The 57,671-nt window shown below is 63.8% G+C and carries 52 protein-coding genes (2 of these 52 cut by a window edge); 19 read left to right on the top strand and 33 right to left on the bottom strand.

Annotation, left to right across the window (positions count from 1 at the left end):
• Positions 1-760: the 5' portion of a hypothetical protein gene (locus tag EYV96_RS16465; protein ID WP_131152660.1), read on the bottom strand. Its footprint begins 2,696 nt before the window's first position; 760 of the gene's 3,456 nt are visible here — the first part of the coding sequence; the start codon lies at positions 758-760; its stop codon lies off the left edge, out of view.
• Positions 761-1,367: 607 nt separating this feature from the next.
• On the opposite strand from EYV96_RS16465, the gene EYV96_RS16460 reads away from it, so the two are divergent.
• From EYV96_RS16460 to EYV96_RS16400, 13 genes are read left to right on the top strand one after another with little or no spacing between them, the layout of a single operon-like run.
• A complete protein-coding gene (locus EYV96_RS16460; protein WP_240732631.1) occupies positions 1,368-8,510 on the top strand; it encodes a polyketide synthase in 7,143 nt (2,380 codons plus the stop codon).
• A complete protein-coding gene (locus tag EYV96_RS16455; protein ID WP_131152659.1) occupies positions 8,507-13,447 on the top strand; it encodes a non-ribosomal peptide synthetase in 4,941 nt (1,646 codons plus the stop codon). Before EYV96_RS16460 ends, EYV96_RS16455 begins: the two co-directional genes overlap by 4 nt.
• 27 nt (positions 13,448-13,474) lie before the next feature.
• Positions 13,475-14,605 carry a glycosyltransferase family 2 protein gene (locus EYV96_RS16450; protein WP_131152658.1) on the top strand — a complete coding sequence of 377 codons (1,131 nt, stop codon included), beginning with the start codon at positions 13,475-13,477 and terminating at the stop codon, positions 14,603-14,605.
• Positions 14,599-15,711, top strand: a complete 1,113-nt coding sequence (locus EYV96_RS16445) for a polysaccharide deacetylase family protein (RefSeq protein ID WP_131152657.1) — start codon at positions 14,599-14,601, stop codon at positions 15,709-15,711. The genes EYV96_RS16450 and EYV96_RS16445 overlap by 7 nt, the downstream gene beginning before the upstream one ends.
• Positions 15,699-16,964: an O-antigen ligase family protein gene (locus EYV96_RS16440; protein WP_131152656.1), complete on the top strand. Its 1,266-nt coding sequence runs from the start codon at positions 15,699-15,701 to the stop codon at positions 16,962-16,964. The genes EYV96_RS16445 and EYV96_RS16440 overlap by 13 nt, the downstream gene beginning before the upstream one ends.
• A complete protein-coding gene (locus EYV96_RS16435) occupies positions 16,961-18,316 on the top strand; it encodes a phenylacetate--CoA ligase family protein (protein WP_131152655.1) in 1,356 nt (451 codons plus the stop codon). Before EYV96_RS16440 ends, EYV96_RS16435 begins: the two co-directional genes overlap by 4 nt.
• A complete protein-coding gene (locus EYV96_RS16430) occupies positions 18,313-19,422 on the top strand; it encodes a glycosyltransferase (RefSeq protein WP_131152654.1) in 1,110 nt (369 codons plus the stop codon). The genes EYV96_RS16435 and EYV96_RS16430 overlap by 4 nt, the downstream gene beginning before the upstream one ends.
• Positions 19,419-20,597 carry a glycosyltransferase gene (locus tag EYV96_RS16425; RefSeq protein WP_131152653.1) on the top strand — a complete coding sequence of 393 codons (1,179 nt, stop codon included), beginning with the start codon at positions 19,419-19,421 and terminating at the stop codon, positions 20,595-20,597. Before EYV96_RS16430 ends, EYV96_RS16425 begins: the two co-directional genes overlap by 4 nt.
• Positions 20,594-21,229, top strand: coding sequence for a polysaccharide deacetylase family protein (locus tag EYV96_RS16420; protein ID WP_131152652.1), 636 nt, complete (start codon positions 20,594-20,596; stop codon positions 21,227-21,229). The genes EYV96_RS16425 and EYV96_RS16420 overlap by 4 nt, the downstream gene beginning before the upstream one ends.
• Complete coding sequence (locus EYV96_RS16415) at positions 21,226-22,389, top strand: glycosyltransferase family 4 protein (protein WP_131152651.1); 1,164 nt, start codon at positions 21,226-21,228, stop codon at positions 22,387-22,389. Before EYV96_RS16420 ends, EYV96_RS16415 begins: the two co-directional genes overlap by 4 nt.
• Positions 22,386-23,573, top strand: coding sequence for a hypothetical protein (locus tag EYV96_RS16410; RefSeq protein ID WP_240732630.1), 1,188 nt, complete (start codon positions 22,386-22,388; stop codon positions 23,571-23,573). Before EYV96_RS16415 ends, EYV96_RS16410 begins: the two co-directional genes overlap by 4 nt.
• Positions 23,558-24,343: a formyltransferase family protein gene (locus EYV96_RS16405; RefSeq protein WP_131152650.1), complete on the top strand. Its 786-nt coding sequence runs from the start codon at positions 23,558-23,560 to the stop codon at positions 24,341-24,343. Before EYV96_RS16410 ends, EYV96_RS16405 begins: the two co-directional genes overlap by 16 nt.
• Positions 24,340-25,116, top strand: a complete 777-nt coding sequence (locus tag EYV96_RS16400) for a polysaccharide deacetylase family protein (protein WP_131152649.1) — start codon at positions 24,340-24,342, stop codon at positions 25,114-25,116. Before EYV96_RS16405 ends, EYV96_RS16400 begins: the two co-directional genes overlap by 4 nt.
• Here the strand turns inward: EYV96_RS16400 and EYV96_RS16395 are convergent.
• Positions 25,103-25,855: a hypothetical protein gene (locus EYV96_RS16395; RefSeq protein ID WP_131152648.1), complete on the bottom strand. Its 753-nt coding sequence runs from the start codon at positions 25,853-25,855 to the stop codon at positions 25,103-25,105. The two genes, EYV96_RS16400 and EYV96_RS16395, sit on opposite strands and share 14 nt — an antisense overlap.
• Positions 25,856-26,023: 168 nt before the next feature.
• On the opposite strand from EYV96_RS16395, the gene EYV96_RS16390 reads away from it, so the two are divergent.
• Positions 26,024-26,806 (top strand): hypothetical protein, encoded by a 783-nt coding sequence (locus EYV96_RS16390; protein ID WP_131152647.1) that lies wholly within the window; start codon positions 26,024-26,026, stop codon positions 26,804-26,806.
• 139 nt (positions 26,807-26,945) lie between these two features.
• Positions 26,946-27,782, top strand: coding sequence for a class I SAM-dependent methyltransferase (locus tag EYV96_RS16385; RefSeq protein ID WP_131152646.1), 837 nt, complete (start codon positions 26,946-26,948; stop codon positions 27,780-27,782).
• 1 nt (position 27,783) lies between these two features.
• On the opposite strand, the gene EYV96_RS16380 is transcribed toward EYV96_RS16385, so the two are convergent.
• From EYV96_RS16380 to EYV96_RS16370, 3 genes are all read right to left on the bottom strand, one after another.
• Positions 27,784-29,556, bottom strand: coding sequence for a tetratricopeptide repeat-containing diguanylate cyclase (locus tag EYV96_RS16380; protein ID WP_240732629.1), 1,773 nt, complete (start codon positions 29,554-29,556; stop codon positions 27,784-27,786).
• 15 nt (positions 29,557-29,571) lie between these two features.
• Positions 29,572-29,841: a hypothetical protein gene (locus EYV96_RS16375; protein ID WP_131152645.1), complete on the bottom strand. Its 270-nt coding sequence runs from the start codon at positions 29,839-29,841 to the stop codon at positions 29,572-29,574.
• Between the two features lie 169 nt (positions 29,842-30,010).
• The gene (locus EYV96_RS16370; RefSeq protein WP_131152644.1) at positions 30,011-30,847 is read right to left on the bottom strand and encodes an SAM-dependent methyltransferase; all 837 of its coding nucleotides are present in this window, start codon (positions 30,845-30,847) and stop codon (positions 30,011-30,013) included.
• A gap of 108 nt (positions 30,848-30,955) precedes the next feature.
• Here EYV96_RS16370 and EYV96_RS16365 point away from each other — a divergent pair, with 108 nt between their 5' ends.
• Positions 30,956-31,414 (top strand): hypothetical protein, encoded by a 459-nt coding sequence (locus tag EYV96_RS16365; RefSeq protein ID WP_131152643.1) that lies wholly within the window; start codon positions 30,956-30,958, stop codon positions 31,412-31,414.
• Between the two features lie 36 nt (positions 31,415-31,450).
• On the opposite strand, the gene EYV96_RS16360 is transcribed toward EYV96_RS16365, so the two are convergent.
• The 3 genes from EYV96_RS16360 to EYV96_RS16350 form a co-directional block, all read right to left on the bottom strand.
• Positions 31,451-32,467 carry a MerR family transcriptional regulator gene (locus tag EYV96_RS16360; protein ID WP_131152642.1) on the bottom strand — a complete coding sequence of 339 codons (1,017 nt, stop codon included), beginning with the start codon at positions 32,465-32,467 and terminating at the stop codon, positions 31,451-31,453.
• 68 nt (positions 32,468-32,535) lie between these two features.
• Positions 32,536-33,585: a DUF5694 domain-containing protein gene (locus tag EYV96_RS16355; RefSeq protein WP_425478754.1), complete on the bottom strand. Its 1,050-nt coding sequence runs from the start codon at positions 33,583-33,585 to the stop codon at positions 32,536-32,538.
• A 102-nt stretch (positions 33,586-33,687) separates the two neighbouring features.
• Positions 33,688-34,482: an alpha/beta fold hydrolase gene (locus tag EYV96_RS16350; protein ID WP_131152640.1), complete on the bottom strand. Its 795-nt coding sequence runs from the start codon at positions 34,480-34,482 to the stop codon at positions 33,688-33,690.
• 236 nt (positions 34,483-34,718) lie between these two features.
• Between EYV96_RS16350 and EYV96_RS16345 the strand changes: the two genes are divergently transcribed.
• A complete protein-coding gene (locus tag EYV96_RS16345; RefSeq protein WP_425478753.1) occupies positions 34,719-35,255 on the top strand; it encodes a lipocalin family protein in 537 nt (178 codons plus the stop codon).
• Between the two features lie 12 nt (positions 35,256-35,267).
• Here EYV96_RS16345 and EYV96_RS16340 read toward each other — a convergent pair whose 3' ends face one another.
• From EYV96_RS16340 to EYV96_RS16325, 4 genes are all read right to left on the bottom strand, one after another.
• Positions 35,268-35,534 (bottom strand): hypothetical protein, encoded by a 267-nt coding sequence (locus EYV96_RS16340; RefSeq protein WP_131152638.1) that lies wholly within the window; start codon positions 35,532-35,534, stop codon positions 35,268-35,270.
• A 92-nt stretch (positions 35,535-35,626) separates the two neighbouring features.
• On the bottom strand, positions 35,627-35,896 hold the full coding sequence (locus EYV96_RS16335; protein ID WP_131152637.1) for a hypothetical protein: 270 nt from the start codon (positions 35,894-35,896) through the stop codon (positions 35,627-35,629).
• A 640-nt stretch (positions 35,897-36,536) separates the two neighbouring features.
• A complete protein-coding gene (locus tag EYV96_RS16330) occupies positions 36,537-37,163 on the bottom strand; it encodes a hypothetical protein (RefSeq protein WP_131152636.1) in 627 nt (208 codons plus the stop codon).
• A 112-nt stretch (positions 37,164-37,275) separates the two neighbouring features.
• A complete protein-coding gene (locus EYV96_RS16325) occupies positions 37,276-37,668 on the bottom strand; it encodes a hypothetical protein (protein ID WP_131152635.1) in 393 nt (130 codons plus the stop codon).
• 885 nt (positions 37,669-38,553) lie between these two features.
• Here EYV96_RS16325 and EYV96_RS16320 point away from each other — a divergent pair.
• Positions 38,554-38,826, top strand: coding sequence for a hypothetical protein (locus tag EYV96_RS16320; protein ID WP_131152634.1), 273 nt, complete (start codon positions 38,554-38,556; stop codon positions 38,824-38,826).
• 71 nt (positions 38,827-38,897) lie between these two features.
• Here the strand turns inward: EYV96_RS16320 and EYV96_RS16315 are convergent, their stop codons facing one another.
• The 21 genes from EYV96_RS16315 to EYV96_RS16220 form a co-directional block, all read right to left on the bottom strand.
• Positions 38,898-39,335 (bottom strand): STY0301 family protein, encoded by a 438-nt coding sequence (locus tag EYV96_RS16315; RefSeq protein ID WP_131152633.1) that lies wholly within the window; start codon positions 39,333-39,335, stop codon positions 38,898-38,900.
• Positions 39,336-39,506: 171 nt separating this feature from the next.
• Positions 39,507-39,944, bottom strand: coding sequence for a hypothetical protein (locus EYV96_RS16310; protein WP_131152632.1), 438 nt, complete (start codon positions 39,942-39,944; stop codon positions 39,507-39,509).
• Between the two features lie 379 nt (positions 39,945-40,323).
• Entirely contained in the window at positions 40,324-40,692 is a 369-nt protein-coding gene (locus tag EYV96_RS16305; RefSeq protein ID WP_131152631.1) for an HPF/RaiA family ribosome-associated protein, read from the bottom strand.
• 49 nt (positions 40,693-40,741) lie between these two features.
• On the bottom strand, positions 40,742-40,870 hold the full coding sequence (locus EYV96_RS19040; RefSeq protein WP_276320324.1) for a hypothetical protein: 129 nt from the start codon (positions 40,868-40,870) through the stop codon (positions 40,742-40,744).
• Positions 40,871-41,099: 229 nt separating this feature from the next.
• On the bottom strand, positions 41,100-41,591 hold the full coding sequence (locus tag EYV96_RS16300) for a hypothetical protein (protein ID WP_131152630.1): 492 nt from the start codon (positions 41,589-41,591) through the stop codon (positions 41,100-41,102).
• 387 nt (positions 41,592-41,978) lie between these two features.
• On the bottom strand, positions 41,979-42,473 hold the full coding sequence (locus EYV96_RS16295) for an STY0301 family protein (protein WP_131152629.1): 495 nt from the start codon (positions 42,471-42,473) through the stop codon (positions 41,979-41,981).
• Positions 42,474-42,605: 132 nt separating this feature from the next.
• Positions 42,606-42,959 carry a hypothetical protein gene (locus EYV96_RS16290; protein WP_131152628.1) on the bottom strand — a complete coding sequence of 118 codons (354 nt, stop codon included), beginning with the start codon at positions 42,957-42,959 and terminating at the stop codon, positions 42,606-42,608.
• 287 nt (positions 42,960-43,246) lie between these two features.
• Complete coding sequence (locus EYV96_RS16285; RefSeq protein ID WP_131152627.1) at positions 43,247-43,867, bottom strand: hypothetical protein; 621 nt, start codon at positions 43,865-43,867, stop codon at positions 43,247-43,249.
• Positions 43,864-44,214, bottom strand: coding sequence for a tetratricopeptide repeat protein (locus EYV96_RS16280; RefSeq protein ID WP_165488710.1), 351 nt, complete (start codon positions 44,212-44,214; stop codon positions 43,864-43,866). Before EYV96_RS16280 ends, EYV96_RS16285 begins: the two co-directional genes overlap by 4 nt.
• A 41-nt stretch (positions 44,215-44,255) precedes the next feature.
• Complete coding sequence (locus EYV96_RS16275; RefSeq protein WP_131152625.1) at positions 44,256-44,726, bottom strand: hypothetical protein; 471 nt, start codon at positions 44,724-44,726, stop codon at positions 44,256-44,258.
• Between the two features lie 72 nt (positions 44,727-44,798).
• Positions 44,799-45,398, bottom strand: a complete 600-nt coding sequence (locus EYV96_RS16270) for an ankyrin repeat domain-containing protein (RefSeq protein WP_165488709.1) — start codon at positions 45,396-45,398, stop codon at positions 44,799-44,801.
• Positions 45,399-45,714: 316 nt separating this feature from the next.
• Positions 45,715-46,854, bottom strand: coding sequence for a GNAT family N-acetyltransferase (locus tag EYV96_RS16265; RefSeq protein ID WP_131152623.1), 1,140 nt, complete (start codon positions 46,852-46,854; stop codon positions 45,715-45,717).
• Positions 46,851-48,398, bottom strand: a complete 1,548-nt coding sequence (locus EYV96_RS16260) for an oligosaccharide flippase family protein (RefSeq protein WP_131152622.1) — start codon at positions 48,396-48,398, stop codon at positions 46,851-46,853. Before EYV96_RS16260 ends, EYV96_RS16265 begins: the two co-directional genes overlap by 4 nt.
• 24 nt (positions 48,399-48,422) lie before the next feature.
• Positions 48,423-50,162: a hypothetical protein gene (locus EYV96_RS16255; RefSeq protein ID WP_131152621.1), complete on the bottom strand. Its 1,740-nt coding sequence runs from the start codon at positions 50,160-50,162 to the stop codon at positions 48,423-48,425.
• Positions 50,155-51,147 carry a UDP-glucose 4-epimerase GalE gene (galE, locus tag EYV96_RS16250; protein ID WP_131152620.1) on the bottom strand — a complete coding sequence of 331 codons (993 nt, stop codon included), beginning with the start codon at positions 51,145-51,147 and terminating at the stop codon, positions 50,155-50,157. The genes EYV96_RS16255 and galE overlap by 8 nt, the downstream gene beginning before the upstream one ends.
• Entirely contained in the window at positions 51,144-51,980 is an 837-nt protein-coding gene (locus EYV96_RS16245; protein WP_240732627.1) for an alpha/beta hydrolase family protein, read from the bottom strand. Before EYV96_RS16245 ends, galE begins: the two co-directional genes overlap by 4 nt.
• Complete coding sequence (locus EYV96_RS16240; protein WP_131152619.1) at positions 51,977-52,771, bottom strand: alpha/beta fold hydrolase; 795 nt, start codon at positions 52,769-52,771, stop codon at positions 51,977-51,979. The genes EYV96_RS16245 and EYV96_RS16240 overlap by 4 nt, the downstream gene beginning before the upstream one ends.
• Positions 52,768-54,093 carry an outer membrane beta-barrel protein gene (locus EYV96_RS16235; protein WP_131152618.1) on the bottom strand — a complete coding sequence of 442 codons (1,326 nt, stop codon included), beginning with the start codon at positions 54,091-54,093 and terminating at the stop codon, positions 52,768-52,770. The genes EYV96_RS16240 and EYV96_RS16235 overlap by 4 nt, the downstream gene beginning before the upstream one ends.
• A gap of 50 nt (positions 54,094-54,143) precedes the next feature.
• Entirely contained in the window at positions 54,144-54,932 is a 789-nt protein-coding gene (locus EYV96_RS16230) for a P-loop NTPase family protein (RefSeq protein ID WP_131152617.1), read from the bottom strand.
• Positions 54,929-56,473, bottom strand: coding sequence for an XrtA system polysaccharide chain length determinant (locus tag EYV96_RS16225; protein ID WP_131152616.1), 1,545 nt, complete (start codon positions 56,471-56,473; stop codon positions 54,929-54,931). Before EYV96_RS16225 ends, EYV96_RS16230 begins: the two co-directional genes overlap by 4 nt.
• 40 nt (positions 56,474-56,513) lie before the next feature.
• Positions 56,514-57,137: an XrtA/PEP-CTERM system exopolysaccharide export protein gene (locus EYV96_RS16220; RefSeq protein WP_131152615.1), complete on the bottom strand. Its 624-nt coding sequence runs from the start codon at positions 57,135-57,137 to the stop codon at positions 56,514-56,516.
• A gap of 325 nt (positions 57,138-57,462) precedes the next feature.
• Between EYV96_RS16220 and EYV96_RS16215 the strand changes: the two genes are divergently transcribed.
• Positions 57,463-57,671, top strand: partial view of an SAM-dependent methyltransferase gene (locus tag EYV96_RS16215; RefSeq protein ID WP_276320323.1) — the 5' portion only. It continues 592 nt past the right edge of the window; the window shows 209 of its 801 coding nt (coding positions 1-209); its start codon is at positions 57,463-57,465; its stop codon lies beyond the right edge, outside the window.

Here is a 57,671-nt window from a genome sequence, read left to right as displayed (position 1 = left end):
CATCGTCGGCGCAATCGAGACTGAGGAATCTGGCGCTGTCGAAGAAGAAAGTCCGGCGCATGGGGTCGTGTGTATAGACTTCCGCCATGCTGTCTTCATCGTCGGGGTCAACCAACGCGATGAGATCGTCATTGTGATGGAGGTGGGACAGCCCTCGGAGCACCTTGTCCAGGATGACCACGAACGTGTCGCAAGCGCGTTCGATCTGCACAGGATCGCGGGTATCGCAGATCGATGCGACCAGCTTGACCGTATCTTCCTGACGAATCCGGATATTGCGCATGCTCGCCTGCGTGGCGATGAATGCCTCGTCCAGGGAGGACTCGAGCAGGTCGCGGGTGTTCGGGTCGTATCGTTCGATGCCTGTCCAGCCACGCCCCAGCACCGGCCGATGCGCTGCGGCCAGTTCGGCCCGGAAGGCCACTTCGCTGGGGTTGGTTGTGCTGTACGAGCTTGCGAGGCTGCTCAGGAGCGGATCCTGACTGTCGGTCATCCAGCTGCCCGATTCACTTGCATCCATCCACTCGACTTCGGCATTGGCGTCGCCGGTTGCGTCCGCCCCGGAATTCACGGGAGCAGGGCCGGCGAGCGGCTGCCATTCCATGGCCATGCCAGAGGGTTCGGGCAGGTGCCAACCCGCACTGTTGCAGATGTGTGCGATGGGCAAGTCGGCGGGGTCCAGCGAACCGGCGCCGCTGGCGCGGATGGCGGCCGGCACGACGTTGATGTTTTGTGAGGCGCTATTTGAGGGATGGGGCATGGCAGGTTGCTCGTTCAGTTCGCAAGGCGGTGGCCGGGGGCGTCCCGAGCCTTCGGATTCCAGGGGTGATCCGACGATCCATCTGACCCGCGAGAGGGCATCCGGGACGGGAACCGACGGCGGCCGGGGACGTGCGCGGGCGCGATTCGGAACCGTGTCGCGCCGCCGTCGGGTAAACCCCGGAATGAAAAGCGGGACTCGGCGCCGCGTGCCCCGACGTCCGGCACGGCCCCACGCTCGCAGTGGACCATAGGCCCTGTGGCCGGGCATTCAGGTAGCGGCCGGCCAGCGGGCCAGCCTCGAAAAATCAGTGCGTTTGCCGTCTTTTCCGGTGCCCTAGACCCAAAGGCATAGGCGGGACATAGCCGTGATGACGTAAAGGAATCGCGCGGCGATTATTCGACAATTCTCCCCGACTTCCGGCTTTTTCAGGCGGCGCGCCTGAACCTGCCGGACCCGGATGCGCCGCCCATCGCAACCAGAAGCGATCTGATTCCGACGTCGGCCATCCCGCTGGATTTTGGGGGGAGGGTGGAAGCATGCATGCCCGTTTGGCCGCTCGCCTTGAAGCCCGGGAGCTGCAGGCATTCCTTACGGAGAAGGTGTCGTGACCGCCGTGCTCGAATCTTTCGATCGCGAGGCGGCCGCCACCCGACTGTTTGACGCCCTGCCCGGCCATCCCTCCGAACAGCCGCAGGCATGGCAGACCACCGCCCTGGCGGTTGCCCCGGCACACGCGTTGACGGCGACTCATCTGGCTATCGCCCTGTCGATGGCCGAGGCACGTCTTACCGGCGCGCCTGACTTGCTGGTGTCCCGCATCGCGGATGGCAAGGCTGCGCACGCCATCCTCGCCGTACCGACCACCGCCATCATCGCCGACTGGCAGCGCGCGCATGCGGATGCCGCGCCCTGTGCGCCTGGCGAAACCGCGTGGCTGGCTGCCGATGACGATGTAACCGATGCGTCCGCTAACAGCGTGTGGTGGATGGCGTCGTCGGCCTTGCACGTGCGCTATCGCGCGCCCTTCACGGCCGACGCGATCGACCTGATGGCCGGACTGGTCTTGCGCGCACTGCAAGCGTTTGCCAGCGGTACCGCCGAGCTGCTCGATCCTGCCGAGCGTTACACGCAGATCTATCGCTGGAACGACACCGCGCGCCCGCGACGCGCCGAAGACAGCGTGCACGGACTGTTCGCCGAACAGGTGCGTCGCGTGCCGGATCGCACCGCCATCGCCTGGCACGACGGCAGCCTGAGCTATGCCGAGCTGGACCGTCTGTCCGATCACGTCGCATGGCAACTGGCTCGCCGCGGCATTCACGCGGGCCAGACCGTCGCCCTCTTGCTCGACCGCAGTGCCGACGCCCTGGTCACCCTCCTCGGCGTGCTCAAGGCCGGCGCCGTCTACCTCCCGCTCGACCCCGACTATCCCGCCGACCGCCTTGCCTTCGTCATCAATGACGCGCAGGCCGGCCTGATCGTGCACGCGACGCCGAACTTCCGCCTCGCCGATGTTGAGCTGGAATCCGTGACGCCTGCGCAATTGCAGGAAGCGACCGACGCCATGCCGCTGTCCGCGATGGACGGCAGCGCGCTCGCCTACGTGATGTACACCTCCGGCAGCACGGGCACGCCCAAGGGCGCGCAGATCATGCACCGCTCGATCATCCGACTGGTGCGCCATGTCGATTACGTGAGCTTCGGCGAACATCCGCGCGTGCTGCATGCCGCGCCGCTGGGCTTTGATGCATCCACGCTGGAGATCTGGGGCGCCCTTCTCAACGGCGGAACCTGCGTCGTGCACGAACAGCGCGTGCCGACCGGTTGCGCCCTGCAACGCAGCATCGAACAACACGGCGCGGAAATCGCCTGGCTTACGGCCGCGTTGTTCAACGCCATCATCGACGACGATGCCAGCTGCCTGCGTGGCCTGCGCCAGTTGCTGATCGGCGGCGAAGCGCTGTCGGTGGCGCACGTGCGCAAAGCCTACGCCGCGTTGCCCGATGTGCTCATCAGCAATGGCTACGGTCCCACCGAATGCACCACGTTCGCCACCACGTATCCGATCCCGCGCGACCTGCCGCCGGATGCGCGCTCCATTCCGATCGGCCGCCCGATTGCCGATACCACGCTGCACGTGATGAATGCCCGCGGTGAGCTGGTGCCGGCCGGTGCCGTCGGCGAGCTCTATATCGGAGGCGCGGGCCTGGCTCGCGGTTACCTTGGACGTGCGGACCTGACGAGCGAGCGCTTCGTGCCCGATCCGTTTGGCGCGGAAGGCGACCGCCTGTATCGCACGGGTGACCTCGTGCGCTGGCTGCCGGAAGGTGTCATCGAATTCATCGGTCGCGCCGACGGACAGGTAAAAATCCGCGGCTACCGCATCGAGATGGGCGAAATCGAAGCCGCGCTCCAGCGCCAGCCCGGCGTGCGCGCCTGCGCCGTGATCGCCCGACAGGATCGACCTGATCAAAAGCGCCTTGTTGCCTACTATGTGGGCGATGACACCGTCACCGTGCGTCGCCTGCGCGATGCATTGGCGCACGCGCTGCCCGACTTCATGGTGCCGGCCATTTACCTGCGCCTGGACGCCCTCCCGGTCACGGCCAACGGCAAGCTTGATCGCCGCGCCCTGCCCGCCCCCAACCGCGGTCGCCCCGAAATCGCCACCGAGTACGCGGCACCGCAAGGTGCGGTCGAATCGCGTGTTGCCGCGCTTTTCGCCGATCTGCTGGGTCTGGATACGGTCGGTCGCCACGACAACTTCTTTGACCTCGGCGGCAACTCGTTGCTGGCAGTGAAAGCCGTGGTGCGGCTCAAGCCCGAGGCGGCCGTCGACGTCACCATCCCCGATTTCTTCGGCACGCCGACGGCGGCGAGCCTTGCGGGCCGCATCGCCGGTGAGGCGGTTGTCCTCGACACGCGCCTGGCTACCGCACCGCAGACCATCGAACGCGAACCCATCGCGATCATCGCCATGGCCGCGCGCATGCCTGGCGCCAACGACGTCGATACGTTCTGGCGCCACCTCTGCGACGGGCGCGAGACCATCACGTTCTTCGGCAAGGACGGGCTCGACCACGCCGTTGCCGCGAGCGAACGCGACGATCCCGACTACGTGTGCGCACGCGGCGTCATTGACGGCGTGGAGGATTTCGACGCGGGTTTCTTCAGCATGTCTGCGCGCGAAGCCGACCTCACCGATCCGCAGCAACGCGTGTTCATGGAACTGTGCTGGGAATGCATGGAGCGCGGCGGTTACGTGCCGGATGCGCAGGCGAAACCCGTCGGCGTGTTCGGCGGCATGCATAACGCCACGTATTTCCAGCGCCACCTGAGCCGCCATCCGGAACTCGTTGAGAAATTCGGTGCGTTCCAGGTGATGCTGGCCAATGAGAAGGACTATCTCGCGACACGCGTCGCGCACAAGCTCAATCTCACCGGCCCGGCCGTCAGCCTCAACACGGCCTGCTCGACGTCGTTGGTGGCGATCAGTCAGGCGGTGCTGGCCCTGCGCGCAGGACAGTGCGATATGGCGCTGGCCGGTGGTTCGTCGGTTACCTGCCCGCCGCGCAGCGGTTATCTCTCGCAGGAAGGTTCGATGCTGTCGCCGGATGGCCACACGCGCACCTTCGATGCGGATGCGCGCGGCACGGTGTTCAGTGATGGCGCGGGCGTGGTGCTGCTCAAGCGCCTGAGCGATGCACTTCGCGATGACGACATGATCATCGCCGTCATTCGCGGCGTCGCGGTGAACAACGATGGCGCGGTCAAGTCCAGCTTCACCGCGCCGAGCAGCACCGGACAGGCCGCCGTGATCGCCATGGCGCTGGATAACGCAGGCGTCAACGCGCGCGACATCGATTACATCGAAGCGCATGGCACGGCCACGCCGCTGGGCGATCCGATCGAAATGGAAGGGCTTACCCGCGCGTTCCGTCGTCATACGGAAGATCGTGGCTTTTGCGCCATCGGTTCGGTGAAGAGCAACATCGGCCATACCGTGATGGCCGCGGGCGTCGCAGGCGTCATCAAGACGGCGCTGGCGATGCGCGACCACGTGCTGCCGCCGACGCTGCATTTGAAGGTCACCAATCCCAAGATCGACTTTGCCAATTCACCGTTCGTGGTGAATGACCAGCGGCGTGACTGGCAGGCGAACGGCCGTCCGCTGCTGGCCGGCGTCAGTTCGTTTGGCGTGGGCGGCACGAATGCGCACGTGGTGCTGCAGGAGGGCCCGAAGCGCCCCGTATCCGAGGAAGCGGAAGGGCCGCAGTTGCTAGTGCTGAGCACCCGCACTCCGGAAGCGACGGCGCACGCCGCTGCACGCCTGTCGACACACCTGGCCACCAGCGACACCGCCAACCTCGCCGACGTGGCGCACACGCTGCGTACCTCGCGCAAGGTGTTTTCGCAGCGCCAGTATGTTGTCGCCAACGATATCGAAACGGCCGTGGCGCGCCTGGCGCAGGCGTCGACGGCACCTGCCCGTGCAGCAGCGCCGGCTACGCCTGGCGTCGTATTCCTGTTCCCGGGGCAAGGGTCGCAGTACGCCGGCATGGGCAGCGGCCTCTACGCCAGTGAGCCGGTGTTCCGCGATGCCCTGCTCGCCTGCGTACACGCCTTCGAAGGCGAACTCGGCTTTGACCTGCGCGACAAGCTGTTCGCCGACGATGCCGATGCGCTGCGCGAAACCTCACTGACGCAGCCGGCCACGTTCGCCATCGAATACGCACTGGCGCAACAGTGGATGAGCCTCGGTGTTCAACCGGTTGCCATGATCGGCCACAGCGTCGGCGAATTCGTCGCTGCGGTCATCGCCGGTGTGATGTCGCTGGCCGATGGCGCCCGTCTGGTGGCCCGTCGCGGTCGGCTCATGCAATCCATGCCGGCAGGCAAGATGCTGTCCGTACGCGCCTCGTCCGATCAACTCGCCGGACGGCTGCCGGCATCGATCCAGCTGGCGGCCATCAATGGCCCGCAGGCCTGCGTGCTGAGCGGAGATGAAGCTTCGATCGAAACCCTGGCGGCGCAACTCGAAGCCGATGGCCTTGCCACCCGCATCCTGCATACCTCGCACGCCTTCCACTCGGCGATGATGGATCCGATCCTGCCGGCGTTCCGCGAGGAAGTCGCGCGCATCACGCTCCACGCCCCGGCCCTGCCCATCGTCTCCACGCTGACCGGCCAGCCGCTCAGCGACGACGACGCAACGTCCATCGATTACTGGACGCGCCACTTGCGTGCACCCGTGCAGTTCTCGCCCGCCGTGCTGCACGTACTCGAAGGCAGCACCCACGTCTTCATCGAGACAGGCCCGCGCAACGCGCTGGCCACGCTCGCTCGCCAGCACACGCAGGCGCGCGGTCGCTGCATCGTCAGCTCGATCGGCGACCAGCCCGACGGTGAACGCCATGCGTTCCTGGACGCCGTTGGCCAGCTGTGGTGCGCCGGTGCAACGCTGGATCTCGACGCGCTCGACACGCGCGAACGCAAGCTGCGCCTGTGCCTGCCGACTTACCCCTTTGAACGCAAACGCCACTGGATCGACGCCGTCGCCGATGCGCCTGTCGCCCCGGCGTTGCCCGACAACGTGCTGCCTTTCGTACCCGCCATACCCCTTGCCCCTCCTGCGGAGAGCCCCATGGAAGCCACCCTCTCCGGCGCTGCCGACACGAACCGTCGCACGCGCCTGGTCAGCCAGCTCGTCGAGCTGTTCGAAGACGTCTCCGGCGCCGAATTCACCGATGCCGACAGCGCCGCCAACTTCATGGAGCTTGGCCTCGACTCGCTTGCCCTGACCCAGGTGGCCTTGCAGCTGCAAAAGACCTTCGCGCTGAAGATCACCTTCCGCGAACTGATGGAGTCGTTCTCCTCCTTCGAGCGTCTCGCCATGCATATCGACCAACTGCTTCCCCCGGATGCGGCGCCCGCCGCACCGGCCGCACCCGCCGCCGTGACCGCGCCGACCGTCGCCATGCCAGCGATGGCCGCCGCACCCAGCGGCACCGTGCAACAGGTTATCCAGCAGCAGATGCTGATCATGCAGCAGCAACTGGCCCTGCTCGCCGGTGGCGTGGTGGCCGCACCCGCGCCGGTGGCGGCGCCGGTCGCAGCGCCGGTCGTGGCCGCGGCGGTGGCACCGGCTGCCAAGCCCGATGCGCCGGCCAACGACGAAGAAGCCGCGCTCGCGCACACCACCTACGACGTCAAGAAGGCCTTCGGCGCCATCGCGCGCATCCACTCGGCCGGCACGGACCTCACCGATCGCCAGCGTGTACGCCTGGATACCTTCATGCGCCGCTATATCGAGCGCACGCGCAAATCGAAGGAATACACGCAGAAGCACCGTGACCATCTCGCCGATCCGCGCGTGGTCAACGGCTTCCGCCCGTTGCTCAAGGAGATGATCTACCAGATCGTCGTCGAGCGCTCGAAGGGTTCGCGGGTGTGGGACCTTGATGGGAACGAGTACATCGATGCGCTGAACGGCTTTGGCATGAATCTGTTCGGCTGGCAGCCGGATTTCGTGCTGAACGCGGTGCGCCAGCAGCTGGACGCCGGCTATGAGATCGGCCCGCAGCATCCGCTGGCCGGTGAAGTGGCCGCGCAGGTGTGCGAGTTGACGGGCTTCGATCGCGCCGCCCTGTGCAATACCGGCTCCGAAGCCGTGATGGGCACGGTGCGCATCGCCCGCACGGTGACCGGTCGCGACACCCTGGTGATCTTCACCGGTTCGTACCACGGCATCTTCGACGAAGTGATCGTGCGCGGCACCAGGAAGCTCAAGTCAGTACCGGCCGCGCCGGGCATCCTGCGCAACACGGCCGAGAACGTGCTGGTGCTCGATTACGGGACGCCCGAATCGCTGGCCATCATCCGCGAACGCGCCAACTCCATCGCCGCCGTGCTGGTGGAACCGGTGCAGAGCCGGCGCCCGGATTTCCAGCCGCGTGAATTCCTCAAGGAGCTGCGCGCGATCACCGCCGATGCCGGCGCGCTGCTGATCTTCGACGAAGTCGTGACGGGCTTCCGCTCGCATCCGCGCGGCGCCCAGTCCGTGCTTGGCATCGATGCTGACCTGGCCTCCTACGGCAAGGTGGTTGGCGGTGGTTTCCCGATCGGCGTGATCGCCGGCAAGCGCAAGTTCATGGATGCGCTCGATGGCGGCGACTGGCAATACGGCGACGCATCGGTGCCGACCGTTGGCGTCACCTATTTCGCCGGCACCTTTGTGCGTCACCCGCTGGCGCTGGCCGCCGCGCACGCGGTGCTCAACCATCTGAAGGATGAAGGCGGTGCATTGCAGGAACGCCTCAACGCACGCACCGGCGTCTTCATCGACGAGCTCAACGATTTCTGCGCCAGCGTGGGCGCGCCGCTGAAGCTGGCGAACTTCGCGTCGGTGTGGAAGGTGAACTTCCTCGAAGACCACCCGCTGCAGGAACTGCTGTTCGCCATGATGCGCAGCCGCGGCATCCATGTGCTGGACAACTTCCCCTGCTTCTTCACCACCGCGCACAGCGAAGCGGATTTCAACGCCATCGCGCGCGCCTTCCGTGAATCCATCCTGGAACTGCAGGAAGCGGAATTCCTGCCGCGCCACAAGAACGTCGAAGCCGTCGCGTTCGATGCCGCGCGCCCGCCGGTGGCCGGGGCGCGCCTGGGCAAGGACGCCGAAGGCCATCCGGCCTGGTTCGTGCCCAACCCGGAAGCTCCGGGCAAGTACATGAGGGTCAGCGCATGAGTCCGAATACGAATCCCGTGGGCACCCCCGCCGCCGTCGCGGTCGAGTACGACCCGTTTGCCGGTGCCGCCATCGAGCGCGTGCTGCCCACCCTGGCGACGCAGCGTGAGATCTGGCTGGCCGCATCGCTCGAACCGTCTGCATCGCTCGCCTACAACGAATCGGTGACGCTGCGTCTCTGGGGCGCGCTGAACGTGACCGCGCTGCAAGCAGCGGTTCAGGGCGTGGCCGATCGCCACGAGGTGCTGCGTGCCACCGTGAGCGCCGACGGCGACGAGCTCTACATTGCCGCGCGCACGGAGCTGCCCTGCCCGCTCACCGACATCGCCGCGCTGGACGCAGATGCGCGTGACAACGCTGTCGCGCAGCTACTGGAGATGGTCGTCAACACGCCTTTCGACCTGCAGAACGGCCCGCTGGTGAACGCACAGCTGCTCAAGCTGGCCGAAGACGAGCACCTGCTGGTGCTGACGGCCCACCACATCGTGTGCGACGGCTGGTCCTTCGGTGTGCTGGTCAACGATCTGGCGGCGCTTTATCGCCAGGCGCTGGGCCAGGGTGAAGCACCCGCACCAGCCGATGCCTTCGCCGACTTCGCGCTCGCCGAAGCCAACCGCCCCAACACCGACGCGGGCAAGTCCGCAGAGGCCTATTGGGTACAGCGCTTCGCCGGCACGCACCCTTCGCTGGACTTGCCAACCGACCGTCTGCGCCCGCGCCGTCGCGGCTTCGCCTCCGAGCGCCAGGACCGCGTACTCGACGCCGGGCTGATCACGGACCTCAAGCGCATGGGCGCCTCGCGCGGCGCCAGCCTCTACGCGACCTTGCTCACCGGCTTCGGCCTGCTGCTGCAACGGCTGAGCGGCCAGGACGAAGTAGTCATCGGTATTCCGGTGGCGGGACAGGCGCAGGACGGGTTTCAGTCGCTGGTCGGCCATTGCGTGAACGTGTTGCCGCTGCGCGTGGGTATTGATCGCGAAGCCCCCTTTGCGACAGCGCTGGGCTCGGTCCGCGGCGACTTGCTGGATGCCTTCGATCACTCGCAGTACACCCTGGGCAGCCTCCTCGCCCGCCTTGCGCTGCCGCGCGACCCCAGCCGCCTGCCGCTGGTGAGCGTGCTGTTCAACCTGGATCAGGCGCTGGACAACAGCACGGTGTCCTTCCCCGGCCTGCGCTTCGAATTTGCCGGCGTGCCGCGTGCGTACGAGAACTTCGAACTGTTCGTCAACGCCGTGCAGGTCGATGGCGGCATTCGCCTGGAATGCCAGTACAACAGCGAGCTGTTCCGCGCCGATACCATCCGCAGCTGGCTGGATGCGTACGAGACACTGCTGCGCAGCGCGCAGGCACAACCGGAGGCAGCCGCCCAGGCGCTGAACCTGGTGTCCGCCGAAGCCGCCACGGCGCTCGATGCGCTGCAGCCGGCGCCGACGCCGTATCCGGAAAACCAGCTCGCCCACGAATACTTCGAACAGCAGGTCGATCACGACCCCGAGCGGGTCGCGGTGATCCATCGTGGCGTCGCCACCAACTACCAGCAGCTGGAAGACCGTGCCAACCGCATCGCGCATACCTTGCGCGCGCGCGGCATTTGCCGCGGCGCCCTGGTCGGCATATCGCTCAAGCGCGGCATGGACATGGTCGCCGCCGTACTGGGCGCGTTCAAGGCGGGCGCGGGCTATGTGCCGCTCGATCCGTGCTTTCCGGCTGACCGCCTCGCGTTCATGGCGCAGGACGCCAAGCTCGCCGCGCTGATCGTCGACGACGGCGTGCCGGCGTCCTTCCACTATCCCGCGGAGCGCGTGCTGTCCCTGTCGCGCGACGCTGAAGAAATCGCCGCGGCCAGCGCCTCGCGCCTGCCGCGCGACAGCAATGCCGCCACGCCGGATGACGTGGCGTATCTGATCTTTACTTCCGGTTCCACCGGCCGGCCGAAGGGCGTGCGCGTGCCTCATCGCACAACCTCCAACTTCCTCACCACCATGCAGCGTGTGCCCGGTATCGCCGCGAGTGATCGCCTCGTCGCCGTGACCACGCTGTCGTTCGACATCGCCTTCATGGAACTCATGCTTCCCCTCAGCGTGGGTGCCATTCTGGTGGTGGCCGATCACGACGATGTGCGCGATGGCGCCGCATTGCGCACCTTGGTGGAGAGCAGCAAGGCCAGCATGATGCAGGCCACGCCCGCCGGCTGGCGGATCCTGGTGGAATCGGGTTGGCAGGGACACGCGCACTTCCGTGCCGTGTCCGGCGGTGAGCCTTTGCAGGTCGACCTGGCCGAAGCCCTGCTCGAACGCTGTGGCGAAGTCTGGAATGGCTACGGCCCCACCGAAACGACGGTTTATTCGACCTACTGGCGCGTGCACCATCCGCGCGCCGGCATCTACATCGGCAAGCCCGTCGGCAACACCACCGTGCACGTGCTCGATGAGCTGGGCGCTCCGGTGCCGCTGGGTATGCCGGGTGAAATGGTCATCGGCGGTGCCGGCGTCGCGCTGGGCTATCTCAACCGTCCGGAACTCACCGCCGAACGCTTCATCGCGGACCCATGGTCGAACCAGCCCGGTGCACGCATGTACCGCACCGGCGACCGTGGACGCTGGCTGGCCAATGGCCAGCTCGAACACATGGGACGCCTGGATTTCCAGGTGAAGGTGCGCGGTTATCGCATCGAGCTGGGCGAGATCGAAGCGGTGCTGACGGATGCGCCAGATGTCGGTCGTGCCGTGGTGCTGGCGCGCGAGGATCGTCCCGGTGACGTGCGCCTCGTGGCCTACGTGGTGACCCGGTCGGGCGAGCCCATGAACGAGGACGCGCTCAAGGCGACGCTCAAGGAGCGCCTGCCCGAGTACATGCTGCCGCAGCACCTGATGCAGCTGACCTCCGTCCCGCAGTTGCCGAACGGCAAGATCGATCGCAAGCAGCTCCCGGCACCGTCCGTCGCCACGGTCGCCGATCGCGGCGAGCGCATCAGCCCGCGCAACGACAGCGAGCGCCGAGTCGCCGACGCCATGGAAACCGTGCTGGCCCTGCCCGGCCTCGACGTCCGCGACAACTTCTTCGCGCTCGGCGGCCATTCGCTGCTGGCCGCGCAGCTGACCGCGCGACTCAATCGGGCGTTCGGCATCACGCTCTCTTTCCGCACCCTGTTCGATGCGCCGACCATCGCCGAACTCGCTGCCGCCATCGATGCCCAGCAGGCCAGCGGTGACGCCGTAGCGACCGCGCCGATCGACCGCCGCGCCGACCAGACCCGTGCCCCGCTGTCACTGATGCAGCAACGCCTGTGGTCGCTGGAAGAAATGCAGCCCGGTCGCGTCACCTACAACGCGCCGTCAGCCCATCGCCTCACCGGCGCCATGGACGAAGCCGCCTTCGAGCGCGCCCTGCATGAACTCATGCAGCGCCAGCCGAGCATGCGCACGGCCATGCGCCGGACGCCGGACGGCGTCGAACAGGTGGTCCACGACGACGTGCCGATGTCGCTGTTCCCGGCTGAAGACCTGCGCCACCTGCCCGACGGCGAACGCACCGACGTGCTGATGCGTCGGCTGCAGGAGCTGACCGACACCCCGTTCGAACTCACGCGCGCGCCGCTGTTCAGCGCCCACATGTTCCGCACCACGGACGACGAGCATGTGTTCTTCTTCATGCCGCATCACATCATCTGGGACGGCTGGTCCTTCGACATCCTGTACGAAGAACTCTCGGCGCTGTATCGCGCCTTCGCCGCCGGCGACGCGTCGCCGCTGGCACCGCTGCCGGTAAGTTATGGCGACTTCGCGCAATGGCACGCGCAATGGCTCGAAGGCCCCGCCTTCGACAAGCAGCTCGCCTTCTGGCGCGAGCGCCTGGGCAGTGTGGCCGAAACGCGCGCGCTCCCCTCCGATCATCCGCGTCGCCCCGGCATGTCCGGCGTCGGTCGCACGGAATGGATCCGCACCGACAAGGCGCTCACCGATGCGCTGCACGCCGTGGGCAAGCAGGTCGATGCCACGCTCAACATGACCCTGCTCGCGCTGTACTACGTGCTGCTCAGCGGCATGGACGGCCAGCGTGAACTGGTGGTCGGCACGCCGGTGCGTGGCCGCAACCAGACCGAGGTCGAATCGGTGATGGGTTACTTCAACAACTTGCTCCCGCTCCATGTGACGGTCGATCCGTCGCGCAGCTTCCTGGACACCATCCGGCAGGTGAAGGCGCTGGCCATCGAGAGCTTCGGCTACCCGGATGTTCCGCTCGAATACCTGCAACGCGAGCTGCGCACCGGCCACGGCAATGGCGCCGTGCTCTACCAGGCGTTGTTCTCGTTCCAGGACGCGCGCCAGCGCATCGTCGACTGGGGTGGCCTGCAGCATGAGCAGATCCTGCTGTTCCAGAGCGGCGCCACGGAAGATCTCGGCTTGTGGTTCCTTGAGAACAACAAGGGCATGGTCGGCGGCGTCACCTACAACGCCGACATCCTGGAGACCGCGACGGCCCAATGGTTGCGTGATCGCTACGTCGACCTGATGGCGCGCGTCGCCGCCGATCCGCAGCTCACCGTGGCGAAACTTCATGGCAACGGCGCTGAAGAACTCAGCTCGCTGCGCCGCAGCTACCAGCCGAAGGCAACTGCACCGCGTCCGGCTGCTCGTGCAAACAGCGATGCACCACTGACGCCTTCGCAACAGCAGCTGGCGGACCTGTGGAAGGAGATGCTCGAACTCGACCGCGTGCGCGCCAGCGACAACTTCTTCGACGTCGGTGGTCACTCGCTGCTCGCCGTGGACATGGCCGCCCGCGTGCAGCGCGAAACCGGCGTCAGCCTCAACCTGCTGGATATCGCCAACGGCACGCTGGCAACGCTGGCCATGGAACTGGACAACGCACCGGCCGAAGCACCGCGCGCCAAGGGCGTGGTGGGTAAGTTGCGCGGCTTGTTCGGGAAACACTGAAATGCCGCCGGCGACAGGGGACCGCTCATGCATGCCTTGATCTACGCCGCCTTCCTGGCATGTGCCCTGCTCCTGGCACATACCTTCGTCGGCTACCCGTTGTGGGTGTGGCTGCAGGCGCGGCTGCGTCCGCAACCGATCGCCAAGGCGTCGCAGTTTCCGAAGGTGAGCATCATTCTGGCGGTGTACCAGGGCGCCGAACTGATCCGCGCCAAGCTGGCCAATCTTGAGACGCTGAGTTACCCGCCCGAGCAGATCGAAATCATCATCGTCTGCGATGGCTGCACGGATGCCACGGCCGCGCTCGCGCGCAACTTTGGCGATCCCCGCGTGCGAGTGCTGGAGTTCACCGAGCGTCGCGGCAAGGCCAGCTGCCTCAACGATGCCGTCGCGACGGCCACCGGCGAGGTCCTGCTGATGACCGACGTGCGCCAGAAGCTGGCGCCGATCGCCTTGCGCGAACTGGTCGCCAATCTGTCCGATCCCGACGTCGGCGCGGCGGGTGGCGAACTGCTCCTGGTGGATGCGCGCTCGGGCTTCGCCCACAGCGTGGATGCGTACTGGCGTTACGAGAAGCTGATCCGCTACTCCGAGAGCCAGTCCGGCTCGACCATCGGCGTCAGCGGCGCGCTGTATGCCCTGCGTCGCGACCTGTTCTGGCCTTTGCCGCACGGCACCGTGCTGGACGACGTGCTGATTCCCATGCGGGTGGCGGCAGCGGGCAAGCGCGTGGTGTTCGAGCCGCGCGCACTGGCCTGGGACAAGCTGGTGCAGCAGCCGCTGGAGGAACGTCGCCGCAAGATCCGCACCCTGGCCGGCAACTGCCAGCTGGTGCAGCTCGAGCCCTGGTTGCTGTCGCCATGGACCAATCCGCTGTGGTTCCGCTTCGCCAGCCACAAGCTGCTGCGCCTGCTTGCACCGTGGCTGTTGCTGGGCCTGACGCTGAGCGCTGCCCTGCTCGCCACGCGCCACACCCTGTGTGCGCTGGCGCTGGTCGCGCTGGGATGCGGCGCCTTGCTGGTGGTCCTGGGGCGCCTGGTGCCGGTGCTCGGGCGCTGGCTGCCAGTGCGCCTGGCCGTCGCCTTTTTCTACATGAATCTTTTTGCAGCGCAGGCCCTTTTGGCCTTCGCCCGACATCGGGGACTTCATCTATGGTGACCGAAGCGCAGGACAATGGCAGGGCTTCCGGTTTGCGCGGCGGCCTGGGCGAGCTGTGTTACAGCAGTGGCTTGCTGCATACGCTGCAACGCCTGCGCGCGTGGTGGCTGAAAGACCTGCGCGTGCTGGCCTATCACCGGATCATGCCGCTGCCCGATCCGGCCACCTACGATTTCGACCTGGAACTGATCAGCACCTCGCCCGAGCGCTTTCGCGAACAGATGATGATGCTGCGCGAGCGCTTCCGCCCGATGCGCCTGTCGGATGTCGCGCAGATGATCGAGGCGGGAAAAACCATCCCCGCCGACGCGGTGGTGGTGACTTTCGACGACGGGTACGACGACAACTACCACATCGCCTTTCCCATCCTGCGTGAGCTCGGCGTTCCGGCGACGTTCTTCGTTTCCACCGGTCACATCGATACCGGCAAACCCTATGCCTATGACTGGCTGGTGCACATGATCCTGCTCGCGCCCGCCGATGCGCGCCTGCGCGTGCCGGAGCTGGGCATCGATACGCCGGTACCCACGGAGCGTGAGGAACGGCGTGCGCTGGGCACGGAACTGCTGTCGCGCATGAAGGAAATGGACGCGCTCGCGCAGTCGGCCCTGATCGAACGCCTGCAACTGGAGTGGAACCTCCCCGCCGATCACACGCCGGCCGAATGCCGGCCGATGACCTGGGATCAGCTGCGCGAAATGCACGCGGCCGGCATGGAGATTGGTTCGCATGGCGTGCATCACCGCATGCTGTCCAAGTTGCCGCTCGCGGACATGGAATTCGAAGTGCAGCATTCGCGCGACACCCTGCTGCGCGAACTGGGCCCGGCGGTGGGCCTGATGTCGTATCCGGTCGGTGGCGATCGCGCCTTCGACGACGCCGTGGTGAAGGCCACGCGTGAGGCGGGTTTCGCCGTGGCTTGCAGTTACATTTGCGGCACCAATCCGGAACCGGCCTCCAATCGCTACTCGCTCTACCGGCTGCCGGTGGAGCGCAACATGGGCCCGGGCTGGTTCGCCGCCATGCTGACCATGCCCAGTCTGATGAGCTACCCCACCGCCAGCCGCGTGCCGGCGGAAGCGCAGGCGGAGCCATGTTCCTCCTGATCCTGCTGTACCTGGTCCTCACCATCATCCGGCCGCAGGATTACCTGCCCGGCCTGGAAAACGTGCCGCTGCTTCCGGCGGTGCTGGGCCTGGCATTCGCCAGCTGGATGTTCTCCCGGGACCGGACCTTCGCCGCGCCGCAGTTCGTGCTGCTTCCGGCCTTCCTCGTGGTGCTGATGCTGTCGCAGGCCACCAATGGCTGGGTCGGCGGCATGCTGGACGAGCTCAGCCGCTTCGGGCCGGCCGTCGCCGCGTTTTTCATCTTCGCCGCGGCGTGCACCTCCCGAAAGCGGGTCGTCACGTCGATGAGGGTCTTCGTGTTGTGCTCGGTGGTACTGGCCCTGCACAGCATTCAACAGGCCCAGACCGGCGTCGGCTGGACGGGCATCCCGCTGGGTGAGGAAGGCCGCGTGCAGTACGTCGGCATCTTCAACGATCCCAATGACCTGGGCCTGCTCTTTGTCGCCACGCTGCCGATGGCCTTCTTCCTCGCCCGCCAGGCCGGTGCGCTGATGAAACTGGCGTGGTGGTCCGGCGCCGCGCTGATGCTCTATGGCGTCTACCTGACCAACTCCCGCGGCGCCATGCTGGCAGTGCTGGTCGTGGCGGGCATTTATATCTGGCACAAGCGGGGGCTTTTCACCGCCGGCACCCTGGGCCTGGTCGGCCTGGTCGCCATGCAGGCCCTGTCCTCGCGCATGACCGAGCTGGACGCGGGCGAAGAATCGGCCAACGGTCGCGTGGAGGCCTGGTACGAAGGCCTGCACATGTTCCTTGAGAATCCGGTGTTTGGGGTCGGCGCCGGCAACTTCACCGATTACAACGAGTTGACCGCGCACAACTCCTTCGTCCTGGTGCTCGCCGAAACTGGCTTCGTGGGCTACATCATCTGGCTGGCTTTTGTCGGCTACGGCTTCTGGATGATGCTGAGCGTGATGCGTTACCGCCCCGGCGCCACCATGGATGCCGCACAGGCCAGCGACCTCGTTTTCGAGAAGCGCCTGGCCCTTACGTTGCTGCTTTCCTTGTGCGGCCTGTTCGCGGCGGCCTTCTTCCTGAGCCGCAGCTACATGATCGTGCTGTACCTGATCGCCGCCATGGTCACCGGCTACTACGTCGGTGCCCGCCGACGCCTGCCGGAACTGCCCAGCTTCAGCCTGGCCGAAGGCTGGTGGCGCTGGGTGCCGGCTTCGATGGGCAGCATCACCGCCCTCTACGTGCTGGTGGCGATCCTGCTGAGGACCGCCAAATGAGCGGCTGGTACGAAGCGGCCTTCCAGCGGGTGCTGTATCCCGCGTACGAGCGCGGCCTGCGCGGCCGCCATACGCTGGACTGGCTGGCTTCGTACGAGCGCGACCAGTGGCTGTCGCCGGAGCAGATCGCGGCACTGCAATGGCAGCGACTGCAGCGCCTGCTGCAGCACGCCTGGCGTGAGGTGCCCTTCTATCGCCAACGCTGGCAGGCGGCGGGCATCACGCCGGATGACATCCGTTCCATGGACGACTTCGCCCGGTTGCCGGTACTGACCAAGGCTGACATCCGCGAGCACTTCGACGATCTCAAGGCTCGTTCCGAGCGCGCCGGCATGCTCTACAAGGCCACCGGCGGATCGACCGGCGAACCGGTGCGCTTCGGCTACACGCGCGAAAGCAATGACCGCCGCACCGCCGTGATGTGGCGTGGCTACGCCTGGGCCGGCTCGCGCATGGGACGGCGCACGCTGTACCTGTGGGGCGGCGCCGTGGGTACGCCAACGCGCGCGCATCAGTGGAAGGATCGCCTGTTCAACGCGGCCTTCGCCCGACGCGTGCTCAACAGCTTCCACATGACCGATGACAACCTCGGCGAGTACGCCGATGCCATCGAGCAATACCGCCCCGAAGTGATCGTCGCCTACGTCGGCCCGCTGGTGCGACTCGCCCAATGGCTGCTGGACCAGAAACGCGTGCTCAGGCACAAACCGCAAAGCATCGTCTGCGGCGCCGAAGCCCTGCACGAATTCCAGCGCGACATCGTCCAGCGTGCCTTCGGCTGCCATGCGTTCAATACGTACGGGTGCCGCGAGGTGATGCTGATCGCATCGGAGTGCGAGCATCGCCACGGCCTGCACATCAATGCCGATCACCTGGTGGTCGAGCTGCTCGACGATCAGGGCCGGCACGCTTCCAGCGGCAACGTGGTGCTGACCGATCTCTACAACGACGGCATGCCCCTGATCCGCTACGTCAACGGCGACATGGCGACCATGGCTTCGCACGCCTGCGCCTGTGGCCGCGGCCTGCCTTTGCTGGCGCATGTCGACGGTCGCGTGCTCGATGCGATACGCACGCCTGACGGCCGCTACCTGCCCGGCGAATTCTTCCCGCACTTGCTCAAGGAAGTGCCGGGCGTGCAACGGTTCCAACTGGTGCAACGCCGGCTCGACCGACTGGACCTGTCCATCGTGCCGGGTAGCGCCTTCAACGCCGATTCGCTGGCCTTCATCCGCGCCGAAGCGGGCAAAGTGCTGGGACAGGAGGTAGAACTGCAATGCCATATGGTCGACGACATCCCGCTCACGCCCAGCGGCAAGCTCCGCGTGACGGTCTCGGAGCTGGTGTCGTGAACATCACGCACGTCGTCGAGAACCTCAATCGCGGCGGGCTCGAACGCATGGTGCTGGAGCTGGTGAAGCTGCAGCATCGACAAGGGCATCACTGTCAGGTGGTCTGCCTCTATGACCTGGGCGCGCAGGCGCCTGAACTGACGGCGCTGGGTATCCCGGTGATCGCCTGCGGCAAGGGCCGGGGCCTGGATCTGGGTGCCCTGCATCGACTGCGCCGTGCTATCCGCATGCACGGCACGGACGTCCTGCACACGCACAACGCGGTAGCGCATTACCACGCTGCCCTGGCCAGCCTTGGCGCGGGCGTGCCGACGCTGATCAACACGCGCCACGGCATGGGCAGCAACCCTCGCCCAGGCCGGCGTGAATGGCTCTATCGGCGTGCGCTGCATCGCACGCGTGCAGTAGTCACCGTCTGCGAGGCCGCGCGGCGCGATGGCATCGAACGCGGCATCGTTCCCCAGGCCAAGGCGCGCGTCGTGCCCAATGGCATCTGCGTGGAACGCTTCTTCCCGGCCTCGGACGAGATGCGTCACCACCTGCTGTCGGTGCTCGGCCTGCCGCCGCAGCGGCGCCTGATCGGCACCGTGGGTCGCCTTAACTGGGCCAAGGACCAGCGCGGGTTGATCGAAGCGTTCGCGCACGTACACAAGCAGTACGCCGACGCTGCGCTGGTGCTGATCGGCGATGGCGAGCTGCGCGCCGAACTCGAAACCTGCGCGCGTGAAGCGGGTGTCGCCGACAGCGTGCATTTCCTCGGCGACCGCACCGACGTGCACGACCTGCTGCAGGGACTGGACCTGTTCGTGCTGTCATCAGTCAGCGAGGGCTACTCCATCGCCCTGCTCGAAGCCTGCGCGGTGGCGCTGCCCATCGTCGCCACCGACGTCGGCGGCAACGCGGAAATCGTCCACGATGGCGCCACCGGCCTGATCGTGCCGCCGCGCAATCCGCCGGCCCTCGCCGACGCGATGCTGTCGATGCTGCGCGAATTGCGCCAGGCCACGACGTGGGGCCTGGCCGCGCGCGCCTGGGTGGAACAGCACGGCTCGCTCGAAGCCATGGCCGGGCGGTACGCGGCCCTGTATGCGGGGGCCGAGGAATGAAACTGAAGATCCTCGTGCTCACCAATCTTTTCCCCCACCCGTGGGATCCGCTGCGCGGCACCTTCAACCGCCAGCAGTTCGGTCGCCTCGGGCGCGAGCATGAGGTCGATGTGCTGACCGCCGTGGATTTTCGCGAGCGCATGCGTCGCCCGGCGGGCGAATTCAGCGCCGAGAACGTCAACACCGATCACTTCACGTTCTACTACCCACCGCGCTTTGGCCGCGCGCTGCATGCGTTGTGCTGGCTGCTGTGCCTGCTATGGCAGCGCGGCCGGAAACTGCGCGCCGCCAACTACGACTGCGTGCTGGCGAGCTGGGCGTATCCCGATGGCGTCGCGGCGGGTTGGGTGGCGCGGTACCTGGGCATTCCGTACGTGATGAAAGTGCACGGCAGCGACCTCAACGTGCAGGCCGCATTCGCCCTGCGCCGTCCACAGATCAGCCATGCGCTGCGCCACGCGCGCGCGGTGGTGACCGTGAGCAAGGCGCTGGCTGACAAGGCCACCGAGATGGGCACGGATGCCGCGCGCGTCCATGTGATCTACAACGGCGTCGATGCCGCCTTGTTCGCACCAGGCCCGCGTGCCGATGCACGGGCGCGCCTCGGCCTGTCGATCGATGAACCCCTGCTGCTCTACGTCGGGAACCTCAAGGAAACCAAGGGTTGCGTGGATCTCGTCAATGCGCTCCCCTCCGTGCTTGACCATCACCCCGATGCGCGCGTCGCCTTCGTCGGCTCCGGTGCCTGCCGCGCCGCGCTGCTGCACCGCGCGCAAGCCCTGGGCTGCGCGGATCGCCTGATGCTGCCCGGCGCCGTCGCGCACGACGCCCTGGGCGACTGGTTCCGCGCCGCCAGCGTGCTGTGCCTGCCCAGTCACAACGAAGGCGTGCCCAACGTGGTGCTGGAGGCCATGGCCTGTGGCGTGCCGGTGGTGGCGACGCGCGTCGGTGGCATTCCCGAAGTGGTTCCCGCGTATGCCGGCATCCTGGTGCCGCCGCATGACCCGGAGCGCCTGGCGGCGGCGCTGCTCGACGCGCTGGACGCGCCTTGGCAGGGGCAGGCCATCGCCGCCCATGCGCGCGGTTATTGCTGGGACGACAACATCGTGCGGCTGGATGCCATTCTGCAGGCGGCTGCGACCCGATCCACTGCTTCCATGGGTGCCGCCGCATGAAGTCACGCAAGCAGCAACTGTTGGATCTGTTGCCCGATTCGCTGGTGATGGTGCGAGGACCGCGCCGTGACGACGCCCGCTACCTCACCTTCGATGACGGCCCCGATCCGCAACACACCGCCCCCCTGCTCGACCTGCTGGCCAAACACGGCGTGAAGGCGAGCTTCTTCCTGGTCGGCAACAAGATCGAGCAATACCCGGAACTGGTGCAGCGGATGGTCGACGAGGGTCACCTCATCGGCAACCACTCCTACAGCCACTATTCGTTCCGACCGATGTCGCTGAAGAAGAAGCTCTACGAGATTTCACGAACCGACGCGCTCTTGCGCCCGTTCTCGCAGCGCACGCACCACCCGATGCGGCCCCCGCGCGGTGACCTGGCGCCGTCCCTGCTGCTGTACTTCGCCGCGCACCGCCGCAGCCTGGTGCACTGGTCGTACGACAGCCTCGATTTCCAGGACGAGGGCGAAGACGCCCTGATCCGGCGCCTGCGCCATTCGCCGCCGCAGGCCGGCGACATCGTGTTGATGCATGACGACAGCCACAAGGCGACCGCCGCCTTGAGCGTCCTGCTGCCGGAATGGCTGGCCCAGGGCCATCAGTTCCATGCTGTGCCGACGGTGCAGCCATGAAAATCATCTATCACCACCGCACGCGCGGCCGCCACGTCGAAGGCGTGCATATCCGCGGCATCGTCGAAGCGCTGCGTGAGCTGGGCCATGAGGTCAAGGTGATCTCCTTCCCCGGCGCCGACCCGGAGCATGAATCGCCCACCCAGGCATCGAGCAAGCGCGGGCGCGTGGCCGGCCTCGTGACGCGACTTCCGGGCGTGCTGTTCGAGCTGATGGAGCTGGCGTACAACGCCGTCACCTGGCTGCGTATGGGATCGGCGATGCGTCGCCTGCGCCCGCAATTAATCTACGAGCGCTATTCCTTGTTCCTTTTCACCACGGTGTGGATGGCGAAGCGGCGCGGCATCCCGCTGGTGCTGGAGATCAACGACTCCGCGCTGGTGCATCGCGTGCGGCCGCTGAAGCTGACCGCGATGGCGCGCCGTATCGAAGGCTGGTGCCTGCGCAATGCGACAGGCCTGGTGTTCATCTCGCACTACTTCCGGCGCGAGGCGGAGCAGGCGTACGGCAACATCGCGCCATCCGTGGTGTCACCCAACGCCGCCAATCTCCACCGCTTTGATCCACAGCGATTCGACCGCGAAGGCCTGCGCGACGAGCGCGGGCTGCGGGGTCGCGTGGTGTGCGGTCATATCGGCGTCTTCGCACACTGGCATGGCGTGGATGGCTTCGTCGAAGCCATGGCGCAGCGCCTGTCCGAAGCACCCAACCTGGCGCTGGTCTTCGTCGGCGATGGCGTGACGCTGCCGGCGGTGCGCGCCCTCGTGGCCGAGCGGGGCTTGTCCGATCGCGTGCTGTTGCCCGGTCGCGTGCCGCACGACGAGATCGCCTCGTGGATCGCCTGCATGGACTACGCCGTGCTGCCCGACTCCAATCTTTACGGCTCGCCGATGAAACTGTTCGAGCTCATGGCCATGGGCGTGGCCGTGGTCGCCCCCGATTACGCGCCGGTCGCCGAAGTGATCGCCGACGGGCATACCGGCTGGCTGTTCCCGCGCGGGGAAACCGACACCTGCGTGCAGCGCGTGCTTGACCTCGTGCAGCAGTCAGAGGAGCGTGCGCGGGTCGGAACGGCGGCGCGCGACTACATCGTGCGCGAACGGCAATGGCGCAATAACGCCCAGCAACTGCTGACCCTGGTCGACGGGGAGGTCGCATGATGCACGTCCTCTGGATGACGCTCTTCACGCTCGTGCTGTTGGGCATCTTCGCCGTGGCCCTGGCGATCCGTGCGCGCAACATGGAGATCTGGCTGGGCAGCTACCTGTTTCGCCGCAAGCCGCCGAAGGTCGATGGCCCGGTGCACGTGATGTTTTGCTTTGTCGACCATTTCGAACCGGCCTGGGGCAAGGTGCCGCTGGAGCAGCAGCGTGCGCGCGTGGACCGCTGGTGCCAGGACTATCGCCTGATGGCTGCGGACCATCGTGACGCGGACGGTCGCCATCCTCAGCACAGCTTCTTCTACCCGGAAGAGGAATACCTGGAGGAACACCTCGACAAGCTCGCCGCGCTTTGCGCCGACGGCTTCGGTGAAATCGAGATCCACCTGCACCACGACAACGACACGCCAGCCAACTTCCGCGCCACCATCGCCCGCTTCAATGACGTCCTGCATGGACGCCACGGCGCCTTGCCGCGCGATCCGCGCACCGGCGAACTGCGCTTTGCTTTCATCCATGGCAACTGGTGCCTGGACAACTCGCGCCGCGACGGCCGCTGGTGCGGCATCAACAACGAGATCGAGCTGCTGCGCGATCTCGGCTGCTACGCCGACTTCACGCTGCCCTCGGCGCCCAGCGACACCCAGACGCGCACGATCAACAGCATCTACTACGCCACCGACGATCCCGCGCGCCCGAAATCGCACAACACCGGCGTGCCGGTGAAAGTCGGCGTGCCGGCGAGCGGTGACCTGATGATCATCCAGGGCCCGCTGGGCCTGAACTGGCGCGACCGGCGCTACGGCGTGATTCCACGCATTGAAAGCTCCGACGTGCGTCGCGCCTGCCCGCCGACGCCCGAACGCGTCGATGCATGGGTGCGCACGGGCATCCATGTGGAGGGTCGCCCGGAGTGGATCTTCATCAAGGTGCACACGCACGGTACGCAGGAACGCGATATGGACACCCTGCTCGGCCCCGCCATGCACGCCATGCATCAGCATCTGGAAACCCGATACAACGACGGCAAGCGATACGTGCTGCACTACGTCACAGCGCGCGAGACCTACAACATCATCAAGGCCGCCGAGGCCGGCAAGCAGGGCAATCCCAACGACTGGCGCGATTTCGAACTGGCGCCACCCACCCATGTGAAGGCCGACGTGTCGTGCGCAGTGTCCTGATCTGTCATGCCAGTGATGCTTTTGATCGCCAGGGGCTGGCGGCGTGGCTGGCATCGTTTACCGATGTGGCTGGCATCGTGGTGCTCGACGAAACCCGGGCGCAGCGCGTCGCCCGGGTGCGCCGTGAGCTGAAACGGGTTGGCCCGCTGCGCATGGTCGATGTCCTTGCGATGCGTGTGTGGCAGAAGCTGACGCAGTCGTCGCGTGACCGGCATTGGACGCGCCATGCGCTCGCCCGTATGCATCGGCGCTATGGTGGCGTGCCGCACGTGCCGGAGATCGTGGCGTCGGACGTCAACGACCCCGCCGTGGTGGCCTTCGTGCGCGCGCTTCGCCCGGACTTCGTGCTGGCGCGCTGCAAGCAACTGATCCGCAAGAAGCTGTTGTCCGTGCCGGGCACGGGCATCTTCGTGCTGCATCCGGGCATATGCCCCGAGTACCGCAACGCCCATGGCTGTTTCTGGGCGCTCGCCCAGCGCGACCTCGCCCACGTCGGCATGACGCTGCTGAAGATCGACGCAGGCGTCGACACGGGACCCGTCTACGGTCACTACCGCTATGCGTTCGACGAACGCCACGAATCGCATGTGGTGATCCAGTATCGCGTAGTGCTCGAGAACCTGGACGCCGTCGCGCGACGGCTTGGTGAAGTCGTGCGCGGCGAAGCCCAGCCCATCGATGTGCATGGACGCATGAGTGGCGCCTGGGGCCAGCCGTGGCTCAGCCGTTACCTGCGCTGGCAACGCACCGTGCACGGCGCGACGCCATGAACATCGCCTCGCTCATGTATCACGACGTGGTGACGGCGGGACGGCCCGACGACAGTGGCTTTCCGGGTCCCGCCGCGGCGCATTACAAGCTGGACGAACAGGACTTTGCCGCGCACCTCGCGCGGCTTGCCAATAGCGGCCAGCGCTTCGTGCGCGTGGACGCCTCACCCTGGGCCACCGGCGACGCCTGCCTCACCTTCGACGATGGTGGCGCCAGCGCGGTGCGCATTGCCGGCTCGCTGAGCGAACACGGCATGGCGGGCCATTTCCTGATCACCACCTCACGAGTGGACACGCCAGGCTTTACGTCCGCGGCGCAGTTGCGCGCCATCGACGATGCGGGACACGTGGTCGGCAGCCATTCGCATACGCATCCCGCGGAGATCTCGCGATTAAGCCACGCCGCGCTGGATGCCGAGTGGTGCGAGAGCGTTGATCGCCTGCGCCAGGTTCTGGGCCATGATGTGCGGGTCGCTTCCGTGCCCGGCGGCTTCTATTCACGCGCCGTGGCCCAGGCAGCCGCCGCCGCTGGCATCCGCTATCTGTTCACGTCCGAACCCACGGTAGCCACGCAGCGCGTCGACGACTGCCTGATCCTTGGCCGCTACACCTTGTGGCGTGGCATGTCGCCCGCACACGCACTCGCGCTCGCCCGCGGCACGGACGCGCTGCGCCAGCGTCAGTGGCTGACGTGGAATCTGAAGAAACCCCTCAAGCGCGGCCTTCGACCGCTCTATCACTTCGTCCGGCGCGAATGGCTCAACGCACGTTGACGACCACCGCACCGGCGTCGCTGAAATAAGCCAGGCCGTCGCCGAGCATGGCCCGCCCCTGCAGCACCGACAGATCGTGCGGCATCGCCTCCTGCGCACTCTCCAGCCACGCCTTGGTAAAGATCTTGGCCCACTTGGCTTTCAGCTGGGCCGGTGACGTGATGGTCATGCCGGTGCGACCGGCATTGACGCGCATCGGGAAGGCCACGTGTCGTGCCGCTTCCTGTGGATCGTCCGCCAGCACCGCCTTGTAGAAACCCTGTACGTGCTGCTCGAACGCCGTGTCGCTCTTGTGCGTAATGTCTTCGTACCAGCGCTCAGGCGATTTGCTTGCCTGCCGAATCGACGTCAGCGACAGCGTGACCATCATGTGCTTGCCACTATCGTCGGTCAGCGTGCCGGTGAGCCCGGTGCTGTCGTCGAGCGACGTCGGCGCATGTCCGTCGCGCGACGGCCCACTGAACCCCAGCTTGAACACGCCGCCCTGGGCGTCTTTCAACTGCGGCTTCGCACCCAACGTTCCGAGCAGTGGAAGATCGACCAGATCACTGCTGCGAAAATAGTGACTGCCGGGCAACACTTCGTCGCCACGCACCACCAGGGAAAGCCCGATGCGCGCACCACCCGCCTTGCCGGTGTAACTGGCAATGACGACGGGATCGGAGACATTGGCGGCATGTGCCGCAGGCTGGGTAAATGTCGCAGCAACGAGTGCCGCGCAGAGCCAGAGCGCTTTCATGGAGACTCACTGCTATGGGCCGGCCCGTGAGTAGGCCCGTCCGCAGCCCCGGGGTCAATGCGCCATAAGATGATTTTTCGTGCGCGGGTGCGCAGAGTTGTGTTTCTATCGATAGATACGTGACGGGGATTCATCTTTGTTGCAGCGTGTCAGGGGAGGGTCTGTTTCGTGATCACACGCATCGTGTTCGCAGCCGTTTTGTGCGCCATGGCATCCATGGTGCATGGCGCAACGGACGATTTTCAGACGCGCGCACTGGCGTTGATCAACGACCAGCTGCCGCAGGATTGCCCTGCGACACTCGACCGCATCGATACGGTTGTATCCGGGAACAACGGGCTCCGTCAGGAGCAATGGTTCGTATCGACCTGCATGGGCGAGCAGGAGTACTGGGTGTCGTATTACCCGCCCGCGGCATTTCCCGATCGCGGCGTGGACATGTCCGTTCAACGCGTGGCAGACCGCTCGCTCTCGCCTCCGCACGATGTTCCGTCCGCAAGCCTTCCATCGACGCTTCGCTGGTCAGGACTGCCCGACGCGTATCGCACCGGCGCAACGGCGAGCATGCGCAACGAACGGCAAGGTGAGTTCAACAGCACAGGCATGGCATTGATCGAAGAAGACCTCGGCCCCGGATGCGTCGTGACAAAGCTGGAACGATCAAGTGCGATGTATGGATTCAACGGGTCTTATGGGGAAAGCTGGATCGTCGGCACGTGTCGTGGCTTGATGAAGTACGCCATTAGCCGATCGCCGCCTGACGGCCATCGCTACATCGAGGTGCAACGCACGGGCTTTGAACGGACGCTTCGGCGATATCTCAACGGGCGTGCTGACGATGCGTTGATGCGCGGGCGACCGCCGGAATGGCTAGGCATTCAGCGGTCAAGGTTGCCATCATGGCTATCCATCCCCTTTAACAAGGCGTCATTCCCGCCCAGGCTGGACTGACGATGCCGCGAGGGCATGAGTCGGCTTTGATCGGGCCGCGCCGGCGCCCGAGTGAGCACCGGGCTTGATTCACGCGAATCACCCCTGCACCACGCCAACATCACCCATAATCACCCACCCCGCATACGATCGTCGCCCCGTGCCCCACTACACCGGCCCCCTCCTCACCCTGCCCACCGCCACCGCCCTCCTGCGCGCCCGCAAGGCCGGCGCCGACGCATGGCAAGGCTCGCTCGACCTCGGCCGCAGTGAAGGCACCGCCACGCTCCACGCCGATCACTGGGACTGGAAAGGCGCCAGCTATCCCTACCCCGGCAAGATCAAGGACCGGACGATCTACTACTGGGATGGCGAGGACTTCTCCACCGTCTCCACCTACACGCAGGCGCTGATCAAGCTCGTTCCCACCGAGTGGGGCGCACCCACCTTCGAGATCGATGGCATCAAGATGCTGCCCACCTCGAAGGAATCGCCCGTCGACGATGCGCGCCGCAAGGTTGCGTTGATTGCGCCGAAGGGAAAGACGGTGCTGGATACTTGCGGCGGCCTGGGTTACTTCGCGGCGTGTTGCCTCGATGCCGGTGTCGCGCGCATCCAGTCATTCGAGAAGAATGACGACGTACTGTGGCTGCGCACCCTCAATCCCTGGTCACCCGATCCAGACGCAAGCCACGGCAAGTTGCAGCTCACGCATGGCGATGTCTCGCAAGCCATCACGCAACTTGCCAGCGCATCATTCGATGCTTTGCTGCACGATCCGCCGCGCTTCGGCATTGCCGGTGAGCTTTACGCGCAGGCGTTCTACAACGAACTGGCGCGCGTACTTCGCCCGGGCGGCCGCATGTTCCATTACACCGGCAGCCCGAACAAATTGACCAGCGATCGTGACGTACCGCGCGAAGTGGCGAAGCGACTGGAAAAGGCGGGATTCCGGGCGGAGCTGGCACTGGACGGCGTACTCGCCGTCAAACGCTGACTCAGGCTTCCACCAGGCCGTTGCTCGGCGTATCCGCCATGACGCGATTGCGGCCGGTGCGCTTGGCGCGATAGAGCGCCGCATCGGCTTCGCGGCACAGGCGCTTGAGATCGAATCCAAAGGCATCGGTCGACGCCAGGCCGACGCTGGCCGATGTGGTGATCATGCTGCCATGGCTGTCGAACACGGAAGACTGGATGGCGATGCGGATGCTGTCGGCCATGGCGAGACCACGCTCGCGCGGGCAATCGGACAACAGGATGCCGAACTCCTCGCCGCCGAGGCGGCCGAAGACGTCATTGTTCCTCAAGTATTGCTGGCAAATCCCGACGGTTCGACGCAGCACATCGTCACCGGCCGGATGACCATGGGTATCGTTGACCTGCTTGAAGTGATCCAGGTCGATGAAGATCAGACACGCATGGCTGGGCTTCCTTTCCATCACGCGCAGCATGCGTTCGGCATCGCCGATGAAGTGCTGGTGGTTGAGGATGCCGGTGAGCCCATCGAGCCGCGAGAGCCTCTTGAAACGAAGCTGGGATCGCTTCACGCGGAACAGCCAAAGCACGATCGACACCAGCACCACGCTCAGCAGCGCGATGTACAGGCGACTGGTTTCCATCGCCTTGGTATCCAGCGCCTGTTGCAGGCGCAGGATGTTGTTCTGCTTGCTCAGCCGCTCGGTTTCGAGCTTGTGCATGAGCATGTGTTGCTGGGCGACCTCGTACGCCAGCGCGCGTGCACTGACGTCGTCGAGATAACCTTTGTCCTGGGCCACGAAGCGCTCGTAATACGCGATCGCACCCGGATTGTTGCCGCGCGCCTTTTCCACGCGATAGAGCACTTCATACGCGTCGCGCAACCAGTTGCTGACTTCGTCCGCGTTGCTCATCCCGATGCCGGCCAGCGCCGATTTGCGCGCATCGGCGTAATTGCCCAGTTGCTCGTTGGCCTGCGCGCGCTCGATGTGCGCGGCCTGCATCTGCGGGTAGTAGTGGCTTGCGCGAATGCTTTCTTCCAGTCGATCCATCAGCGCCAGCGCTTTTGCCGGCTGATGTTCTTCCAGGTAAATGCTGGCCAGCATCAGCAAGGTCGCATTGGTGAATACCACCTGGTGGGCGGATTCACAGGCATCGACGGCACGCTGGATTTCAGGGCTCGTCGACTTCAGGCGCTTGCCGTTGTAGAGCGCCGCCGCTTCCATGTAGTAAGGACGACAGGTGGATTCCCCGGAGGGAATGGCATCGCCGGCCATGCGTGCATACTGGATCGCCAGGTCGGTCTGGCCCGCGAGATTCATCATCTGCGACAGGTTGGTCAGCAGCATGAACCGCGTGAGCGGATCCTTGATGTCACCCAGTTGCGCCGTGAGGCGATTGGCCAGCGCAAAGGCTTCTTCGTAACGACGATTGGTCGAAAGATTGTTGAGCAGCTGGCCGGAGGCCTTCGCCGCGAGGATGTCATCGCCGGAGTGATCGATGATGTTGCGCAGCTGCGCTTCGGACGTGGCGTAGTCGCCCTGGAACATCGTTTCCCAGGCCTGCAGATAACGCAGGCGCCATTGCTCGGTGCCGGTGAGCTTCGGCGGATCGCGCTGGATCTGCTCGAGCATCTGCACAAAGCGCGGATGGTCCTCCGTGCGAACGCGCTCCGCCTCGTCAAGGAACGCCGTGACGTTCCTGATGGCCTGCGCATGCACCGGCTGCACGCACGCACAGCACCCCATGGCCAGCAGCAAGGGCCAGGACGTGAGGCGGCGGAGCAGCCGGGGCATGCCGGGATAGCCCGATCAGGCGAGCGACTTGTCGTCGTCGGGTGCCGGCGCTTCGAGCGGTTCTTCGGCTTCTTCTTCGTGGCCCGGCGTCTGGGTCACCTGCGGGGTGTTGTTGCCTTTCTGGCCAAATTCGGCGGCCAGGTGCGCGCGGTCACCCGTGGCGACGGCGGCCGTCAGGGCCTCGGAAGCCTGTGCTTCGGCCAGCAGGTCATTGAGTTCCTCGGCGGTGGCGTGGCGCAGCGAGGCGTCACTCCCGATAGCTTCGAGAAGGTCCAGCGTGTCCATGATGTAACCCCTGATTTGCGTTGTTGAAAGTCGACCATGTCGGCATGCAGCTGTATCAGCCCGCATGGTGGCATCAGCCCGATAAGCCTTGATGACGGCCCCGGCAGGGCCCCACCCGGCCCTTTGGATCGTTTTAAAGCCTAATGCCTTGTTTTAACGGCATTTCCCCTCAGGCGACGGTACTCGCCTTCTCCAGCTTGTCCAGTGCCTCAAGACGCGCTTGCATCGCCGCGTTGGGCTTGAGCGCATACGCCGGCGGCAGCACGACCGTCTCTTCGGCCGACATCGGCACCTGCGGCAACTCCCGCAGCGTGATGCGGCGAATGCTGGGACGCTCGATCGGCAACGTGGCGGCGCGATAGATGATCACTTCATGGTCCAGCGGGTAGTCGCGCGCCAGCAACTCGGTCAGCAGCTCGCGATATGCCGAGCCCGTCGCGAGCCGGCCCAGCGAGCGATCGCCCACCAGGGCCACCTGCCACAGCACCAGATAGCCGGCCGCGTCGATGCGTCGGTCGTAGAAAAGCAGCTGGCTGGCCTCGAAGTGCTGGCAACCCAGCCGGCCCGGATCGAAGCCCAGGTCCGCGTACAGGCAGTCCTCGGCAGAAATGCCCGGCTCCATGTGCGCCTCGAAACCCTCCGCGCGCGCCACCTCGATCACCTTGTGCGGCGACCAGGCAAACACACCCGGGTGCCCGTAAAACACCCCGCACACCCGCTTGCCGGCGCGCACCTCGGTCATCATCACTTCGACCCACTCGCGGTAGGTCTTCATGCGCGACTTGCCTTCGCGGTAATAGGGCTGAAGGCTGCGTACGTCCGGATGCATGCGCTCCAGCGAGCGCTCCACGATGGCGTCCGACAAGCCGGCGAAGATCACGTCGGCCTGCGCGATGTGGCTACGCGCCAGCGGGGTCAGGTGAGACCCCAGGGTCATGCCCATGCCTACAATGGCGAGGCGGCCTTTGGGCTGGGGCTTGGAATCGTTGGATGTAGGCGCATTCATCGGCCGATAGTAGGGCAAATACCCGGGCAGTAGTACGCATTTTCTGGGACGTTACTGTGCTAGGTCGCAGCGCCGGGCAGGGGCTTTCCGGGCGCACAGGGAGGCGCATTGAACACACGTCAGGACATTCACGCGTGGAAGCCGAACGGTCGGATCTGCCTTTGGCGCTTTATGGGTGCCCGGCCGGCCGACTCGCGCTGGCAGTTCAGCGCCGACCGGGAAGGTCGCGAATCGCTGATCGCGCTGCTGGAGATTCTGGCGGTCGCCCCGCCCGGGTCCTCCCGGACGATTCCCACCACCCACCCCTCCGGGCGGATGCTGGGCGTGCTCAGGACGCCTCACGACGGCCATGACATCACCCATCGCCTTCGCCTGGGCAACGACGAGGACCCGGACCGCTGGAGCCTCCAGGGTGAGGCCGGCGATGTGACCTGGCGGCTGGGCGCCCGCCAGCAGCTTTCGGTACTCAAGGCCTTGCACGCGATGCGCAAGGGAGAGGGTGACTTTTCCATCGGGCCGGACGACCGGCGGGAGTGCGTGATGTTCTGGTGGTGGCTGGACACGTAACCCGCAGCGAACCTCCCGCCGCGAGCGCGCCGCCGCCTACCGCATCCCTTCCAGGGCGGCCCGCACGTACACGATCAACGTCTCGTCCACCGCACTGCCGCTGCGCAGATCCGGCTCCTTCGCATAGGCCTCGCGAATGCGCGCGTGATTGGCCGGATCGGTGCCTGCGTAGGCCGTGAACATCTCGATCCAGCGCTTCGCCAGGGTGCGCACCTCCGGATCGTCCGGCGGCATGCCGGCGTCACGCGCCTTGAGCAGCGCCGCGATCAAGGGCGGCCAGGCATACATGTCGCGACCGTAGTGCTCGCGCATGCGCGCCATGTCCTCCGGCGGCAGGTACCGCTCAAAGATGGCCAACCGGGCGGCGATCAGCGACTGCTCCACGAAAGCCTGCATCGCCTCGGTGATGCCCGTCTTCTGGCGCGCGTCGGGCTCGTTCTCGTTCATCTCGTGGAGGCGCATCAGGAACGCGGGGTTGTTGCCCGTGCTCTTGCCGACCGTCGTCATCCAGCGCAACGCCAGGATGTCCGCATCCGGGTCGCCCGGCCTGGAACCGCGATCCATCGCGGCCTGGATGGCCGTCACCAGCGCACTCCACTCAACCTGCGCGTCCGGCTCGCTGTACAGCGGCAGCGCTTTCAGTTCCTCGGCGGAAAAATACTTCTCGTACATGCTCATCAGCTCCAGCGTGTCCAGCCAGCGGGCCGGATCGGGGGACTGGCCGGCCGCGAGGCTGTCGCGAAGGGTGCGCAGCTGGTCATGGAGACGACGATCACGCGCCATGTTCTGTTCAAGCGCGTCGATCTGCCGATCCAGCAGCGTCGCCAACGACACCTCGGGCCCGGCCAGGGCGGTGCCGATATCGGACAGCGGCAACCCCAGGCGCCGCAGCGCCACGATGCGGTACAAGCGCTCCACATCATCCGGGGTGTACAGCCGATAGCCGGCGTCCGAGCGCGCGGAGGGATGAAGCAAGCCGACGTGGTCGTAGTGGTGCAGCGTGCGCACCGTCAAACCCGTGCGCCGGGCCAGTTCGCCTACGGTCAATCGCATGCCTGCCTTTCCCTCTTCACCTCGGATGCGCCCACGCTACGGCCTGACGTTGCGTCAGGGTCAAGCGACTATTGGAGCACCTTTTCGACGTCGACGATCTCCACGCCCTGCATCTGCCCCAGCAGGCTGTCGAACCACGGCTTGTGCTGGCTACCCACGACGGACAGCACGCGCACGCCGGGCGTCTCGCGAAAGGCCACATGCACGTTCGCCACCATGCGCAGGTTGCGGCTCTCCCACCCCGCCACGTACATCTGTCCGAAATGCTCCGGCGACGTATCCCCCAGCGCCGCGCCGATGTCGGCATCGACTTCCCTTTGCAACACCTCCGGGCGATTGATGAAGCGATACACGCCGAGCATGTCGCCTTTGTCCCACAGGGCGCGCTTGGTCTTGCGATCGGCTGCCACCGTCGCCGCATGGCTGTCCCACGCTGCCTGGATCGCCTTGCCGTAACCGCGCGCGTCGGTAATGTCGAGGTTGTCACCCGTGTGGTCGTCCACCGGATACACGCGCTGCAGACCCGAGCGCGCCGCCACGCGCGCGGCAATCTGGTAACTCTCATTGCCGGTGGCCATGCCATGGAGCTGATCGACCAGCGCGGCATCGAGACCGTCGCCGGCATGACGCTCGGCCTCGGGAAGCTGCAACCACTGCACGGCCGCCGACGTGCCATCGCCCGATGCCAGAAAGAGTGCGGCGAGATGGCGACGTTGCGCCGGTGTGGGCGAGATCGGCCATGCCTTGAGCGTACTCTGCACCTGCGCCAGCGCGTCGATGATCTCCAGCCCCGTTGCCGCTTTTGCCTTGCTGGTATCGGCACAGAAGCGACGCACATCCTCCGGGTCATACACCGTGGTCAGCTGCGCCATATGCACGCAGGTCTCACCGGAAATCTGCTCAACAGTGACGACCTGCGGCTTGTACGCCACCAGCTTGTCGACCACCGGATCGAGCGACGATGCCTGGAAGTGCTTCGGCGCTTCCACCAGGTGCACTGTGCCCAGCACCAACACCTTCGTGTTCGGCACCACATGCGGCACCGCCGTCACCGGCCCCTTCGCCCACGCGCTCGCCACGCACAGCAAAGCCAACGTACCCCACGCCACGTGCCTGATCACGGAGAGATCCTCTCTCGATGGATAAGGGCGCGACGCTAGCGCTGGCGGCACACGCGCAACCAGTGACAAACGGCATGCCAATCAAGGCATTACGCCCGGCTAGATTGCCGCCAACCAGGCCTTGACCAGCTCCAGCGTGCGTGCCGGCTGTTCCCGATGCGGTACATGGCCGATCCCTTCGAGGATCTTCAACGTCGATGCGCCACGCGTGAGATGGGCCATGCGCTCGGGATGTCGCACGGAGCCGTACTCATCCAGGTCGCCGTGAATCACCAGGTTCGGACATGTCACACGCGCTAACGTGGCATCGAGCGACCACGTTGCGAAGTCGTCCGCCAGCCAGGTATCCGTCCACGCATGCAGCACCCACTCGGCCTTGTCGCCGTGGTACTTGCGCAAGCGATCGATCTGTCCCGGTTGCTGGAACACGTCCTGCGCCGCGCGAATGCCCTGCACGGTGCGGTCTTCCACAAACGCCTGCGCGGACTCAGTGATCAGGGCATCGCAACGATCCGAAAACGCCGCTGCACATCCCACCGCCATGCCGCCCCCGACGCTGTGTCCAAAGACGACAAAGCGATCGAATTCGAAATGATCAACCACGGACTGAAACCCGCCCCTCGCCTCATCGCCGATAAAGCTCAAAGGCAAGGGCGAAGCTTGCGCATCCGACTGACCAAAACCCGGTCGGTCATACGCCACAACCATGCGTCCCGTCGCTTCGGCAAGCGCAGCGGGAAAATCGCGCCATAGCGCTACGCAACCCAGCGAGTCATGCAACAACACGATGGGCGTCCGCTTTGCATGATGGGCTGCTGCCGGCGTCCAGCACTTGGCGTAAAGCCTGCCACCCTCATGGGACACGCCATGTTCTTCAGCGATAAGCGCTTGCATGGATAAGACTTTGGAAATGACTTCCGCGCATTATGGCAGCGAGAAGCGCGTTAGCGGCGTTTCAAACATTCACGCATCAGGCGTCGACGCACATGGCCTTTCGAATGTTGCCATTCACGTGGACGCGCGCTGAATGAATGGCGCCTTTTCATTCACGGCACGATAGCGATGTATTGATCCCTGCTCCACGGCCACGCCGCGATGGTGGAAAACAGCAGAAGGAGAAACTTATGACTATCCGCCTGTACGGAGCATCCTTGCTGTATGCCATGACTGTATCGCACGCGAGCATGGCGCCCATGCCCAATGTCCCCATCGACCGATTGGAACTGCGCCGCTATCTGGGTACGTGGCATGAAATCGCGCATTTACCGATGCGTTATCAGAAGCAGTGCATTGACGACATCACCGCGACCTATGTCATGCGCGACGACGGCATGGTGACCGTGCGCAATGCCTGCCGCCAGAAAGACGGCAAGCACGATGCAGCCGATGGCGTCGCGCGCACGATCAAGGGGAAGCCTGGCGCGCTCGAGGTGACGTTTGTTCCGTCGTGGCTGCGCTGGCTACCCTTTGTGTGGGCCGATTACTGGGTCGTTGAACTCGACCCCAACTACGAATGGGCCGTCGTCGGCGGACCCTCCCGCAAATACATGTGGGTGCTGTCACGAACGCCGGCCATGTCCCGCGAAACGTTCGCGCGGCTGTGCGACCACGCCAGGCGACGCGGCTATGACGTGGATCGGCTGGTGATGTCGGGGCCGTTGCGGTAATCGCCACTTCGCTCAGCGGTCGAATGTAGCGTCATGTGCCTCGATCGCCTCGGACAGTGAAACGAACCAGGTGCAACGCTCTGCCGGCGAGGTATCGAGGAACAACTCGACAAACTGGGCATCCGAAGCCCACGTTTGTGCGCCCTTGTCGCGTGCGTAGTAGTAATCCGAGCTCTGCACGCCATACTTCTGGGTGTCGAGGCATTGGAGGCAGCGATAGCGGATGGCGAAGCCGTCCATGCGGCGCCAGACACTTAGTTCCAGATACGTATCGGACATGGATGCTCGATTGGGACAGCGGCGGCCCCTGGGTGGCCGCTGCAGCTTACTCTCCGTGTTCGCGCGGCACCATCCCGCGACATTGAGCGGTTCTACTCGATGCCCGGAAGACCCTGCTTTGACGCCAACTGCAAACGGGCCGACTTGACGCACTCAAGCCCCCTGTCCGCAAAGATGCGCACCTTCTCAAGGTTCACGCGCACTCTGGCGGTATGTGGCATGCGCCGGTCCGGCACGCCCTCTCTGGATTCCGTCACCACCATGCGAATCCGATACAGCCAGGCCATGGTGTCATCCAGCAGCTCGTCGACGGTGAAGGTACTGCGGGTTGCGCCCGCATCAGGCGCATCGTTGCTGTCCATACGATCAAACTCCTTGTGAGGTGTGGCGCGATGTGCACGCACGATCGCGCCGCTGTTGCAGCGAAAACATCACTCGAACCACAAAGGTTCACCGGCCTGCCTGCGACCAGGCACCGGAAGGTTTGGTTGTCGAAGTGATGCGGCCGGCCGCCATCCGTCCTCCGCTAATAGGACGAATCTGCTCGAAGACGCTTCAACGACCCGGGCGCGGCGCACGGCCGCATTCGTCAACCGCGTCGGCGGCGGGTGCGGACGTTCCGGGGATCGGTGAGGTGGTCGCTCGTTGGGGGCGACGCGGGGAGGAATGCCGTAAACTTCGGCTCAGCCATCTTCAATACCTTTCATATTGGTGGTGGTTAGCGGGCCTTGTGGTGCTCTTACACCCCTGGCCCGCGTCTTATCGCTTCATGGTTCGAGCGATGCGCTGCCTGTGATTAGTCGAAGCATGTTCCGCAGGCAGCGGGAAACAACCTAACAGCTAGCGCTCGGCAAGTCGTTAGGACGTAGCCGGGTTTTGGGTAGGACGTGATGGGAATTGCAGCGCAAGTGCAGGCAGCCCAGGTCACGCTGGGCCTGAAGCTTGCAGGCCACGACCCAGGCTTTCCATCAGCGCCTCAAGCTTCAAACACGCGGGCCAGCATCAATCATTAGCCGCTGGCTGAACATGAAGAGTGACAAGGCCACCGTAGTTGTAGCCAAACGGCATCTGCCTGGGGTCAGGTGAAGGGAGCTGCGGGCCGGGCCCCTGCTTGATCACCGAAAAATTCTCCACAGAGATTTTCGCTAGTTTCAACCCATGCCTGGCCAGGCTGGGATTGAGCTCGGAGAAGGCACCCATGGCATTCAGTGCTTGCTGCACTTCGACCCGCGCCTCCTCACAGCTGTAGCGCCGGTCGCATTTGGCGAACAGCTGTTTGCGCTTCAGTAGCTCACCGATCTCAGCGTTGTAGGAAGTACTCGCCGATTGCAATGAGATACGGCGTAGTTTGGAAACCTTCCAACCACGCGCTTGCGCCTTCGCAGTGAGTGCCTCGATGATCTGCGGATCATTCGCCGACAGAGCGCATCCTGGCGTTTCCATAGATACAGTAAGCCCGCCATCGTCACCGTCAGTGCCTTTCACGCCGTGGTATTCGGCGCGAATCGCACAAGCTTTGAGGCTCGATTGCCAAGCATCGATCGTGGCCAGCATCCTGGATGGACCTTGGCCGAACGCAGCGGAGGCTGCAAACGCACTTGTCAGCGCCCATAAAGCGTGGCGATTCATGCTTCACTCCTGATGTGCGTTGAATCGTTGGCGCCAAACCTTGGCGTAGTGATCTTCAATGCAAGCAACGCATGTCCACTTGGCGGCGCGCCGCAGGGGTATCAACGGAAAGCTAGAAGTTCCTCATCAACGCAAACACTTCGAAGCCATCGGACAGTACCAAGACCTCGCGCCCGTGACCCGGCGAGCTTTTCCAATGCGTTACCTTGTGGGTGCCTTTCACTTGATACGTCCCAATATCCGAGTAGTTAACCTGGACGGTGCCCGTGAACTTCCCGTTCTTCACCACGCCTTGCACAAAGTAGCGATCGAAGCCGTTGCTCGATGAGACCAGGTGCGCTGTCAGTAGCTGACCGTCAAGCACAACGTCTGTGTGTCCGGAATCCGAGAACCAGCCATCCCCGGAGGAGACGGAGGACGTCCACGCCCACTGGGCATCCTGGGCCGCACTCGATAGCGGAAAACACGCCGCCAGGTGCAGTGCTACGTAAATCGACGCTTTCATAATTTTCCCCATAAACATGCTGTTCCACGAACCGACGTTGGCTCAACCGTCTCGGCGCCTCAAGATCAACTCGACATCCGTGGTCGACGATGCGCAGTTCTCGGATGAGCCTGCGTAAATGCGCCACCAAAGTCGGACATCCTCCTTGCTCAGGATGTCTGACAATCCAGGAATCAGGTCATTCAGGTCGTGTACCCGGGACTGAGTGCCGCGAACTAATGGGTCAGATCACTTTTTCTGCGGCAGGAAGGTTTGGGATCAAAGTTGTTTGAGTCAACATCGACGCCGAACTTAGCCACTCTATTCAGACTCGGCCACACGTTCGAACGCTGAACAATGCCCCGGGTAAGTCCTAAGCGCTCACAGCACTCTTCCTGCAGAAGCAGGCCATGGCGTCGAAGCGATGCGAGGCGACCATCCGGCCCCAACTTGACTGCGCGACCAACCATTGGCTGATGCTCGGCCGTTGAAATGTGTTCTGAGACCTTAGGTCGAGCCCTTAGGTCGTTACCGTGTCTATTGAACGATCACGTAGGCCCCATTCCGCCATCCGTAAGTCGTTCGTTTGCCATTTCCAATGCGGACGGAAATCCGCTCGCGCCCCTGGTCATCCACTGAAATGTCCGGCGGGAATTTTGAGCCAGCCTCAAGCACCTTCTTGATACTTATTCCATCCAAACTGTAGACCTTGACTCGGTATGCGCTACCAGTGGTCCAAAGAGTTACGACCCTATCGAGTCCATCGCGTGGCACCATCAAATAGACCGGGTTATCGATGGTTGCCTCCTGATAAGCCACGGATTCCGTGCACTCACTTTCGCAGGATATCTTCAGCGAGCGACCTGGCGAAGCGGTTTCACGTACGACATCTATCAGGTATGTCCCGTGATCGGTATCGACAGTAGATCGAAACTGCAGCGTCGGCTCACCACTTCCATGTGCCACCGTGGCGAACAACGCCAAGAAGCCGATCGGAAGAATTCTCATCTTATGTATGGTCTCCATGATCGCTTAAAGATTGCGCAGGTGCATTATTTGGTACTAAAGGGTCAGAGCACTCTTCCTGCAGAAGCAGCCCTTGGCGTCGAAGCGATCTCGGGCAACCGTCCAGACCTAGCCTTACTGCGCCACCAACAATTGGCAGTTGGTCGCCACTGAAATGTGTTCTGACCCCTTAGGTCGGACCCCTTAGGTCGCGAGTTGGTGACCTCTCATGCACCAAGACTAAGTCACTGGCAGCTGACCTGAAACTTTTTCTCTCTACTGTTTGATGAGGTAGTCCATCGCTCGGTACACCGCTGCACCTGAGGCTCAATTCTTTTGCTTAACGAAATGTTCGATCCCCAATAGAAGCATCGCATCCAAAGTTCCTCATCACCTATGGGACGTGAAAAGTTCCAGATTGCCTCACCATCTTTTTCGACATCCGGCCTAAGAATCGCATTGGTTTCGGAGCCGTGACGCAGCTTTCCATAGATGATTTGTACACCCCCCAACGATTTAGTTGACTTCTGCTCAACAGCCATCCAACCACTTTCTGGCCCTTGTAGCTTCTCGGCGACGCTTATCGACTGAGGGCAAGTTTGAGCATGCACGACGCCGGCAAACATCTGACCGAACGCCAGAACAAACAGCCCAAGGACTTTGGCGATGGAAGAGTTACTCATGGCAATCGATCCGTCCTCTCAAAAGGGGATTGCGGTTCAGAACACTTTTCTGCAGAAGGAGGCCGTGGGTTCGCACCGAATTCAGGCAACCATCCAGGCCGAAGTTGGCCGCGCCATCCAGACTCAGCCACACGCTAGACCCCAGAAAAGTGCGATGACTCCTTACTCAGTTCATGGCCTGGATGCGGGTGCTACCGGCGCAAGTCTCGGATCTTTCGGCCAGATAGCAGTACACCCCGATTCACTGTAGTGAATCGGTACATCAAACGTTCTTGACGGTGCGGCTTTCATCTGCTCGCGCGAAACTACATAGAAGGCCGACTTGCTCGCCGATTGACATGGCTTGTAGTAGAACTCGTAGGTACCGCGCGGCTCCAGTTCAAATGACACGTAGCCATTCTCATCGGCGTGGCCTTCAGTCACCTTATAGCGCACTGCGGTAAATATGTGCTTCGTCTTCCAACTATAAACTTCAACATCCTGCTGAAAGCTCGGAGAGCCGCCATCGTCATTGATAAGGTGAACCCGAACTTCCTTAGAATTGGCTGCACACCCAGCCAAAAGTACGGCAGCGACACAAAACAGTTGACGAAGCTTTCCTTGCGTCATCGATGATCCGCCTCAATGCAGTAGCCTGTGCTTCAGATCGTCTCGTGACGTCACCGCGCCGTTTGTTGACGTGCACGAGCCCGGAGCGCGCAATTGAGCGCACCCGTGCGGAAATCTGCTCACGTTTTCCCCATTTCAGTTCAAGGGCAGAACTTCCCTAAGACGACGAGTCTCGGTAATCCACTCCCGTGCGGCATATTGGGAATTGGCGACCATTTTCGCAAGTACCTGCGCCAACCTACCGGCTCTCAGCTGGGGGGCTGCCGTGGCAGCTGGGTTTGGTACATACCGGTCGGCAAGTCGTCAGCCCTGAGCATCGGGGGAATCCAGGAGATGATGGCTCACCCTGCCGAGTACGAGTGGTCGGTCCACAATTCGATCATTCGCCAGAGAAGATTGAGGTGAGGGCAACGGTAGGCTCACCCAAAGTTCCATACATAACCCAGCTAGAGAAGAGATTTCCACACTCTTCGACCATTAAGTCATTTCGAGAAACCATGAGCTGGAGCAGGTCGATTTCGTGATCCATGCCGTTAGTCATGGCGAATGCACTGTGACCGCCATGATTACGAAGCTTAATCTGAAATCGCTGATTTCCTCTATTGGCCACGAACACGTGACATGTCAGGGACAACACCCGATCGTCGAACTGATCTTCCAATTTGCTGAGATCAAAACCACGCGACGTGAATTCGACCTCATATGCATTACGGGCTTTCAAGAGTGTGGCCAGGTCGATCTCAATCATGCTCACCTCACAGCGACTAAGGGGTCAGAACCTGAGCTTTCCCCACGTTTCACGGCATCGCTGCCATCTCATTCAACACGATGACATGGCGTTCGCTACGCAACAGCCAGCGAGCCATGTCGGCGTAGATCTTCTCGCGATGATTATGGAGATGCCGATTACTCTGCAACTGCGCCATGCGCGCAACTCTATCCAATCAGAGTGATCGCATCTGGTTGATAGGACTTGCCGGAACGTGGGGAAACCTCAGGTTCTGACCCCTTTGGTCGGCAACGACTGCACAGCAGTCTCAGCTACCAAACGCCGGTCGACTACGAGCACAATCGGCCGGTGGCTTAATTAGCCCGTCCGAGATATCGGGGGTGGCTTATTCTGACCCCTTAGATTGCTCGCCTTAGATTGACCAGTTACTTTGGAAACCCTTTCTGACCCTCCACAAAGTAGTATTCGATAGTCTCTGTAGATCTATCAGTGAACTTCATGGCCAGAAGTCCCAAGTCATCTGAATAAGAGAATGTTGCGTTGTAGAATTCTTGGCGAGACGCAATAAACCACACTCTGCGCGATACACCAAGTACCCGAATGACTCCCTCTCCAAGTACATGGAAGGAATCACCGTCCGATATCCAGGACCGCCCTTCATATAGCTTGTCCTTGGGAACGACAAAATGGATATTGTTGGTCCACAGACAAACATAGTCTGACGGACGCTCGCAGTTTCGGAACGTGGAAAACGTGTGACCTGCTGAAATACCTCTCTCTACCATATCGATAACGAAGCCGGACTGGCCGTTATTGAACGATTGTGGCGTGGCAAAGTTGACGTATCGGTACTCGAGACCGGATTGCGGCGGCGATGCAGCAGCAAGAAGCGCGGCAAATACAATCCCTATGATCATTGCTGAGGATCTCCGACTGTCACGATGCGGAACCTAAGGGGTCCGAACAATTTTCCGACAAGAATTGGCTGACAGGAACTAAGGGGTCAGAACACTTTCCTGGACCGGCCAAGCTTTCGTAGACACATCTGAGGCCATAATGGATGGCAACGACAGAGGTGACTACGAAAGCTTGGCCGGTCCATTTGCCACTTCATCTTCTGTGCATTCACATCACCAGCCGCTCCATTCCGGAAACCGCAGGGCCGGATCACTGCTCTTGCAGCAGGCCTTGGGGCCGAAGCGATCTCGGGCAAGCATCCAGGTCTAAGTTGGCCGCACACCCACATGCGACCACACGGTCGACCGGCAAAAAGTTTCCTGACCCTTCAGCCCCCATCGATGCGACTATTGGCAGGCCGCCTGCATCGTCTTCCTTCCATCAGTCGTTGACTTCGTCCATTTCGCAGAGCACTGCCGCACTTGAGGCTCAATCCTTTTGCTCAATAGGATTTTTGATCCTTCATAGATGCATTGCATCCAAAGCTCAGCATCACCTATGGGTCCCACGAATTTCCAGCTTGCTTGACCTTCGCGGTCGATTGCCGGCTTGAGTGACGCATTGTCGCTGCGATCTTGATGCAACTCGCCTTCAACGATGATTACACCCCTCAATGGTCTGTTGGACCTCGCTTCAGCGGCATCCCAACCAGGTGACGGCTCCTGTCGCCTCTCGGTGATGTCTATGGATTCTGGGCAGGATTGGGCAAGCGCGACGTCGGCGAACAACGGGCCGAACGCCAGAACCATCAACCCAAGGGCCTTTGCAATGCGAGAACTATTCATTGCAATCCATCCTACAAAGAGTATGAACCGGTAATCTTTGGCATGGTTGCTGGGCATAGGAAACTGCTTGCTCTCCTTGGCAATCGGTCGTTCCCTAACTGTCCGTCCGACGCCTTTCATTGTCTTCCACTGGTCGACAGGCTTGGTGCTGCCGCATTGAATGGTTTGCTCAGTCCGTAGAGTGTTTCCTCACCCAGGCATCGGCAAACACTCCACGATCTCAATCGCATCGCCGGGAAATACCGTAAAGTGCGGATGCCCTTCAAACAGCCTGGCCGCCGCATCCAGTGTCTCAGCGCGAACCACGGTATAGGCCGTGAGGTTGTTGCGTGTGCTTTCGATGCCGCTCTTTGATGTCCGCAGCGTTTTGCCCAGCGGCGCACCGGTGTCGATGATGGATGCCTTGTTCGCCTCCACCCAGGCCGACCACGCCTTGATGCCTTCCTGCTCGCGTACCTTGCGCTCGTCTTCGCTCAGGTCATTCCATCCGGATGCTTTGAACGACGCTTCGTTGCCGAGATAGACCGCCAGAAACTGTTTCATGATTCAGTCCTTGCTGTATGTCGGGAGCTCTCGAGCTTACGCCGCTGCTTTGAATGTTAAAGAACATTCGAATGTTCCCGGCGCACCTGGCTACAAGTCACCCAATGATTTGTGCGGCTATTCCGCGACGGCAAGTCCGCAAGTCACAAATGGCGGGAGCATTTGCCAGAAGTCGATCATGAAGATACCCACCAAACGAATCATCGCGATCCACGTGATCGCGATGATTCGTGCGCCCCTTGACCGAAGGCGGGCAGCGGTGTTTTGTCCCATGTCGTGATCTTCAGTCAGTTCCTGTCGCCAGATGCAGCTTTCGCCCGGAGCAATTCACGCTCGACGTAACCCCAGGGCAGCACATCACCATAAAGGTTGCAGACCCTGAATTCCTCCGATCCCTTTTGCACCCGGCACAAGTCGGCTGACACCGCTTCCTTGACGCCGTAAAGGTCCAGTCCTTTCATGATGACCCACGGCTTGCCGCCTTCCAGCAGATCCTCGTGGACGATGGGATAGAACACGGTACCGATGTCGCTGCGAACCCAGCTTGCGCCTTGGCATCCCTCGTCAGGCTGGGCGAGCTGGTCGCCGGCAATGAGGTAGTCACCGTCCACCATCGCACCCACCAGCGCCATGAATTTGCCCGGGTTCGCTGCCTTACCTTTGTACTCGGTGGTCGTGCTCACCTCATAGCAAACACGGTGATTGCCAAGCAGCGTTGCCCGTTCGATATGGACGCGCGCGACATAGCTATGGACGTCGACGAGGCCTTTGATGCCCTTGGGAAACATCTGCGGTGTGGTACTGGCATGAGACAACGCCAGGACCAGTGTGAGCAAGATCAATACTGCGAAACGCAGCGAACCGAAGTAAGTCATGGCGGCTCCTTGCCGACAGGCAAACTCGTTCATCCACGTACCCCTTCCAACGCATCCAGATACGCCCGCGCATCCTCATCCCCAAGCGCATCAGCCCGCTTGAACCAGTAAATCGCCCAACGCGGGTCATCGTGTTCGAGATAGCTCAAGGCGAGGTTGTGCGCACCCTGCGAGCTCCCTGCCTGCGCGGCGCGTTTCAGCCACTGGCGTGATATCCCTTCGTCCTGATCGACGCCCATGCCGTATGAGAAGGCAACGCCAAGATTGACCTGCGCCTCCACGCTTCCCATGGAAGCGGCGCGGCGCAGGAGAGATATTGCCTCCTCCATCGCGCCCAGCTCCTCGAGATAGCACGACGCTTCGAGGAAGCATCGAGCCATGGTTGCGCGCAACGTGGGTGGAACGCTGGACTTCGGGCGCTTCATGGCGCAGGGCCCGAAGGCGAGCGACTCACCTTTCGGCAGACTTCATCATCGATCGCATTGAGCAAGACGTCATCGCCATCCTGACCGGGCAACCAGTTCAGCGTATTCCCGCCCCGGTCTCTCCAATACTCCAGCTGAGCACCGATCAGGATGGATACGAAATCGCGGTCATTGACCGAGACCATGCAAGTGAAGTCTCTGTGCGGCCTCTGAAGTGAAAGTTGCATCCAATGAGGCATGATCTCAATGATCATATCCGCGGCCTCGGCGATGCCTTGGGGTGCCTGGTCAGATAGCTTCTCAACCGAGAACCAGGCGCAGCTGTCGAGAGGGAGTTGCCCGTCTGGTGCAACGGCCACGAGCTCCGAGTAGGGAACAGGAAACGTCATGCTCTTGATCTCGCACGCCTGTGCGCGCGCGCCGATGGCAAGAACACATAGCACGACCGCCGCCAATAACCTTCGCATGGCTGTTGCTCCCTGTTTGCCTGGCTTCCGCCACTCGGATCGACGCCATGGCCAACCCTTGCCGTCTGGATCTTATGCAGGGCTTACCGCGTTGCGACAACGCTCGGCTACCCGAACCGGATCGACCGTCGTCTTGAGTACAGCCTCGTACAAATCGCTGGTGCCAGCGCGCGCGCCCATCTTGCGCACGCCGTCCATCTCGTCCTTGTCCGGCTGATAGCCCATCTGCATCAGCAGCATCGCGGCGTCGATATGGCGGTCCACCAGCGCCAGGCGCACATTGCCCATCTTTGTATTTCGGAGGCTGACATGGGCGCCGTAGTCGGCTATGAGGCACATCAGGTCGATGCGCCCGTGTTTCGCCGCTTCCGGCAAGAAGTACCAGCCCTGGTAAGGAGCATCGGGAGACACACCCGCTGCCAACAGCAGTCGAATGGCACTCTCGTTGCCGTTTTGGATGGCACCATAAAGCGCCTGCTGGCCTTCTTCGTCGCTTACGCCCGGTTGCCGCAGTCGCAACAGGGCAACATCGAAGTAGCCCAGGTCGATGGCGTAGGCAACGGCACTGCGTTCCGGGGGCGGCAGCAGCCGGGTGTCGCCGCGGAGGATGGCCGCACGCCACCCCGCATCGCGGGACAATTCAAACTTGGGCTCGGTAGCGAAGGCCCCCATGGCCAAGCCGGCGCACGCCAGCACTATCCACTGCTTCCACTGCATAGTCCCTCCCCCAAGGGTTGTGGAGCGCCGCAAGGGCGCCCGTCCTGGCCCCCATAGTGCCTAGTCTCGTCACTCCAGGCCAGTGCGGTGGCGGCGCATCGCGGTGGACGAATCGTCGGGTGCGGACGGCCTACTCAGTGAATTTGGCTTGCGCGACGGCTCTGGACGTTAGCCCTGACAGGCTACCCATCGTGCGGAACGGCCGCGCGCAGCGCCCCCTGAAATGACGTCAGGCAAGAAGCCGCAGCGCTTGCTGACCGATCGCCCTGCGTCAGGCAGGGACCGCCTTCCCCACGTCCTTCTTCACCATCTTGCGCACCTTCCTGTACAACCAACGCACCGGCCCCACCACCTGGAACCGCAGCATAGGCACCACGCCACGCACCAGGTAGAGCGACCCGCAAGGCACGTCGCGATTGGAGAAGACGCGCTTGTACACGTTGTCGCCGTAGCCGAAATCCAGCGGCTCATCGGGGAAGCGGGCGACGATGTCCTGGATGGTCTGGAAGACGAGGGAAGAGCCGACGCCCATCGCCGTATAGGCCTCGTCGTAGCCGATGTCGTCGAACTGGTAGCGGTTGCCCAGACGGTAGCCGTGGACATAGGCAATGGGGCGGTCGCCGACCATCAGTACATGGCCGATCACGCGGTGCGCGCGAGCCAGGGCGTGGAAGAGACGCATGCGCGGCAGCAGCTGCCAGTCGAGCGGGCGCTCCTTCGCATGCCAGGTGCGTGCGTAAACGTCGTTGAGCAGGGCACAGTATTCGCCGATCTCTTCCGGCGTTTCAAAGACGCGCATGCGCGCCGTGTCGCCGAGCTTGCTGTACATGTTCTTGAGGCGACGGGCGAGGTCGCTGCGGCGCCGGGAACCCAGGGTTGCCAGATAAGCATGGACCGTCGGCTGGGCGTCGATCACCCAGTTGATCTGATCGAGCAGGTTTGCGTGCACGGTACGAAAGCGCCCCCTGCCCTCGCCCATGGCCTGCGCGAAGGTGTTCGGTAGCTTGCTTTCGTCGATGCGCAGGACGTGCGCATGGCGGTCGCGGCGCAACGCGTCGACCACGGCCTTCTCGACGGCGTCGCGATGCTCCGGCATGGCGACGACGCCTTCGCCAAGCAAACGCAGCACGCGTCCGTGATAGAGCGGCAGGTGCCGCCCGGCCACGGTGAGCCGTGCGTGTTGTTTCTCGGCGATGAGCGGCGCGTAGCCAGTGAGGTGACCGTCTTCGTCGCGCACTACCAGAAGATGGAGACTCGCCGCCGGGCCGCGGCTCTCCAGTTCGAACAGGGCCCAGTCGGGATGCTGCACGATCCCCGACGCGGCGCCGGGCATGCGCGCCAGGTCGTCCAGTTCATCGTGGATCTCGCGCAGATCCTGCGCCGATGCCACGCACGCCACCTGCATGTTCATGGCACGCTCCCGACGCTGTGGCGCTGAAGGCTGGAGAGCCCGCGCATGAGCATGCGCCCCGGGGCCCCCAGCCGACCGGCGATGCTGCCGATCAGGCGCAGGTCGTCTTCATTCCAGTAGCGCACCAGGATGCTGCAAGGCAGGAAGACGGCGACGAATACCAGCGCCCCCACCACGAAGCCGAAATGGCCGGGCACGACTTCCACCACGGCCACGCCAAGCGCCGTCGACAACACCGCCACGACAGCCAGTCGCGCCATCGCAGTCCACGGCACGGCACCGCGTGCCAGGCGTCGCAGGTAGTACGTCGACATCAGCAGCTCGGTCAGTCGCGTACCGGCATAGGTGAATACCGCGCCCTTGAGGCCGAACATCGGCACAAGGATCAGGCCAAGCACGATGTTGACTACCATGGCGACGACACCGATGCGCACGCGATCGTCCTGCCGGTCGACCACGGTCTGGAAGGCGCTGATGCCATTGAGCAGCAGCAGCAAGCCCGCCAGCACCAGGAAGGTTTCGATCGCGGGGATGGCGTCGATGTACTTGGTGCCGTACATCAGGGTGACGATCTGACGCGTCGTGATCAGGCCCAGCCCGGCAATCATCAGCCCCACGGCCCAGTAAAAGCGCGTCGCCTCGGACAGGAAACGCGCGGCGTGCTCCTGGCCTTTTTCGCCGAAGGTCTTGGCCATGTAGGGCAACAAGGTGGTGGTCAGGCCCACGGAGAAAAGCTGCACCGCGCCGCGCGTGAGCGTGATGGCGATGGAGAAGAAACCCACCGCCACGGACGTGGCAAAGGTATTCAGCAGAAACACTTCCACCGTACCCGCCTTGCAGGCCGCCAGGATCACCAGCACCGCCGTCAGCTTGAGGTGGCGCGTCAGGCGCGTGTGCATTTCCCCGGGCACGGGGCCTGCAACGAACGGCGTGCAGAAATGCCGGAACGCCATGCGATTGATCAGGTTAAGCAGCAACTGGGAGATCGCGAAGATCGCGACAAACGCCAGCAGCCCCGCGTGGAAGACCGTCGCCACGGTCACCAGTGCAATGCCGATGAATCCGGTCAGCACGGTGGAGATGGCTTCCGGCTCGAAACGCTCCTGGCCCTTCTCGATCGCCACCGTCATGGCGAAGTTGGCCTTGGCCACCGTGGCAATAACGACCAGCACGATCACCGGGAAGAGATTGCTGCGCCATTCGACGGGCTGCAGGATGGCGATGACACCCAGGAAGCCCGCCATCACGATCATCGAACTGACGTGCTGCACGCGATTGAGATTGCCGGCCAGGTGGGAAGCCACGCTCATGCTGCCCGCACCCTCGGCTTCGGCAATGAATTTGGTCGACGAGGTCGTCAGCGCATGGTTGCTGCAAGTGATCAGCCAGCTGCACAGCCACACGGTAAAGGCGTACCGACCAAAATCCGCCGGCCCCAGCGCGCGCGCGATCCACACGCTCATCACCAGGCCGAGCGCGTACTCGATGTAGCTCGACACGGAAACGATGGTGATGCTGCGCAGAACGGCGAGGCGGCGACTCATGGGGACGGACTCACGTGGACAGGCTCATGGGGATTGCGCCGCCAGTTGCGGCAAGGGATGGGTCAGGCCGCTGCCGGCAGGCTGCCGGATCAGCCACTGCACGACGCCGGCGCCGCGGTTGTTCCAGTTGAAGCGGCGCAGGGTGTCGCTGGCGGCGGCGCATTGGGAACTGTACGAGCCGCTGAGCTTGTCCAGGCGACGCTTCAGGGCCGCGGCTTCTTTGGGATCGCTTTCGAAATACCAGGCTGCCGCGACGGGCAGCGTCAGTTCGACGTTGTGCGCATCGCTGTACCAGCCGTCGGATTCCTGGATGGCCATCAGCGCCTTGTCGCTCGCATGCGCGGAAGACCAGTACCAGGCAATCTGCCCGTTCTCGCCCGCGCAACCGCTGCGCCAGTCATGCGGGTTCACCAGCAAGTCGGTGTCGATCCAGCCGAAGCGCTCCAGATAGCGCCCAAAGCCGGTGATCATGGGCGGGATGCGCTTGTCGCCCGTGGCGAGCCAGGCGTGCCACAGGCCATCGATGATGTTCTCGCTCATCCACGGCGACGATCCGCGCGAGTCGGTCGCCGGGTCGTAATGATCGTCCTCGTGCATGCTCCAGCTATTGCGCCAGGAGCCGTCGTCGCCAAGCCCGTCCGGGTTGTGGCGCTGGTGCTCGGACAACCACCCGACCCGCTTGCTGATGTCATCCAGGAACCGGCGCTCGCCGGTCAGCTCGTACGCACTGACCGTCGCCAGCAGGCCGAGGCCCGCAAGACGCTCCGTGAAGTACTGCGTGGCCTTTTCGTACGGGCCCGGTCGCGGGTTCCAGCCGCCGTTGTTCCACAGCGCCATCATGTTGTCGACGGTGCTTTGATCGTGGTCGGCGTCGTTGCCGGTCAGGGCGACGGCCAGCAGGATGGGTTCGATGTAGATGTACTTCACGTCGCAGGGCTTGTCGCCAAAAGTGAAGCCACCCGCGCAGATCGGGCTGATCGGCAGCGCGCCCCGCTTGATGTATTTCATGTAGAAGCGGTAGCTCTGGTCGGCGGCCTGCAGGTAATCGAAACGACCCGTGCGGATATAAGCCTTGAACAGCGTCGAGGGCCGGTCGAACAACCACGCCGAGGCATCTTCCGTCGGCAGCTTCTGCGCCCATTTGAACTGCGCATCGACATAGGCGGCGTACGCCTCGCCGGGCGATACCGGCAACTGCGGCCCGGCGATCAGCGAGGCGCACAGCCATGCCGGCGTCAGCGTCGCCAGTACGGCAGGCACGTGCAGGCCTTGCGCGCCATCGACCAGCCCTGCCGTGTACGGCCAGCCGGACGCGTCTTTCTGGCGAGGCTTGCCGATGGCGAAGTAGTAGGTTTTCTCCGGGCCGTCGAGCTGCGCATGGAACTGCGCGCGCACGGCGCGGATGCTCTGATCCCGGAAGTACCACGTGAGCAGGGGCTGCACGGAGGTCGGCACTTCCTGGCCGGACTCGTCGAGGATGCGCAAGTCGTGCGGATCCCGCAGCACGCCGGGCGGGAACGGAATGCCCGCGGAAACCATCACGTCTTCGGCCGTGCCCGCATTGCGATGCAGGACGATGCGTTGCTCCGGCAGCAGTTCCGGCGAAACAGGGACGGGCTGAAGGTTCGTCACATGATCGCGCCCCCGATGGGCCGCCTGCGCGCCGCCGCATAGCACCAGGATTGCCAGACACACCATGCAGCGTACCCACACCGCCATGCCACGGGACGCAAAGTCGCTCGTGGCGGCGAAACCGTTACGCATGCTCGGCCCGTCGTGCGAGTTGCTGCTCCCAAAGGAAAGCGGTGCGAACGATGAAATCGAGGTCGTCATAACGCGGCTGCCAGGCCAGCGCATGTTGCAGGCGCGTGGAACGGGCGATCAGCATGGGCGTGTCGCCGTCGCGGCGCGGCTGCTCGACCACGTTCATGCGCGCGCCGCTGACACGCGACACGGCGTCGATGACTTCGCGCACGCTGTAGCCATGGCCGTAACCACAATTGAGCGTGAGCGACTTGCCGCCTTCGCGCAGATGGTCGAGTGCGCGCAGATGCGCGGCCGCCAGATCTTCCACATGGATGTAGTCGCGGATACCCGTGCCGTCGGGCGTGTTGTAGTCGGTGCCGTAGATCGCCAGGCTCGGGCGCTTGCCGATGGCGTGTTCGCAGGCCACTTTCACCAGCAGCGTGGCGTGCGGGGTCGAGTGACCGATGCGGCCTTCGGGATCGCAGCCGGCGACGTTGAAGTAGCGCAGGATCACATGCCGCATCGCGCCGGTGGCGCAGTAGTCGCGCAGCATGGTTTCCGACATCAGCTTCGAGGTGCCGTAGGGATTGATCGGCTGGGTCGGCGTGTCTTCGTCGGCGATGCCGCTTTCGGTCATGCCATAGACGGCCGCCGTCGATGAGAAGATGAACTTGTCCACGCCGGCGTCGGCGCAGCAGGCAAGCAGGTTCTCGGTGTTGCAGGTGTTGTTGCCGTAATACTTGAGCGGATCGCGTACGGACTCCGGCACCACCGTATGCGCGGCGAAGTGCATCACGGCATCGATGCGGTGTTCGTGAAGCACCTGCGACACCAGCGCCGGGTCGCCCACGTTGCCGACGATCAGCTCGGCATCGCGCACGGACTCGCGGAAGCCGGTGGAGAGATTGTCGATCACGACGACGCGTTCGCCGCGCGCGGCCAGCTGCTGCACGACGTGACTACCGATGTACCCGGCTCCGCCGGTAACCAGAACACCATTCATGGCGAGGATCCTGCATGGGCAATGGGGAAGTTCTGCTCCAGCCAGCCCTGGACGCGATCGACCAGGCGCGCCCGGTCCTTGACCAGCACGTAGGTGTGGTCGATCTCGCGATGGAAGCTGGTGGTGACGTTGGGGGTGCTCATGGTGCGACCGAAGCATTCGCGGAACTGGCGAACGTGGTTGAAGTACATGCTGATGCCGCCGCTGTAGATCAGGCAGAGCTTCATTCCCCGCTCCACCATGCCGGCGTAGTCGGCCCGCACCACGGGTAGCGGTGACGGTGGTGGCTTGAAGACGATTTCGCTGCCCGCCGATTTCATTGTCGTAGGTGCCGTTTTCCGGCCCAAAAGACGCTTCCAGCGATCGACCTGAAGCACCGACGGCAGATACCGGCGGATGCGGTAACCGAGGGTCCGGTAGGCATAGCCGTCCAGGAAGATCGCGCCGACCACTTTATCGTCGACGCAGGCCACGGAATGGGCGTTCTGGGCGCCCGAGCAGAGGCCAAACAGGACAAACCGCGTGCAGCCGGCCTGTTCCTTGAGCAGGGTCATGGCGTCATTCACGTCGGCGCAGATCTGCTGCAGCTTGGTCTGCGACTCCCCGCTCGACCCGCTGTCGCCAATCGTCGACTGATCGAAGCGCACCGTGGCGTAGCCGCTCTCATTGAGGCGGCGGGTGAGATCAACATGCAGGCGGAACGGCCCCACGCGATGCACCAGGCCGGCATTGAGCACGATCACGCCCACGTTGCTGGCGAAGCTCGCCGGGAAGCCCGCAATCCCGATCAGATGCTGGGCCCGGCCAAAGCGGAAGGCGCGCTCGCGCATCATGCCGCCCCCCGTAAATGATGCGTCACGCCCTGGATCAGGGGATGCGAAAGGATCGCCAGCTCAAGACGATGGAGGTCGCTCCACGGCGTGGGCGCCAACGGCTTGACCTGGGTGGGTCCACCTTCACGCATCGGCCAACGGTGCTTCGATGTCTCGGGCAACGAATCGAACACCAGCGAAGGCGACAGTGCTGGCTGCAGGTGCAGGCGCTGGATCTGGCGACGCAGCGCGCCACTGACGGCAAAGCCGGTCCACTGTTGTTCGACATCGGATTCGCGACGCGGGCGCGTGAAGCGCGTGGCGTCCTGGCGCAGCGCCGCCTGCAACTCATCGAGTTCCTCGACATAGGCCGGGCCATCGATCACCGGATCCCAGGCCACAACATCGGCAAAGCCGGCATCGGGCGCGGCGGCAAGCGCCAGACTGCCACCCAGGCGCGCGCCGAAGGCCACCACCGACTTCACGCCACTGCGCATGCGCAGCTCGGCGGCGGCCGTAATCGTGTCGTCGATGCAACGCTCCCAGTCGACTTCATCGCTGCTGCCTGCCGAATCACCGGTGCCGAAGTAGTCGAAGCGCAGCACCGCGAAACCCTCTTCCGCCAGCGCATGCGCAAGCTGGCGATACAGGCGGTGGCAACGGATGTAGTCCTGGCCCAGCGGCGGGCACAGCAACGCGGCGCGCCGGGCCCGGTCGTCCGATGGATGGTAGAAACCGAACAGCTCGCCGTTGCGACCGAAGAAAAACGGCGTTTCCAGCGGCAGCTCGGCATGGGAAAGCTGTGCACTCATCGCTGATACACCACGCCGAAGTAGATCGTCGTCTCGTGGTAGCTCTGGCCGACGAACGTACTGTCGCGCCGCTGGTGCGTGACTTCCGCGCGCCAACTCCAGTTCTGCGCAAACTGGTGGGTCAGGTCGATGCCATAGCGATAGGTTTTGTCGGTGCGGTCGAGCGTCGAATAGGTCAGGCGCTCCGCATCGACGAAGCCGGACAGCGTCAGGGTGGGGCGGATCCGGTACTGTCCGCTCACACCAACGCTGCCGCCGTGCTGGTCCAGCGTGTGGTCGTTGATGTAATCAAGATCGCGCCAGGCGGGTGTCAGCGACAGACTGAAGCGTTCGGTGCGGTACTCGTAGGTCAAATCGAGTCGCTTTTCCAGGTACACCTGCGAACTCACCACCACGTTGCCGACGCTGATGCCCTGCATGGTGCTCAGCGCGCTGATCTGGTTGGGCAGCGTGCCGACCGCTCGGTTCGGTGCCTGCGCCATGTCCTGCGCGGCATCAGCGAACTGATAGGCGCCGGCGAAGATGAAGGTGTTGTGCTGCGAGGCCCGCCAGTTCGCCGAGAAGCGCGCAATGGGTTTGGAGTCCGAACCGTTCTGATCGAAATTGATGCGCGACCAGCCGAGCATGGCGTCCAGGTCCAGGTCTTTCAGCTGGCTCGTGTAGCGACCGTAGATCTCGTAGCGGTTGTAGTCCGGGCCACTGGTGCTCTGGTCGAAATTGGTGTGCTGCGCTTCCATGTTGAACGACAGCTGGTCGGTCTGGCTGAGGTCGCGATAGAAGCGCAGCGCGCCGACCCCACGGGAGGAGTTGAAGTCCTTCACCTTCGACGCATAGCTGTTGACGTAGCGCAGCTCCGCCTGGCCCGTCATCGCCTCGCCCATGCGGAAATGCAGGATCGGGCCGATGGCGAAGACGTTGGTCTGCTGCTGGTTGTCCGGCGCGTTGGACACGAGCGAGTCCACCGGCTGCACGCCAGCGTAGTCTTCGGTCAGCAAGTCCAGGCGCTGCGGGATCATGGTCCAGTTCACCTGGCCGGCGAGCTGGCCCTGCAACTGGTTATCGAATTTCCCGTGCAGGTAATCGCGATACTCCACGGTGCCGGCGACGTTGGCCTGCACGGTGGAGCCCTGTTGCAGGTACGTGAAGTTGGCACCGGGCGTCAGTACATCCTCGCGGATGCGGTTGGTGTCACTCAGCGCGATGTTGTCGCTGTGCTCCACGCCCACGTAGAGCTGGTAATTGAATTGCGCCGCCCTGGCACTCCCTGCCGCGGCCAGGAGAGCCAGTGCGATCGAGCGTGCGAGTGTGCGCGACGCAAGCATGTAGGTTCCCCAATGGCAATATCGTGTTGTTCGGTCGATGGCACGGACGATCAGGGAACGTGGTTGAACACGACGCCCGCCATCTTGGCCGGATCGAAATGCGTTACCGCCTGGCTGATCGCTGCGGGCGTGTCGCGGCCGTAGCCGGCCACGACCACCACGAAGTCCGCCAGGTCCGAAAGAATGCGTGCGTCGGGCGAGCCCTTGATCGCCGGGCCGTCCAGGAACAGGTAGCGATCCGTGTAGCGCGTACGCAGCTGGTCGAGCACGGCGGACATGCGGAACGAGGAGAAATACTCGCCGCTGTTCTCGTGCACGCGACCGGCCGGAATCAGGCGCAGATGCGGGATGCCCGTGTGATAGACGATGCGCTCCATGCCCAGCACCGGGTGCTCGAGCAGGTCGACCAGGCCACCCGCCGTCGGATCGACGCCCAGGGCTCGATGCTGGTTGGGATAACGCAGGTTGCAGTCGATCAGCAGACTGGTCTTGGCCTCGTCGAAGGCGAAGGCTGCCGCAAGGTTGCGCGCAACGAAGCTGCAACCCGAACGCGGGCTCACCGATACGACGAGCGTGACGAAGTTCTGCGTGCCGCCCAGCCCGAGCAGGCGCGTGCGGATTTCACGGAAGGCATCGGAGTGCGGACGCACCGACGCGTCGCGATGGATCAGGCGACGCTCTTCCAGTTGGCGAGGCGCCAGCAGGCCGACGTTCTCCTGCATGCGGGCGATGCTGTGGCCGGCGGTCGGGCGCTTTTCCAGGTTGCGCGCGGCCGCTTCCAGCACGCTCTCGATGCTCTCGGGCAGGCTGCGGTCGTTGGATGCGTCGTTGCTGTTCATCGCTTGAGCCTCAGCCAGAGAATGGCCAGGTAAACCACCGCCACGCCTACCACCGCGGCCACCATCATCAGGCTCTGCAGGCGGTCGCGACGGCGGTCGCGCGGCGTGGGATAGAAGGGAATGGTCGCCAGCACGGTCAGGCCGGTGTCGTGTTCGAGCTTCTCGACCGAACGCACGCGCGGGTCGAAACGCACCAGCGCAAACAGCAGGCCCAGCGGGATCGCGATCGCCAGCGCCATGCCGGCCGCACCGAAGTGCAGGAAGCGCAGGCCCGACGGGGTCAGTGGCATCACGGCGGGGTTCTGGATCAGGAACGTCAGGCCACGCTGCTCGGCGTCGAGGTTCATCGACACGCGGGCGTTCTCGCGGCGCTTGAGCAGATCCTGGTAGACGTCGCGGTTGACGGTGTAATCACGCGTCAGCTCGGCGGTGACATCCTCGGAGTTGGCAATGCGCTTGCTGCGCTCAAGCTCCGCTTGAAGCATCGATTCGCTGGCTGACAGGCGCGCCGAGGCGGCCGCAGCATCACCACGCACGGTGACCAGCTGCGTCTTCATCTGCTGATACACCGGATTGATCTGCACGGCGCTGTCGACCGGCGTGGGAATGCCCTGCGCCTGGGCGGCCTGGCGGTTGGCGTCGGCCGAAATCATCTGCTTGCGCAGGTCATCCATCTGGTGACGGATGCGGATCACATCCGGGTATTCGTCGGTATACGTGAGCAGCAGCTTGTCGAGCTGCGACTGCAGTTCCGCCAGGCGGCTCTGGTAGATGCCGCCCGTCGTCTGGATCGCGTTGACTTCCGATTCGCCGCTCAACTGGCCACTCAGCGATGCTGCCTGCGAACGACGATCCATCGCATCCATGCGTGCATTCTCGATCTGCGTGCGCAAGGTGGCGATGCGGGCGTTGGTGTCCGCTTCGCTGCCGGGACGCGCGTCAGGATTGCTGTCGCGGTACGCCTTGAGCTTCTCTTCCGCATCGGTGAGCTTCTTGCGATACGCATCCACCTGGTTGTTGATGAACTCGTAGGCTTCGCGGCTCTCGCGCTGCTTGGACGCCAGGCTCTCGCTGATGAAGAGCTGCGCGAACGTGCGCGTCACGTCGTACGCACGCTTGGCATCGGAATCGAAGTAGCTGATGGTGATCAGGTTGTCGCGGGTGGTCTTGACCTGGGTGCGGCCCTTGATCCCTTCGATGATGCGGTCCTGCTCGATCGGGTTCGGGTTGGTGGACATCCAGCCACCCTCGGCCAGTATCTGGTCCATCACCTTGCGGCTAAAGATCACGTCGCGCGCGATGCCGGCGCGGTTCTTGTTGCCGGTCGTGGATGCCGCGCCTTCCAGGATAGGCGTGATGATGCTGCTTTCCTGGGCGAGGATCGTGGTCGATGCCTCGTACTTTTTCGGCCACAGCATGCCGGTGACCAGCGCCGCCAGCGCGATGGCGGCGAAGACCAGGGCCATCGCCAGACGACGACGGCGACCTTCGCTTACCAGCGCCGGAACGATGTTGCCAAACGGTGTGAGTTCGCCATTCATGGCACCCCTGCCCCCTTTTCGATCCCTGTGGTCATCGCGCTCAGAAAGCGCGCAATGGCACGGTGATGACGTCGCCCGGTTGCACCGGGTAGTTGGTCGCCAGGTCGCCCTGTTGCAGCACCTTGTCCAGGCGAACGGCGTACGGCGTCGTCACGCCCTTGCCGTCTTCGCGGTAGAGCTCAGTGCGATCGGGCGCGGCGAACTCGGTGGTGCCGCCGGCGGCGAGCACGGCATCGAGCACGGTCATGCCCTGGCGATACGGCAACGACACGGGCGTGCGTACCGCGCCGGTGACGCGAACGCGGGAGAGGTATTCATGGCTGCGCAGCGCCGTGAGGATCACCGCCACCTGCGGATCACGCACGTACGCCTTCAGCTTGTCCTTGATCTCCGCCGCCACTTCTTCGGGCGTCTTGCCACCGGCCATGACGTCGCCGATCAGCGGTGCGGTGATCTTGCCGTCGGGACGCACCGGCACACTCGTGCTCAGGTCCGGGTTCTGCCAGACGGTGATCTGAAGCTGGTCGTCGACGCCGATGCGATAGGTGTCAACGGCCTGGGTGGCCGGGTCGATCTTGGGTGGCGGCGTAGTGATGCCGTTGGAGGCACACGCTGCCAGTGTCAGGATCAGACACAGCAGGAGAAGATGACGAAGAATCTTCATGGAAGCAGGTCCGAGTGGGCGGTGATTTGAAGCAAAACCACGATACCCCGCCGCTTTCGGCGCGTGACGACACCATTCGGCCTATAACTTGCAGCACATGGAGCGGCGCGTTTTCAAAGCGCGCGCCACACATACCCGCATGGCGTGCCTCTTTCGGAGGAACCTGCGACCTGCAACGCCCACAGCCATAGGTAGTAGCCGGAAGTCAGGTGCGGTGTCCGACGCTCGCCGACGGTGCCGGAAGGGCGTGCGGCAGGCATACTCGGATCGCCGGTTGGCGCGGGGGCGCCAGGCGACCGGCATCGTCACCACAGGGGGAGTGGACGTGAGCACACCGCAACGCAAAGGCAGCCTTGTCTGCGTCGGCATTGGCATGACGCTGGGTTCGCATATCAGTCCCTTGGCGCGCAGCCATATCGAGCAGGCCGACGTGGTGTTTGCAGCCGTGTCCGATGGCCTCGTCGAGCAATGGGTCGAGCGCATGCATCCGGACGTGCGCAGCCTTCAGCGCTACTACGCCGAAGGCAAGCAACG

This window comes from Dyella terrae, from assembly GCF_004322705.1.
In the GTDB taxonomy this organism is placed as follows: domain Bacteria; phylum Pseudomonadota; class Gammaproteobacteria; order Xanthomonadales; family Rhodanobacteraceae; genus Dyella_D; species Dyella_D terrae.
Note: the sequence above shows the minus strand (reverse complement) of the source record. Positions and strands in the feature narration are given on the sequence as shown.

What these genes read in the sequence shown, in the direction of transcription:
- EYV96_RS16455 (WP_131152659.1), top strand. Translation starts at nt 8,507, where the DNA reads ATGAGTCCGAATACGAATCCCGTGGGCACCCCCGCCGCCGTCGCGGTC.
- EYV96_RS16450 (WP_131152658.1), top strand. Translation starts at nt 13,475, where the DNA reads ATGCATGCCTTGATCTACGCCGCCTTCCTGGCATGTGCCCTGCTCCTG.
- EYV96_RS16445 (WP_131152657.1), top strand. Translation starts at nt 14,599, where the DNA reads ATGGTGACCGAAGCGCAGGACAATGGCAGGGCTTCCGGTTTGCGCGGC.
- EYV96_RS16440 (WP_131152656.1), top strand. Translation starts at nt 15,699, where the DNA reads ATGTTCCTCCTGATCCTGCTGTACCTGGTCCTCACCATCATCCGGCCG.
- EYV96_RS16435 (WP_131152655.1), top strand. Translation starts at nt 16,961, where the DNA reads ATGAGCGGCTGGTACGAAGCGGCCTTCCAGCGGGTGCTGTATCCCGCG.
- EYV96_RS16425 (WP_131152653.1), top strand. Translation starts at nt 19,419, where the DNA reads ATGAAACTGAAGATCCTCGTGCTCACCAATCTTTTCCCCCACCCGTGG.
- EYV96_RS16420 (WP_131152652.1), top strand. Translation starts at nt 20,594, where the DNA reads ATGAAGTCACGCAAGCAGCAACTGTTGGATCTGTTGCCCGATTCGCTG.
- EYV96_RS16415 (WP_131152651.1), top strand. Translation starts at nt 21,226, where the DNA reads ATGAAAATCATCTATCACCACCGCACGCGCGGCCGCCACGTCGAAGGC.
- EYV96_RS16410 (WP_240732630.1), top strand. Translation starts at nt 22,386, where the DNA reads ATGATGCACGTCCTCTGGATGACGCTCTTCACGCTCGTGCTGTTGGGC.
- EYV96_RS16400 (WP_131152649.1), top strand. Translation starts at nt 24,340, where the DNA reads ATGAACATCGCCTCGCTCATGTATCACGACGTGGTGACGGCGGGACGG.
- EYV96_RS16395 (WP_131152648.1), bottom strand. Translation starts at nt 25,855, where the DNA reads ATGAAAGCGCTCTGGCTCTGCGCGGCACTCGTTGCTGCGACATTTACC.
- EYV96_RS16380 (WP_240732629.1), bottom strand. Translation starts at nt 29,556, where the DNA reads ATGCCCCGGCTGCTCCGCCGCCTCACGTCCTGGCCCTTGCTGCTGGCC.
- EYV96_RS16375 (WP_131152645.1), bottom strand. Translation starts at nt 29,841, where the DNA reads ATGGACACGCTGGACCTTCTCGAAGCTATCGGGAGTGACGCCTCGCTG.
- EYV96_RS16370 (WP_131152644.1), bottom strand. Translation starts at nt 30,847, where the DNA reads ATGAATGCGCCTACATCCAACGATTCCAAGCCCCAGCCCAAAGGCCGC.
- EYV96_RS16360 (WP_131152642.1), bottom strand. Translation starts at nt 32,467, where the DNA reads ATGCGATTGACCGTAGGCGAACTGGCCCGGCGCACGGGTTTGACGGTG.
- EYV96_RS16350 (WP_131152640.1), bottom strand. Translation starts at nt 34,482, where the DNA reads ATGCAAGCGCTTATCGCTGAAGAACATGGCGTGTCCCATGAGGGTGGC.
- EYV96_RS16340 (WP_131152638.1), bottom strand. Translation starts at nt 35,534, where the DNA reads ATGTCCGATACGTATCTGGAACTAAGTGTCTGGCGCCGCATGGACGGC.
- EYV96_RS16335 (WP_131152637.1), bottom strand. Translation starts at nt 35,896, where the DNA reads ATGGACAGCAACGATGCGCCTGATGCGGGCGCAACCCGCAGTACCTTC.
- EYV96_RS16330 (WP_131152636.1), bottom strand. Translation starts at nt 37,163, where the DNA reads ATGAATCGCCACGCTTTATGGGCGCTGACAAGTGCGTTTGCAGCCTCC.
- EYV96_RS16325 (WP_131152635.1), bottom strand. Translation starts at nt 37,668, where the DNA reads ATGAAAGCGTCGATTTACGTAGCACTGCACCTGGCGGCGTGTTTTCCG.
- EYV96_RS16315 (WP_131152633.1), bottom strand. Translation starts at nt 39,335, where the DNA reads ATGAGTAACTCTTCCATCGCCAAAGTCCTTGGGCTGTTTGTTCTGGCG.
- EYV96_RS16310 (WP_131152632.1), bottom strand. Translation starts at nt 39,944, where the DNA reads ATGACGCAAGGAAAGCTTCGTCAACTGTTTTGTGTCGCTGCCGTACTT.
- EYV96_RS16305 (WP_131152631.1), bottom strand. Translation starts at nt 40,692, where the DNA reads ATGATTGAGATCGACCTGGCCACACTCTTGAAAGCCCGTAATGCATAT.
- EYV96_RS19040 (WP_276320324.1), bottom strand. Translation starts at nt 40,870, where the DNA reads ATGGCGCAGTTGCAGAGTAATCGGCATCTCCATAATCATCGCGAGAAG.
- EYV96_RS16300 (WP_131152630.1), bottom strand. Translation starts at nt 41,591, where the DNA reads ATGATCATAGGGATTGTATTTGCCGCGCTTCTTGCTGCTGCATCGCCG.
- EYV96_RS16295 (WP_131152629.1), bottom strand. Translation starts at nt 42,473, where the DNA reads ATGCCCAGCAACCATGCCAAAGATTACCGGTTCATACTCTTTGTAGGA.
- EYV96_RS16290 (WP_131152628.1), bottom strand. Translation starts at nt 42,959, where the DNA reads ATGAAACAGTTTCTGGCGGTCTATCTCGGCAACGAAGCGTCGTTCAAA.
- EYV96_RS16285 (WP_131152627.1), bottom strand. Translation starts at nt 43,867, where the DNA reads ATGAACGAGTTTGCCTGTCGGCAAGGAGCCGCCATGACTTACTTCGGT.
- EYV96_RS16280 (WP_165488710.1), bottom strand. Translation starts at nt 44,214, where the DNA reads ATGGCTCGATGCTTCCTCGAAGCGTCGTGCTATCTCGAGGAGCTGGGC.
- EYV96_RS16275 (WP_131152625.1), bottom strand. Translation starts at nt 44,726, where the DNA reads ATGCGAAGGTTATTGGCGGCGGTCGTGCTATGTGTTCTTGCCATCGGC.
- EYV96_RS16270 (WP_165488709.1), bottom strand. Translation starts at nt 45,398, where the DNA reads ATGGGGGCCTTCGCTACCGAGCCCAAGTTTGAATTGTCCCGCGATGCG.
- EYV96_RS16265 (WP_131152623.1), bottom strand. Translation starts at nt 46,854, where the DNA reads ATGAACATGCAGGTGGCGTGCGTGGCATCGGCGCAGGATCTGCGCGAG.
- EYV96_RS16260 (WP_131152622.1), bottom strand. Translation starts at nt 48,398, where the DNA reads ATGAGTCGCCGCCTCGCCGTTCTGCGCAGCATCACCATCGTTTCCGTG.
- EYV96_RS16255 (WP_131152621.1), bottom strand. Translation starts at nt 50,162, where the DNA reads ATGCGTAACGGTTTCGCCGCCACGAGCGACTTTGCGTCCCGTGGCATG.
- galE (WP_131152620.1), bottom strand. Translation starts at nt 51,147, where the DNA reads ATGAATGGTGTTCTGGTTACCGGCGGAGCCGGGTACATCGGTAGTCAC.
- EYV96_RS16245 (WP_240732627.1), bottom strand. Translation starts at nt 51,980, where the DNA reads ATGATGCGCGAGCGCGCCTTCCGCTTTGGCCGGGCCCAGCATCTGATC.
- EYV96_RS16240 (WP_131152619.1), bottom strand. Translation starts at nt 52,771, where the DNA reads ATGAGTGCACAGCTTTCCCATGCCGAGCTGCCGCTGGAAACGCCGTTT.
- EYV96_RS16235 (WP_131152618.1), bottom strand. Translation starts at nt 54,093, where the DNA reads ATGCTTGCGTCGCGCACACTCGCACGCTCGATCGCACTGGCTCTCCTG.
- EYV96_RS16230 (WP_131152617.1), bottom strand. Translation starts at nt 54,932, where the DNA reads ATGAACAGCAACGACGCATCCAACGACCGCAGCCTGCCCGAGAGCATC.
- EYV96_RS16225 (WP_131152616.1), bottom strand. Translation starts at nt 56,473, where the DNA reads ATGAATGGCGAACTCACACCGTTTGGCAACATCGTTCCGGCGCTGGTA.
- EYV96_RS16220 (WP_131152615.1), bottom strand. Translation starts at nt 57,137, where the DNA reads ATGAAGATTCTTCGTCATCTTCTCCTGCTGTGTCTGATCCTGACACTG.